General features: G+C 32.2%; 53 protein-coding genes, 2 tRNA genes, 1 pseudogene and 1 CRISPR repeat array. Of the genes and pseudogenes, 24 read left to right on the forward strand and 32 right to left on the reverse strand.

The window, feature by feature from the left end; translation table 11 throughout:
- A pseudogene (locus AS157_RS00630) lies at positions 1 to 225 on the reverse strand (hypothetical protein); the annotation flags it as partial.
- Positions 226 to 345: 120 nt separating this feature from the next.
- Between AS157_RS00630 and AS157_RS00635 the strand changes: the two are divergent.
- Positions 346 to 421: transfer RNA gene (locus AS157_RS00635), tRNA-Asn, on the forward strand.
- A gap of 39 nt (positions 422 to 460) precedes the next feature.
- Here the strand turns inward: AS157_RS00635 and AS157_RS00640 are convergent.
- Complete coding sequence (locus AS157_RS00640) at positions 461 to 1,024, reverse strand: MBL fold metallo-hydrolase (RefSeq protein WP_077289066.1); 564 nt, start codon at positions 1,022 to 1,024, stop codon at positions 461 to 463.
- Positions 1,025 to 1,240: 216 nt separating this feature from the next.
- Here AS157_RS00640 and AS157_RS00645 point away from each other — a divergent pair, with 216 nt between their 5' ends.
- The 9 genes from AS157_RS00645 (at position 1,241) to AS157_RS00685 (ending at position 9,515) form a co-directional block, all read left to right on the forward strand.
- Positions 1,241 to 1,390, forward strand: coding sequence for a hypothetical protein (locus AS157_RS00645; RefSeq protein WP_156033491.1), 150 nt, complete (start codon positions 1,241 to 1,243; stop codon positions 1,388 to 1,390).
- 342 nt (positions 1,391 to 1,732) lie between these two features.
- Positions 1,733 to 3,028 (forward strand): amidophosphoribosyltransferase, encoded by a 1,296-nt coding sequence (purF, locus tag AS157_RS00650; protein WP_077289065.1) that lies wholly within the window; start codon positions 1,733 to 1,735, stop codon positions 3,026 to 3,028.
- Positions 2,992 to 3,549, forward strand: a complete 558-nt coding sequence (gene purN / locus AS157_RS00655) for a phosphoribosylglycinamide formyltransferase (RefSeq protein ID WP_143611743.1) — start codon at positions 2,992 to 2,994, stop codon at positions 3,547 to 3,549. Before purF ends, purN begins: the two co-directional genes overlap by 37 nt.
- A gap of 15 nt (positions 3,550 to 3,564) precedes the next feature.
- Positions 3,565 to 4,458, forward strand: a complete 894-nt coding sequence (locus AS157_RS00660) for a phosphoribosylaminoimidazolecarboxamide formyltransferase (protein WP_143611742.1) — start codon at positions 3,565 to 3,567, stop codon at positions 4,456 to 4,458.
- Positions 4,459 to 4,467: 9 nt separating this feature from the next.
- Complete coding sequence (gene purD, locus AS157_RS00665) at positions 4,468 to 5,655, forward strand: phosphoribosylamine--glycine ligase (RefSeq protein WP_077289064.1); 1,188 nt, start codon at positions 4,468 to 4,470, stop codon at positions 5,653 to 5,655.
- Positions 5,652 to 6,560, forward strand: a complete 909-nt coding sequence (locus tag AS157_RS00670) for an AIR synthase-related protein (RefSeq protein ID WP_077289063.1) — start codon at positions 5,652 to 5,654, stop codon at positions 6,558 to 6,560. The genes purD and AS157_RS00670 overlap by 4 nt, the downstream gene beginning before the upstream one ends.
- 61 nt (positions 6,561 to 6,621) lie before the next feature.
- Entirely contained in the window at positions 6,622 to 7,257 is a 636-nt protein-coding gene (locus tag AS157_RS00675) for a hypothetical protein (protein ID WP_077289062.1), read from the forward strand.
- Positions 7,244 to 8,404 carry a vWA domain-containing protein gene (locus AS157_RS00680; RefSeq protein WP_075665633.1) on the forward strand — a complete coding sequence of 387 codons (1,161 nt, stop codon included), beginning with the start codon at positions 7,244 to 7,246 and terminating at the stop codon, positions 8,402 to 8,404. Before AS157_RS00675 ends, AS157_RS00680 begins: the two co-directional genes overlap by 14 nt.
- A 13-nt stretch (positions 8,405 to 8,417) precedes the next feature.
- Positions 8,418 to 9,515, forward strand: a complete 1,098-nt coding sequence (locus tag AS157_RS00685) for an ABC transporter permease (protein WP_077289060.1) — start codon at positions 8,418 to 8,420, stop codon at positions 9,513 to 9,515.
- Positions 9,516 to 9,517: 2 nt separating this feature from the next.
- On the opposite strand, the gene ndk is transcribed toward AS157_RS00685, so the two are convergent.
- From ndk to AS157_RS00740, 11 genes are all read right to left on the reverse strand, one after another.
- Complete coding sequence (gene ndk, locus AS157_RS00690) at positions 9,518 to 9,961, reverse strand: nucleoside-diphosphate kinase (protein ID WP_075665631.1); 444 nt, start codon at positions 9,959 to 9,961, stop codon at positions 9,518 to 9,520.
- Positions 9,937 to 10,470 carry a hypothetical protein gene (locus AS157_RS00695; RefSeq protein ID WP_077289059.1) on the reverse strand — a complete coding sequence of 178 codons (534 nt, stop codon included), beginning with the start codon at positions 10,468 to 10,470 and terminating at the stop codon, positions 9,937 to 9,939. The genes ndk and AS157_RS00695 overlap by 25 nt, the downstream gene beginning before the upstream one ends.
- Positions 10,470 to 12,377: a transglycosylase domain-containing protein gene (locus AS157_RS00700; RefSeq protein WP_077289058.1), complete on the reverse strand. Its 1,908-nt coding sequence runs from the start codon at positions 12,375 to 12,377 to the stop codon at positions 10,470 to 10,472. The genes AS157_RS00695 and AS157_RS00700 overlap by 1 nt, the downstream gene beginning before the upstream one ends.
- Complete coding sequence (locus AS157_RS00705) at positions 12,374 to 13,261, reverse strand: FecR domain-containing protein (RefSeq protein WP_077289057.1); 888 nt, start codon at positions 13,259 to 13,261, stop codon at positions 12,374 to 12,376. Before AS157_RS00705 ends, AS157_RS00700 begins: the two co-directional genes overlap by 4 nt.
- Before the next feature lie 5 nt (positions 13,262 to 13,266).
- Positions 13,267 to 13,926, reverse strand: coding sequence for a 2-phosphosulfolactate phosphatase (locus AS157_RS00710; RefSeq protein ID WP_077289056.1), 660 nt, complete (start codon positions 13,924 to 13,926; stop codon positions 13,267 to 13,269).
- A gap of 26 nt (positions 13,927 to 13,952) precedes the next feature.
- The gene (aspC, locus tag AS157_RS00715) at positions 13,953 to 15,074 is read right to left on the reverse strand and encodes an aspartate aminotransferase (protein WP_077289055.1); all 1,122 of its coding nucleotides are present in this window, start codon (positions 15,072 to 15,074) and stop codon (positions 13,953 to 13,955) included.
- A complete protein-coding gene (locus tag AS157_RS00720; RefSeq protein WP_077289054.1) occupies positions 15,074 to 16,033 on the reverse strand; it encodes a polysaccharide deacetylase family protein in 960 nt (319 codons plus the stop codon). The genes aspC and AS157_RS00720 overlap by 1 nt, the downstream gene beginning before the upstream one ends.
- A gap of 89 nt (positions 16,034 to 16,122) precedes the next feature.
- Positions 16,123 to 17,013 (reverse strand): tRNA dihydrouridine synthase, encoded by an 891-nt coding sequence (locus AS157_RS00725; protein ID WP_077289053.1) that lies wholly within the window; start codon positions 17,011 to 17,013, stop codon positions 16,123 to 16,125.
- Entirely contained in the window at positions 17,003 to 17,614 is a 612-nt protein-coding gene (nadD, locus tag AS157_RS00730) for a nicotinate (nicotinamide) nucleotide adenylyltransferase (RefSeq protein WP_077289052.1), read from the reverse strand. The genes AS157_RS00725 and nadD overlap by 11 nt, the downstream gene beginning before the upstream one ends.
- On the reverse strand, positions 17,565 to 18,866 hold the full coding sequence (obgE, locus tag AS157_RS00735) for a GTPase ObgE (RefSeq protein WP_077289051.1): 1,302 nt from the start codon (positions 18,864 to 18,866) through the stop codon (positions 17,565 to 17,567). The genes nadD and obgE overlap by 50 nt, the downstream gene beginning before the upstream one ends.
- Before the next feature lie 58 nt (positions 18,867 to 18,924).
- Positions 18,925 to 19,000, reverse strand: a tRNA-Thr gene (locus tag AS157_RS00740).
- Positions 19,001 to 19,226: 226 nt separating this feature from the next.
- Here AS157_RS00740 and AS157_RS00745 point away from each other — a divergent pair.
- The 6 genes from AS157_RS00745 to AS157_RS00770 all read left to right on the forward strand — a co-directional run bounded on the left by AS157_RS00745 (position 19,227) and on the right by AS157_RS00770 (position 24,903).
- Complete coding sequence (locus AS157_RS00745; protein ID WP_077289050.1) at positions 19,227 to 19,604, forward strand: DUF2089 domain-containing protein; 378 nt, start codon at positions 19,227 to 19,229, stop codon at positions 19,602 to 19,604.
- Complete coding sequence (locus tag AS157_RS00750; RefSeq protein WP_077289049.1) at positions 19,597 to 20,478, forward strand: SHOCT-like domain-containing protein; 882 nt, start codon at positions 19,597 to 19,599, stop codon at positions 20,476 to 20,478. Before AS157_RS00745 ends, AS157_RS00750 begins: the two co-directional genes overlap by 8 nt.
- Complete coding sequence (locus tag AS157_RS00755) at positions 20,456 to 21,715, forward strand: MFS transporter (protein WP_077289048.1); 1,260 nt, start codon at positions 20,456 to 20,458, stop codon at positions 21,713 to 21,715. The genes AS157_RS00750 and AS157_RS00755 overlap by 23 nt, the downstream gene beginning before the upstream one ends.
- Positions 21,716 to 21,922: 207 nt before the next feature.
- Positions 21,923 to 22,177, forward strand: a complete 255-nt coding sequence (locus AS157_RS00760; RefSeq protein ID WP_077289047.1) for an NAD(P)H-dependent oxidoreductase subunit E — start codon at positions 21,923 to 21,925, stop codon at positions 22,175 to 22,177.
- Positions 22,152 to 23,777 (forward strand): [Fe-Fe] hydrogenase large subunit C-terminal domain-containing protein, encoded by a 1,626-nt coding sequence (locus AS157_RS00765; protein ID WP_077289046.1) that lies wholly within the window; start codon positions 22,152 to 22,154, stop codon positions 23,775 to 23,777. The genes AS157_RS00760 and AS157_RS00765 overlap by 26 nt, the downstream gene beginning before the upstream one ends.
- Positions 23,764 to 24,903, forward strand: coding sequence for a SpoIIE family protein phosphatase (locus AS157_RS00770; RefSeq protein WP_077289045.1), 1,140 nt, complete (start codon positions 23,764 to 23,766; stop codon positions 24,901 to 24,903). Before AS157_RS00765 ends, AS157_RS00770 begins: the two co-directional genes overlap by 14 nt.
- Before the next feature lie 79 nt (positions 24,904 to 24,982).
- Here AS157_RS00770 and AS157_RS00775 read toward each other — a convergent pair whose 3' ends face one another.
- Genes AS157_RS00775 through AS157_RS00795 form a run of 5 tightly spaced genes read right to left on the reverse strand, consistent with a single transcriptional unit; the run spans position 24,983 to position 28,642 of the window.
- Positions 24,983 to 26,143 (reverse strand): SpoIIE family protein phosphatase, encoded by a 1,161-nt coding sequence (locus tag AS157_RS00775; RefSeq protein WP_077289044.1) that lies wholly within the window; start codon positions 26,141 to 26,143, stop codon positions 24,983 to 24,985.
- Positions 26,143 to 26,643 (reverse strand): PAS domain-containing protein, encoded by a 501-nt coding sequence (locus AS157_RS00780; protein ID WP_077289043.1) that lies wholly within the window; start codon positions 26,641 to 26,643, stop codon positions 26,143 to 26,145. The genes AS157_RS00775 and AS157_RS00780 overlap by 1 nt, the downstream gene beginning before the upstream one ends.
- 3 nt (positions 26,644 to 26,646) lie before the next feature.
- A complete protein-coding gene (locus AS157_RS00785) occupies positions 26,647 to 26,925 on the reverse strand; it encodes a (2Fe-2S) ferredoxin domain-containing protein (protein ID WP_077289042.1) in 279 nt (92 codons plus the stop codon).
- Positions 26,922 to 28,382: a monomeric [FeFe] hydrogenase gene (locus AS157_RS00790; RefSeq protein ID WP_197023174.1), complete on the reverse strand. Its 1,461-nt coding sequence runs from the start codon at positions 28,380 to 28,382 to the stop codon at positions 26,922 to 26,924. Before AS157_RS00790 ends, AS157_RS00785 begins: the two co-directional genes overlap by 4 nt.
- Positions 28,379 to 28,642, reverse strand: a complete 264-nt coding sequence (locus AS157_RS00795) for an NAD(P)H-dependent oxidoreductase subunit E (protein WP_077289040.1) — start codon at positions 28,640 to 28,642, stop codon at positions 28,379 to 28,381. The genes AS157_RS00790 and AS157_RS00795 overlap by 4 nt, the downstream gene beginning before the upstream one ends.
- A gap of 320 nt (positions 28,643 to 28,962) precedes the next feature.
- On the opposite strand from AS157_RS00795, the gene AS157_RS00800 reads away from it, so the two are divergent.
- Positions 28,963 to 29,595 carry a redox-sensing transcriptional repressor Rex gene (locus AS157_RS00800; protein ID WP_077289039.1) on the forward strand — a complete coding sequence of 211 codons (633 nt, stop codon included), beginning with the start codon at positions 28,963 to 28,965 and terminating at the stop codon, positions 29,593 to 29,595.
- 46 nt (positions 29,596 to 29,641) lie between these two features.
- On the opposite strand, the gene AS157_RS00805 is transcribed toward AS157_RS00800, so the two are convergent.
- From AS157_RS00805 to AS157_RS00870, 14 genes are read right to left on the reverse strand one after another with little or no spacing between them, the layout of a single operon-like run.
- Positions 29,642 to 31,183, reverse strand: a complete 1,542-nt coding sequence (locus AS157_RS00805; protein ID WP_077289038.1) for a Mur ligase family protein — start codon at positions 31,181 to 31,183, stop codon at positions 29,642 to 29,644.
- A gap of 1 nt (position 31,184) precedes the next feature.
- Complete coding sequence (locus AS157_RS00810) at positions 31,185 to 31,898, reverse strand: alpha/beta fold hydrolase (protein WP_077289037.1); 714 nt, start codon at positions 31,896 to 31,898, stop codon at positions 31,185 to 31,187.
- Positions 31,895 to 32,986, reverse strand: a complete 1,092-nt coding sequence (locus AS157_RS00815) for a D-alanine--D-alanine ligase family protein (RefSeq protein WP_077289036.1) — start codon at positions 32,984 to 32,986, stop codon at positions 31,895 to 31,897. Before AS157_RS00815 ends, AS157_RS00810 begins: the two co-directional genes overlap by 4 nt.
- A 9-nt stretch (positions 32,987 to 32,995) precedes the next feature.
- Positions 32,996 to 33,649 (reverse strand): 5'-methylthioadenosine/S-adenosylhomocysteine nucleosidase, encoded by a 654-nt coding sequence (locus AS157_RS00820; RefSeq protein WP_077289035.1) that lies wholly within the window; start codon positions 33,647 to 33,649, stop codon positions 32,996 to 32,998.
- Entirely contained in the window at positions 33,649 to 34,116 is a 468-nt protein-coding gene (locus AS157_RS00825; protein WP_075665609.1) for a chemotaxis protein CheX, read from the reverse strand. The genes AS157_RS00820 and AS157_RS00825 overlap by 1 nt, the downstream gene beginning before the upstream one ends.
- Complete coding sequence (gene ylqF / locus AS157_RS00830) at positions 34,101 to 34,877, reverse strand: ribosome biogenesis GTPase YlqF (RefSeq protein WP_077289034.1); 777 nt, start codon at positions 34,875 to 34,877, stop codon at positions 34,101 to 34,103. Before ylqF ends, AS157_RS00825 begins: the two co-directional genes overlap by 16 nt.
- Positions 34,877 to 35,578 carry a UMP kinase gene (gene pyrH, locus AS157_RS00835; protein ID WP_077289033.1) on the reverse strand — a complete coding sequence of 234 codons (702 nt, stop codon included), beginning with the start codon at positions 35,576 to 35,578 and terminating at the stop codon, positions 34,877 to 34,879. Before pyrH ends, ylqF begins: the two co-directional genes overlap by 1 nt.
- A gap of 1 nt (position 35,579) precedes the next feature.
- Positions 35,580 to 38,036 (reverse strand): ATP-binding protein, encoded by a 2,457-nt coding sequence (locus AS157_RS00840; protein WP_077289032.1) that lies wholly within the window; start codon positions 38,034 to 38,036, stop codon positions 35,580 to 35,582.
- Entirely contained in the window at positions 38,030 to 38,587 is a 558-nt protein-coding gene (locus AS157_RS00845; RefSeq protein WP_077289031.1) for a hypothetical protein, read from the reverse strand. The genes AS157_RS00840 and AS157_RS00845 overlap by 7 nt, the downstream gene beginning before the upstream one ends.
- 15 nt (positions 38,588 to 38,602) lie before the next feature.
- Complete coding sequence (locus tag AS157_RS00850; RefSeq protein ID WP_077289030.1) at positions 38,603 to 39,835, reverse strand: PhoH family protein; 1,233 nt, start codon at positions 39,833 to 39,835, stop codon at positions 38,603 to 38,605.
- On the reverse strand, positions 39,832 to 40,395 hold the full coding sequence (locus AS157_RS00855) for a 3'-5' exonuclease (protein WP_077289029.1): 564 nt from the start codon (positions 40,393 to 40,395) through the stop codon (positions 39,832 to 39,834). Before AS157_RS00855 ends, AS157_RS00850 begins: the two co-directional genes overlap by 4 nt.
- Positions 40,396 to 40,402: 7 nt before the next feature.
- A complete protein-coding gene (gene fliG / locus AS157_RS00860) occupies positions 40,403 to 41,413 on the reverse strand; it encodes a flagellar motor switch protein FliG (protein WP_077289028.1) in 1,011 nt (336 codons plus the stop codon).
- 4 nt (positions 41,414 to 41,417) lie between these two features.
- The gene (gene fliF, locus AS157_RS00865; RefSeq protein ID WP_077289027.1) at positions 41,418 to 43,022 is read right to left on the reverse strand and encodes a flagellar basal-body MS-ring/collar protein FliF; all 1,605 of its coding nucleotides are present in this window, start codon (positions 43,020 to 43,022) and stop codon (positions 41,418 to 41,420) included.
- A gap of 11 nt (positions 43,023 to 43,033) precedes the next feature.
- Positions 43,034 to 43,993 (reverse strand): lytic transglycosylase domain-containing protein, encoded by a 960-nt coding sequence (locus AS157_RS00870; protein ID WP_077289026.1) that lies wholly within the window; start codon positions 43,991 to 43,993, stop codon positions 43,034 to 43,036.
- Between the two features lie 48 nt (positions 43,994 to 44,041).
- Here AS157_RS00870 and AS157_RS00875 point away from each other — a divergent pair, with 48 nt between their 5' ends.
- From AS157_RS00875 to AS157_RS00905, 7 genes are all read left to right on the forward strand, one after another.
- Positions 44,042 to 44,590 carry a YceD family protein gene (locus AS157_RS00875; RefSeq protein WP_075665599.1) on the forward strand — a complete coding sequence of 183 codons (549 nt, stop codon included), beginning with the start codon at positions 44,042 to 44,044 and terminating at the stop codon, positions 44,588 to 44,590.
- Between the two features lie 18 nt (positions 44,591 to 44,608).
- Positions 44,609 to 44,791 carry a 50S ribosomal protein L32 gene (gene rpmF, locus AS157_RS00880; RefSeq protein ID WP_075665598.1) on the forward strand — a complete coding sequence of 61 codons (183 nt, stop codon included), beginning with the start codon at positions 44,609 to 44,611 and terminating at the stop codon, positions 44,789 to 44,791.
- Between the two features lie 2 nt (positions 44,792 to 44,793).
- A complete protein-coding gene (gene plsX, locus AS157_RS00885) occupies positions 44,794 to 45,795 on the forward strand; it encodes a phosphate acyltransferase PlsX (RefSeq protein WP_077289025.1) in 1,002 nt (333 codons plus the stop codon).
- On the forward strand, positions 45,764 to 47,569 hold the full coding sequence (gene glmS / locus AS157_RS00890; protein WP_077289024.1) for a glutamine--fructose-6-phosphate transaminase (isomerizing): 1,806 nt from the start codon (positions 45,764 to 45,766) through the stop codon (positions 47,567 to 47,569). The genes plsX and glmS overlap by 32 nt, the downstream gene beginning before the upstream one ends.
- Before the next feature lie 114 nt (positions 47,570 to 47,683).
- Entirely contained in the window at positions 47,684 to 48,421 is a 738-nt protein-coding gene (locus tag AS157_RS00895) for a basic amino acid ABC transporter substrate-binding protein (protein WP_077289023.1), read from the forward strand.
- A 12-nt stretch (positions 48,422 to 48,433) separates the two neighbouring features.
- Entirely contained in the window at positions 48,434 to 49,084 is a 651-nt protein-coding gene (locus AS157_RS00900; protein ID WP_143608971.1) for an amino acid ABC transporter permease, read from the forward strand.
- Positions 49,081 to 49,806 (forward strand): amino acid ABC transporter ATP-binding protein, encoded by a 726-nt coding sequence (locus AS157_RS00905; RefSeq protein WP_077289022.1) that lies wholly within the window; start codon positions 49,081 to 49,083, stop codon positions 49,804 to 49,806. The genes AS157_RS00900 and AS157_RS00905 overlap by 4 nt, the downstream gene beginning before the upstream one ends.
- Positions 49,807 to 50,193: 387 nt before the next feature.
- Positions 50,194 to 50,715: direct repeats of the CRISPR family, unit length 30 nt; unit sequence GTTTCCATTCCTCATAGGTATGTTCTAAAC.
- The last annotated feature ends 193 nt before the right edge of the window (positions 50,716 to 50,908 follow it).

The following is a 50,908-nucleotide window of genomic DNA, read 5'->3' on the forward strand; positions in this document are numbered from 1 at the left end:
ATCTCTAAGAGATGGAACTCTCTTAAAGTATAATGCACCCATTTCTAATGTCTCTCTAAACGAAAGAGCAAACAGTTCTTTTAAAACTGCTAAGGAAAGAATTAGTGCGTCTGGGTATTTCTTAGGTCTACCTTTGGAGGTAGATTTTTGAGGAAGTTGTGGTAAAATATTGTTGTAAAATTTTTTAACAAGTTTGAGTATTTTCTTTATGTTAGTTCTTCTCATATCAGGGGAGATTATATCATCTCCCCTTTTATTTTTGAACCACTTCCTCTTATTTTTGAAACACTCCCAAAGTTATTGACTAACTAAAAAAAATATGATATATTACTTCCTGGAAGGTGTTCCGGCGTAGCTCAATAGGCAGAGCGGGTGGCTGTTAACCACTAGGTTGGGGGTTCGAGTCCCTCCGCCGGAGCCAAGAGGGGAGAGATATTCTCCCCTTTATTTTTTTGTAGTTTTAAACATTTTTAAAATATGGATTTTTTCTAAATAACGTTTTTATATTGCAATATTCATCGTGCCCAGGAAGTATCAACATATTCTCATCTAATTTCCTAAATACGTTGTTTAGCTTTTTTATAGATTCAATCATTAATTTTTTTGAGCCACCTAAGTCGCTTCTTCCTACGGTATTACAAAATACAGTATCTCCTGTGAATATTAAGTTATCAAAAATTACTATCCTTGAACCTAAGGTATGACCCGGTACTGCTATTGTATCAAAGTATAAATCTATATCTTTTGCATCTTTTTCAAAAATAAATGTCTCCCCAAAAAGATGTGAAAAATTCTTGGATGGATCATACAACATTTTCTTATCTTCTTTTGAAATGTAAACATCCTCTACATTCAATTCTAAGAGTCCTGCTATATGATCGTAATGTCCGTGTGTTAAAATTACTTTGACAGTGATTTTTCCTAGATATTTTCCTATTCCAAATCCTGGATCTACAACAAAGTTCTCAAAAATATATGTATTAGTGTTAAAAAATCCTGATGTTTGATAAACTTTAAATTTCATACAATTCCCTCCATTAGAATTCCTTGACTTTTTATTTATATTTCGTAATAATTTTTTCAAAGTTATTTTTGTGACTTTTAATTATAATAGATAAAAAAACACAAATCTATTAAAAGCTCTTGCAAATATATTTTACTATAATTTTTTTCAAGAGTTGCTTTTCATGATAAAAAATACTTTGAAAATTTAATTTTTTCTCATAGATAGGGTAAAAACATGTTGGTGATGGCAACGTGTTATTCAGATAGAAGAAGAGATACCGTATCTTTCTATTTCAGAATTAGAACTAAATACGTTAGCAAAGCATTATACATAGTAGCCGGTGTAAGGAAAGACGGTGCTGCGAGATTTGCGTGGAAAAATTAAGGCATTGGAGAAGAATAAAAACAGCAAATATGTTGGAGAAAGTAAACAAAAAACTAAAGGAGATACTTGGCTATGGATTATTAATCTGTTTTAGAATGAAAAGATATAGAGAGAATATAAAAAACTTTTTAGTTTGGTAGAATTTATATTGTTTACAAAAATGATATTGACTCTAATTTAAAATGGTTTTAGAATAAAAGTTAGGAGGGGGTATAATGAAAAGAAAATTAATATTGTGGAAAAAGGCTATAAATAAGAGATTTTCCCTGTTTGGGAAGTAATATTTTGTGGTTGATGAGGAGCTTTTGCTCCTCTTTTTCATTTTGATAGTGGAGGGGTGTTATGTGCGGGATAGCAGGTGTTTGGAATGTAGATGATTCTTATAACATTTTACATGATATTTTATTAGGTCTTCAACACAGAGGGCAAGAAAGCACGGGGATTGTCATTGAAGGTTTCAAATTTTTAAAGATGCAAGGGTTGGTCTCACAAGTTTTAACTAAGGAAAATTATATAAACGGTAGAAGTGGTATTGGACATGTTAGATATTCGACGTTTGGAGAAAATAGTGAAATTCAACCCCTTATGGGTTTAACTTCAAAAGGCAAATTTGCAATTGCACACAACGGGAATATTCCTGATGCAAAGATTAGGATGAAATCACTTGTCGAAAAAGGAGCAGTTTTTAACACAACAATTGATTCTGAAGTATTCCTCCATTATATTTCCCTTGCTCCTTATTCTGATCCAAAACTTTCCACCCAATGGTCTCTTTCAAGGATTCCTGGAGCTTATTCCATCGTGATATTAACGGACAATATGCTTATAGCCGCAAGAGACAGTTATGGTTTTAGGCCACTATTTTATGGAAAATTTAAGGGGGGATTTGTTGTATCTTCCGAGGATTCTGCTCTAACGGCGTTGGGTGCAAAAGAAATAACGGAAATTGTACCAGGTGAAATGGTTATTTTTTCAGATATGGGTTTAGAGAAGGTAAAGTTTGCAACAACAAAAATGCGTTTTTGTGCATTTGAATATATTTATTTTTCAAGACCAGATAGTAATTTTTACTATGGAAATGTGCATAGAGCAAGGTTTAAAATGGGGGAAATTTTGTATCGTGAAAGTCAAATGACGGGAGATATTGTAATTCCCATACTTGATTCTGGCTTTTCAGGTGCGTTAGGATTTTCACTTGCCTCAAAAATTCCCATAGAACTTGGTCTTATGAGAAATAGATATCTAGGACGGAGCTTTATAATGCCCGAAAATAGAGAAGAAATTGTCAAAAGAAAATTAATTCCCATCCCTCAAGTAATAAAAAACAAGGAAGTTATTGTAATTGATGATTCAATTGTAAGGGGAACAACAATGAAGCAGATAGTAAAGATGTTAAGAGAAAGTGGTGCAAAGAAAGTAAAAATTGGTATACATTCACCACCGGTAATAGGGCCTTGTCCATATGGTATTGACACATCAAGGAAAAGTGAATTAATTGCAAATCAAAAGGAGATTGAGGAGATAATTAAGGAAATAAATGCAGATGAGCTTTATTATTTGTCTTTAAATGGGCTTAAAGAAGCTATTGGAGGAGATAAGTTATGTTTGGGATGTCTAAATCTAAATTACCTAATATAGTGATTTTGGCATCTGGAAATGGTTCAAATTTTGAAGCGATAGTAAATGCGACAAGAAAAGGAGTTCTTAATGCTAACATTTTAAGGTTGATTACCAACAAGAAGTGTTTTGCAGAAGAAAGGGCTAGAAGACTTGGGATTTCTCATACAAGGCTTAAAGATAATTGGGCAGAGGAATTATTTACGCTTTTGAAAGAACTTGCACCAGATTTAGTGGTTCTTGCGGGATTTATGAAAATTCTTCCACCAAAGATTGTAAATAATTTTAAAATTGTAAACATACACCCTTCTTTACTACCTGCTTTTCCAGGAAAAGATGCTATAAAACAGGCATATGAATACGGGGTTAAAGTAACGGGAATAACAATTCACTTTGTGGATGAGGGTGTAGATACGGGACCTATAATTTTCCAAAAGGCCTTAGAGATAGATGGTTTGACATTAGAAGAGGCGGAAAAAGAAATACATAAGTTGGAGCATAAGTATTATCCACAAGTTATTGAATCTATTTTAAATTCGTGAAAGGAGTGAGTGGGGGTGTATCTTGAAAAATTTGATATGGAATTAAGGTATGGGGAAAATTCTCATGAAAAAGCGGAAATGTTTGGAAAACCTGCATTTGAAATTTTGCACGAAGGAAAACAAATTTCTTTTAACAACATATTAGACGCAGAATCAGCATTTGTAATTGCAAAAAATTTGAAAAAATTAAATGGCTATGGAAGTGTGGTAGTGAAACACCAAACGCCTTGTGGTGCATCTGTAAATAAAAGCAAAGTGGACTCCATACTTTCCGCTATTTTAGCCGATGAAGAATCAAGTTTTGGTGGAATACTTTCGGTGAATTTTGAATTTGACGAAGAATGTGCACTGGCTATAAAGAAAAAGTACCTTGAAGTTGTAATTGCAGAAAACTTTACAAAAGAAGCAATAGAAGTATTAAAATCTAAGAAAATACGTATATTAAAAGTTAGAGATTATGAACCAAAAGTTGGAAGACCTGCATTTGGAGCTTTTTTAATAGGTGAAAGGAAATTACCAGATTTAGTTTTTAAGCATGTAGCAGGTCCTAAACTTTCAGAAAATGAAATGACCGAACTAATTTTTTCATATATAGTTGTTGAAGGAGTAAAGTCAAATGCCATACTTATTTCCAAAAATCTTACAACAGTGGGAATAGGTACAGGTCAACCTTCAAGGAAAAGGGCGGCTTGGATTGCCACAGCGCTTGCGGGTGAAAAGGCTATTGGGGCATATGCTGCTTCTGATGCATTTTTCCCATTTCCAGATGGTTTGGAAATTCTTGCAAATGCAAAGGTTAAGGCAGTAGTTGCACCCATGGGATCTATTAGAGATAGTGAAATAATTGATGCGGCAAGTAAACTTGGAATATCGTTCTATAAAGCAAATGGTAGAGTGTTTAGACATTGAGGTGAGAGTATGGAAATATGCATATTGGGATCAGGTGGGAGAGAGCATGCTATAGGTTATTCATTTGAGAAAATTGGATTTGAAGTGTTTTATGCGCCTGGGAATGGGTTAACGGGAAATAATATTGATGATATAGAAAATTTCAATGGATTAATAATTCCAGGTTCTGAAGAATACCTTGCAAAAGGTGTTGCAGAAAAATTGAAAAATGTCTTTGGTCCAACAATTCAAGGGGCAAAATTGGAGAGTTCAAAGATATTTGCCAAAAAATTTATGAGCAAATATAATTTGCCTACACCGAGATTTGAAATAGTAGAGAACGAATTAGAATTAAGGGAAAAGATAAGGAAATTTTACCCTCCATATGTTTTAAAAGCGGATGGACTTGCAAAAGGTAAAGGTGTTTTAATTACAAGTGATGAAAGCGAAGCAATAGCACTTGGTGCAAAACTTATTAAAGGTCAATTAATAAAAGGAGTTTCAGGACCTATAATTTTGGATGAATTTATTCCCGGAAGAGAACTTTCTGCCATGGCGGTTGTTAATGAAAAGGGATTTTCATTGTATCCTTTCATCCAAGATTACAAGAGGGCAAATACAGGAAACATGGGACCAAATACCGGTGGTATGGGAAGTTTTGGACCTATCAGTATTGATAAGTCAATAAAAGAAAAGGTAGAAATACTCTTTGAAAAAACGTTATACGGTCTTAAAAAGGAAGGGATAAACTACAGAGGATTTTTATACCTTGGACTTATGCTCTTTGAAAAAACACCTTATATTTTGGAATACAACGTTAGACTAGGTGATCCAGAAACAGAGGTAATTGTGGCTACAAATCCAGAAAATTTTGCAGAAACAATTTTGAAAGCCACAGAGTGTGAGAAGATCCCGGATTTTTCCCCTGAAAATGTAGCCTTAGATGTTGTATTAGCAAGCAAGGGATATCCTATTTCATACAAAAAAGGATTAGAGATAAAGAATATCACGAAAATAAAAGGAGAAAATTTCATTATTTTTGGAGCAGGTGTTAAAAGGAATGGTGAAAAACTGTACACAGACGGTGGTAGGGTGCTACACTGTGTGGGAATTGGCAAGACAAAAGAAGATGCAAAAAACGTAGCATATGATCTTGCAAAGAAAATAGATTTTGAGGGTAAGTTTTTTAGAACGGATATAGGGGTGATTTACGCATGAAGTATACCTATAAAGATGCAGGGGTAGACGTGAAAAAGGGTGATGAGTTTGCAAGTGAAATAAAGAGAAATGCAATTATTCCAGAATGGATAATAAAAGAGCCTACAGGTTATGCGACAATTTTAGACTTTACAACCCCAAAGATAGCTGTAACTGCAGATGGAATTGGGACAAAGATATTACTACACATAGAATTTCAAACTTGGAATGATGCTGCGAAAGATTTAATAGCTATGAATTACAACGATCTAATATGTGTCGGTGCAAGACCTAAGGCTTTTTTGGATTATTTGGGGGTGCACAGTATAGATGAAAATTCAAAAGAATTCGTAAAAGCTTTAATAGTAGAACTTGAAAAGCATGATATGTATTTAGTTGCTGGCGAAACAGCGGAAATGCCTGATTTATATCAGGAAAATCACATGGATGTTGCAGGTTTTGCCATCGGTGAAGTGATAAAGTTATTTGAACACGAGAAAATAAAACCGGGGGATTACATATTTGCGTTAGATGCTTCGGGATTTCATTCAAATGGTTGGAGCTTGATTAGAAAAATTTTAAGGAAAGAAAATATAAACATAAATGATTTGTCCTTCAATCTATTAGAAGGAACGAGAATATACTCAAATATTATAGAACATTTTGACAAGATAAAAGCTATGGCACATGTAACAGGTGGTGGTATTTTAAGAGCACTTAGAAGGCTTTTAAACGGAAGAGGTTGTAATGTAAATCTTGAAAGAAAGGATTTTGTAGATTGGATTTTGAAATATGTTGAGTTTAGTGAAGCTATTTCCACTTTTAATATGGGATATGGGCTTATTTATGTGTCGAATAGTAAGGATCTACCAGGAAAGATAATAGGAAAGGTTACAGAAGATGAAAATCTTAATTTGATTTTATGACTCCGATGCGGAGTCATTTTTTTTTAGATGTGGTATAATCTATAGGAAGGGAGGAGATTGTTTGAAAAGATTTTTAACATTTTTCTTTATTTTTCTATTAACTATTTCTTTTGCCGTGAAATTTGGTTTTTCCACACAGGATGGTGTGTGGTTGAGGGGTAGTATAGAAAATTTTGGGTTTAGATTAGGCTATCCACTTTCTTGTGTCTCATTTTCATTAAATAGTGATATATTTTCATATAAAATTTTAACTGGATATGTATTTAACAATAGTACATATCTTGTGAATTTTTATTTTGATACTGGGATTGATAATTTTTCTTTTTCAAGTTATGTAAAATCTACTTTTCATAAGCCTTTAACAACGGAGACATCTACTGAGACAGGAAGAATATACCTTGGAATTTTACCTGATTTTAGGTTTGATAGACTATCTTTGGGATTTAACGTTGAATTTTCTTGGATTTACATATATTATGACCCAGGTGTTAATGTAAACTTTTTGTCTTTTGTTAATCCCGAAGACATTTTAAGATATCATCTTTCTTTTATTGCGTCGTATGATTTATTTGAAAATATGACGTTTTTTGTAACGCTTTCAACAAAATACAAGTGGATATCGTATTTATCCACACCTCTTTTTGAAAATCAGTTTATCAATTTTGGAATAGAGGTAGAATCGGATGGTTATAAATAGAGCATTTGAAAACATTGTAAAAAAGAGTCCTTTTTACGCGTATCTGCTTCTTGGAATTTCTTTTCAAAAGGATGAAAATGTAAAGAATATATCTATAAAATTCACCAAGAATGGTGAAATTGTTTTTTTGTATAACCCTTCTGTTAATAAGAAACCAATATGGTTCGTTGAGGCGATTATTTTGCATGAGTTAATGCATATAATAAACCAGCATTTTAGGATAAAGCCGAGAAATAAAAGGGAAAAAAAGATTTGGGACCTTGCAATGGATGCCGCTATAAACCAATATATTCCTGAATTAGATGCAAGAGGTGTGCCTCTAAATGTCCTTATTGAAGAAGGACATGGAGTAGATAACGAGGTAATATTTGCAGCTCCACCAGCTTTTTTAATAGATAAGACTGCTGAAGAATATTTTGAGTGGATGATGAAGGAATTTGAAAAAAAAGGTGATTTTGATATAGAAGCATTACCTGATTCAATAGATGATCACGATTTTCAATCTGAGATTCCAGTTGAAATGATAATAGAAATTACTAAAGATAAAGTTGGAAAAGCTTTTAACATGTTTGGAAAAAAACTTGACTCTGGTTTAAAGCAGAATATAGATGTAATCTTGCAAAAATCTACATTAAATTGGGAGACGATTTTAAGACGTTTTTCTAATGCATCTATAAAAGGAGATAAATACATGACACCATTAAGACCAAATAGACGATACGATGATCAGCCAGGTTGGAGATATGAATATAAGTCAAAGTTAGCCGTTATCTTGGATACAAGTGCAAGTATAATAGAAGAGGAAATGAATCAATTTTTAACCGAGATTGAAAAGATAGCAAAACAAGATTCCCAGTTGATTTTAATACAAGTGGATAAATCGGTAACTATGGTGACGGAATACAAATCTGGAAATTGGAAAGATTTAGAAATATACGGTGGAGGAGAAACTAATCTTCAACCTGCGGTGGATCTTGCACAATCAAAGGTAGGAGTGGAGGGGATAATAATCTTTACAGATGGGCACGTGGATGTTCCCGTTGTAAAGAGAAGAGTTTTGTTTGTGCTCTCTTCAAAGCACAACCCAGAATTCATAGAAGATGCTGTAAGAATTTATGGAAAAAATTCTGTAATTATTCTTAAATAGAAAGGATGAAAAGGTGAGAGTTTGGTATGAATTTAAAAGACTTATTGGAAAACCTGTAAATATAGTACTCATCATCCTTTTACCTGTTGTGCTTACAGTTGCAAGTATAATATTTTTCAATGGGTTTGGAGTCTCAAATGTTAAACTTGGGGTGTACAACTTGGATGATTCTGCACTGTCGCGGTTTACAATAAAGCTTGTTATGTCCTTTTTTAAGGGTGGTACACTTAGGTATGTAGATGAAAATTATGTGGAGCTTTTGCAATCTGGCGAAGTGAACGCCGTTATGATAATTCCGAGTAATTTTACAGATGCACTATACAACGGACAAAAGGTAAACATTGATTTTATTCCAAGTCCAGTTGACTTGCAATTATCCGTTGGTATATACAACGTATTAAATTCGATATTTAACGATTTGAATGGTTCGCCATTTTTCAATCCTCAAGTTTTAAGGTATTTATTTGTAAGTAATGAAACACCAGCACCTCAATTCGTACCAAAAACCAAGAATTTTAAAACGGATTTTGGCAATTTATTTTCACCGGCAATTTTGTTTTTATCTGTGATATTTTTGCTCCTTGCAATAGGTGTATTAACTGTAATTAATGATAGAGAACTTGGACTTATTACTATCTTTAAAGTTAATAACGAAAAATGGTATAAATATTCCGTTGTAAAATTTCTAGCATTGTTTTTTTTAGGTTTGTTTGTGTCATTTAGTGTTTATCTTGTTGGGAATTTATTTGGTGTAAAAATACCTTTTAGCATCTTTTTTCCGCTTTCTTTAACGGCAATAATATTTCATTCTGCTCTATCAATATTTATTTCGAGTATTTCTCCTAATAAGGCGGTAGCTAATATATTAGGAATATCCCTTTCCATGTTTTTCTTTTTTACAAGTGGAAGTATTACACCTGTCACCACACTTCCCAAGGCAATGTTTAAATTGGCATCTTATACGCCATCGTATAAACTTACCTATGCATTGAGAAATTATCAATTAAACAACATTGGTATATCACAAGAATTAAAGTATTTAATTGTAGTTTCTATCATTGCCTTTGTAGTAATGATATTTACCGTGAAAAAGGAGTTTTTGAAAAAGTAGCTCTATATATCGTCTTGTACATCTAAGTAGTAATCTATAATTTCCTCATCTTTAAAGAATATTTTGTACTCTCTTTCAAAATTTTCTTTTGAATCACTTGCATGTATGAGATTTTTGGTTGTAGTTAATGCGAATTCTCCCCTAATTGTTCCAGTTCCCGCTTTTAGGGGGTCGGTGTTTCCGATTATGTGTCTAACCATTTCAATAACCCTTGGTGCTTCTACTACCATTGCAACTATTGGACCGCCTGTGATGAATTCTATTAAATCTTTATAAAAGCTCTTTTGCTTGTGCATTTTGTATAATTCTTCTGCTTCTTCTTTTGTTACCCAGTGCATTTTTAGTGCAACTATTTTTATTCCCCTCTGTTCAAATCTTTTTATTATTTCTCCGATTAGTCCCCTTCTTACTGCATTTGGTTTTAAATAGACAAACGTTCTTTCCATGAAAGCACCTCCACGTATTTGTAATTTGTAGATAAAGCTTTTAATACTTCATACATCTCACCTTTTGGATACTTTGTAAGTACAAAGGTGTAATTGTCAAATTGCGGCAATACTTTTATTAAATCTACAAATCCATATTCTTCAGGAAAGATTTTTTTGCCTTCTGAGTTTTTACATTGTTTTATGTTTTCCTGTCCTAAAAGTTTTTCCAATGGTATGTTGTATGTTTTTGAGTATAATTCTTTAAATGCTGCATCAATTGCAAAGATTACTTTTTGATGATTTGGAAAGTGTTTTGATAGTGAATATGCTATATTGAACGTATCCTCTATTGATGCTTTTTCCACAATGTATCTATATTCTTCGATTGCACCCATAATAACCTTGTAGTTTTCTCCCTTTTTTCTTTCAGGTACAATAGCGCCAATTCCACTGTTTTGATCATCTGTAACTTCTATTGAGACATATTCTCCAAACTCTGATCTTTCAAGGTTGTAGAAAAATTTCATTACTTCCCACCTCCGAGTATATTCCATAGTTTTATTGTAAATTCTTGTGAAACGGTATTCAGGTATGATAGAAATTCTATAAGATATTCTCTATCAAATGTCTTTAAAATTTTTACAAGCTCGTCCATACTGAATTTTCCAGTTTTTATTAAATTTATTAGGTATTCGTAATCTATATATTTCATAGGATTTGTCTTGATAACTTTTAATTTTCTGTATACAGATGAAATGGTAAAAGGATTTTTCCCTATATTTGTTTTTAATGCGATTTTTCTCCAAAGTGGTGCTACATCTCTTCCACCTAATAAATCTTTTCCGTCTTGTGATATTATCATTAATATTTTCCCATCTGCTCCTAAAAACCAAGCATATTGCTCTGCTGTTCCAGTTTTTCCTACTATAGTTCTTCCCGGTATTTTTGCACGTATACCTGTTCCGTATTTTACTACTTTTTTTAGTATGTTAATAATTAAATAGCTTGCTTCCATGGGATATCGTTTTGATGGGGAAACTATATTTAAAACTTCTGGTGATGCTTTGTAAAATACAACTCCATCACTATTTATCACTTCATCTATTATGTGTGGCTTTATAACTATTCCACTGTTGAAGATTGCCGAAAAACCTTTTGCAATTTCTTCATGTGATGTTTCCAAAGTTCCTAAAGACAACGTTAAATCTTTTGGATAATACCCTTTTATTTTCAATTCATCTTCCAAAAAAAATCTTACAGTGTTATCACCTAGCATAAGGTAAAGATTAACAGATGGGATGTTTCTTGAATGTATTAATGCATTTTCAAGTGTAATTTCACCATAATAGTTTCTTTCAAAGTTTTTTGGAGTCCAGTCACCTATTTTTATAGGTAAATCAAATAATTTGGAGTCCAAGTTATATCCTTCTAGCAATGCTTTGTAATAGTAAAGAGGCTTTATTAGTGAACCAATTTGTCTTCTACCGTTGTTGGTACCTTTACCGTACATTGCAAGGATTTCACCTGTTTTGTAGTTCAATATTAATCCAGCGTTGTTTTCCCCCAAGTTTTTGCTGAGTAATGTGTAATATTCTTTATTTAAAGTAGTTTTGACTACAAATCCCTTTCTCAATAGATCCAAGGTAAATCCCTTTTCTTTTAATTCCTCAATAACCCGCCAAAATATTTCTTCATCGTATTTTGATTCAAATATGTTATACGATTTTACTTTTTGGAGCATTTTACTGTATTTTTCGTATTCTTTTTGGCTTATATAATTTTCCGTTAAAAGCCTTTTTAGAACCACATTTGCCCTGCTATGATTTTTAAGATTTTGTGGGTTAAAGTTTTCAGGAGATTTTACTGTATTTACAAGAATTGCAATTTCTGCTAAGTTTAGTTCTTTTGGTTCTTTGTTAAAATAATATTTAGCAGCTGTCCCAAAGCCGTATATTCCATTTCCCATATACACGGAATTTAAGTAAAGTTCTAAAATTTCTTTTTTGGTTCTTATTTTTTCTATGTAAAGTGATATAAAAATTTCTTTTATTTTTCTTTCAATGGTCCGTGCTTGTGTTAGATACAAACTTCTAACAAGTTGTTGTGTAAGAGTACTTCCGCCCTGTGTATTTCTTTTAAATACCGTGTAAAATATTCCCCTTAGCATTCCTAATATATCTATTCCGGGGTGTGAAAAAAAATCCTCATCTTCAGAGATTATAACGGTAGTTATAAGACGTTCTGGATAGTCTTCTAGTTTGTACCAATAGGCTTTCGGAAAATAAAAAGGTGTACCATCTGAATATTCTATAATAAGACTCGATGGTACTAGAGTTTCTGGATCCGGTAAATGTGCAGTGATCTTTTTGTACATATAAAAGAGTGTGAGAAAAATTGAGAGAAAACCAATTAAAAAATATGTAAAATATTTCATATATTCCCCTCAATAGATTCCATATAGTCATCTATTTCATTTTCCAAGTTTTCAAAACCTTCTTCAAAAACTCCTATAAATTCTTCAAAGTTTTTTTCAAATTTTTCTGGAGTTAAAAAGGCATTATCTATAACTTTTATCATTTTCTGCTTTGTAATTTCTATAATTTTCTTTCCATTAAAGACAAAAACACTTCCATCAAAGACAAACCATTTCCACGAGTTATTTTCACCTTCACAACCAAATTTTGTTCCACGCACACCTGCTGTGACAGAACTACCTTGTATTTGAAATCTAGATTTTGACATTAAGAATTTTACAACATCTGCTATAACACTACCTTTTTCCACACTTAATTTAAAGTCAAACTCATCATCTTTTTGTCTGCTTTTTTCTATCTTTACAATTGTATTTTCTTTTATATAGACTTTTCCCCATTTTCCGGAAATGACTGCATAAGAGTTGTTTAGTGTTCTAAGATAGTAATTTTCATACAACTTTACATTATTTGAAACTGCTATCCATTCTTTTTTATTTTTTGAATAAGCAACATTTCCGGAAAATTCTTCTAATATAATCGGTGCAACATCTTTTGGATAATCATATTCAACTATCTTGAAGTTGTACGTAATTTTCTTTCCATTTACGTCTAATATGAGATAACTTTTTATGGGGACAATTGGAGCTATATATGTAACAGTTGCAATATTTTTGAAAGATACTTTATCTATTAGTAGGTCTTCTGGCAGAACTCCTCCAAGCGCATCAACTACCGTTATTTCAATTTTTCCGGGTATTTTAAAGACTAAATTGGTAGACTCACCAGTATGTAGTGCAAAGGAAAGTAAAGGGATTAAAAGAAAAAAATACAGAATTTTTTTCATATATATCACCTCGCTTTGACTTTACCATATTTATATTCTACCACTATATCGTATAGATCTAACTTTTTTGCAAAATCTAAGTCTTTATCAAAATGTAAAGATTTTAGTTTTTTGGCATGGACACCAAAAAAGTTTGGTTTTTTTAGACCTTTCCACATGTACATAGAAACTAAAGCGCTATCGGATAACATTTTATTAGATAAGCCATGAACAAAAGCACCTGCTACCTGAATATCTTCAAATGAGATTTCTCCGTTATTTCCAGCACATACAAATAATATATCTGAAAAATTTTGGAGAAAATTTAATGTGGCGGTAAAGTTTACAAATGCTCCGAGAATTATGTTGTTTGATAATTTTTCAACCTTTTTTAAAGTTTTAGTACCATTTGTTGTGGTTAGGATAAGCTTTTCCCCTTTTACGTTAGTGTACTCTAATGGGGAATTTCCACAATCAAAGTCTTTGGGCTTTATTCCGTCTCTTTCACCACATATGAGAAATTCACCTTTGAATTTTAGAGCTTTTTCAATTGTTTCCACAGGTTTTATGTATTTACAGCCATTTGCAATGGCTGTAACCATTGTGGTAGTAGCTCTTAATACATCAATAACTACAATTACCTGAGCTTTTCTTAGTTTTTCAGGTAAAAATTTTACATCTATCATATTTTCACCTCAAAAAATAAGGGGGATTACCCCCTTAAGAATTCTTCAAGTCTTTCAAATGCTTTTTTAATATTTTCAAGGGAATTTGCAAAAGACATTCTAACAAATCCTTTTGCATTAAAAGCACTGCCTGGTACCAATGCTACTAGCTTTTCTTCTAAAAGTTTTTTGCAGAATAATTCATCATCTATATCAACTTCAAAGAAAAGATAAAATGCTCCCTTTGGCTCTACAAATCTAAGTCCCAGTTCTTTGGCTTTTTTTACCACAAAGTCTTTTCTTTTCTTAAATTCTCTTATCATATACGAGTTGTCCGCATTTAGTGCTCCAAGTGCAGCATATTGTGCAATAGAATTTATACCTGAAGTGCTGTGTGCTTGTATTTTTGCAATCCTTTTTAGGATGGCTTTGTTTTTTGTGGCAACGTATCCAATTCTCCAACCAGTCATTGCATATGATTTGGAAAAGGCATTGATGTATATGAGATTTTCGGAATTTACAAATTTTGTCAAAGATGTGTATTCACCGTCGTATACGAGTACATCGTAAACTTCATCTGTTATGACAAAAATATTGTTTTTATTTGCAATATTTGCAATTTCTTTTATTATATTTTCTGGATAAACTGTTCCTGTGGGATTGTTTGGAGAGTTTACAACTATGGCTTTTGTTTTTTTAGAGATTAAAGATTTTAGTTTATCTATATCAGGATGGAAATTATTTTCAAAAGTTGTTTCTAGAATTTTTATAGTTGCCCCGGTGATCATAACCATAGGTGGGTAGCTGACCCAAAATGGGGATATTAGTATTATTTCATCACCTTTTTCGGCAATGGATAACAGGGAATTAAATAAGGCTTGTTTTCCTCCATTTGTTACGATTATTTCGTCTTTTGAAAATGAAATATTTTTTCTTTCCAAAAGTGTTGAGATGGTTTTTCTAAGTTCAGGGATTCCCTTGCTATCCGTGTATTTTGTAAAATCCTTTTCAAGTGCTTCAATGGCTTTTTTCTTTATTATATCTGGTGTGGGAAAATCAGGTTCACCCGTTGTGAGATTAATTACGTCTTTGCCTTGACTTATTAGCTTCTTGGCAGTTGCGTTTATTTCTAAAGTCTTTGATGATGGAATTTCATCGATGATATTCATTAAAAGACCTCCTTTAATATTAAATAATATCTTACATATTCTTTTTTATCCTTTCCCCTTACACTTATCATTAAACTATTTACCTTATTTTGAATTTCAAAAGGGCCAGCTTCTAGTATGTCATTTTTAAAGGAGCTTTCCACTATGCCCTTTTCCCTTATGTATACAACGGGATTTGAATATCCTTTTAGATTTGTTTTAACGTATAACTTTCCATTTTTCCAAAAATAAGGTTTTTTCTTTAAAACTAGTGGCTTTCTTGATAGTACGTATATTAGATGTGATTTTGTTGCCCAGTCTTGTAATAGTGGTTCTCTGGGTATTTCGTATGGTGATATTTCCCTTGTGAAAGGGCCAGGGAGTTGTATAAATGCAAGTTTGAAGTTGTATTTTTTTAAAACTTCTATCATCTTTTTGTTGTAATATCCGTATGGATAGGCGTAATATTTTAATGGAGTATCCATGTGTTTATTCCAAATTTTTATTCCTTTGATTAAGTCTTCTTCAAAATAATCAATGTCTTTAAATGGGAATTTATCATGTGAATAAGAGTGATGACCAAATTCAACACCATATTCTGACATTTCTTTTATCATTTCCCAAGTAAGATATTCCTTTGAAACACCAATTCCTCCAAAGTACAAAAATACGGAGAAAGGTACGTCGTATTTTTTAAAAACATGGAAGGCTTTTGTATATGTAGTTACGTATCCGTCATCAATTGTAAAAATTACGGCATTTTCTTCTTCTTTTTTTCCATAAACGTAATCTTCAAGGTCTTTTAGTGTCCATATTTTATACCCTAATTTTTTAACGGTCTTTATGTGCATTTCAAGTTCACTTGTCCAAGTGTTTGTTGTGGGATATCTTTCATCGTCAAACCTGTGATAGATAAAAAGTACTATGTTTGAGAAAGAAATGTAAGATAATAACAAAAATAAGAATATTAATTTTTTCACTATATCACCTCATTTAATATTTTATTCTATAAATAGGAAAATTCCTATCAGAGAATTGCTTATTAAAACTTAAAAAAAACTTGTAAAAATTAAGTAGAAAAAGATAAAAAGAATTCTTTAAATGCCAGTTTTAATTCTTCAACATCTTCTATTTTCATAACTTTTGTTCTAAATTGTCTTGCCATTGGTAAGTTTTTTGTATATCCCGACACAAACTTTCTAAATTCACATGGTGCTTTATCTTTTACTTCAAAATAAAGCAAGTCAATGTGATGTAAGATTGTATCTTTTTTTTCACAAATTTTTGGTTTTTTTCCACTAAATATCCAGGGATTTCCTATTGCGCCTCTTGCTATTAAAACGCCATCTGCTCCAGAAATTTCCATTGCAGCTTTGATATCATCAAAAGAAAATATATCTCCATTGATATAAAAAGGTATATACCCTTTATTTTTTATATTCCACTTTGCTTTACCCGTGTACATCTGCTTTGCAGTTCTGCCATGTATGGCGATCATATCAGCACCTGCTTCAACAACAGTGTCGTATATTTTTTCAAATTCGTCTTTTTCAAAACCCAAACGTACTTTAACGGAAACTTTGGTTTTCACATTTTTTTTAACTTCTTCTATAACTTTTTTAAGTTTTTTTAGATCTTTTAATAGAGCACTACCCGCTCCCTTTTTTATAACTTTTTTCACAGGACATCCTGCATTTATATCTATCCATGCACCTCTTTTTTCAACAAGATAAGCTGACTGTGCCATTACAAATGGATCCGAACCAAATATTTGGATCGCCACTTTTTCTTTTTCTTCTTTTCTGGGAAAGTATTTTTCATTTACACTTAATTTTCTGATTATACTTTCCGCACTTATCATTTCTGTGTATGCAAATTCTGCACCGAATTCAAAGGAAAGGGTTCTAAAACTCCAATTTGTGACACCTGCCATTGGAGCAAGTCCCACCTTACCTATCACAATATACCTCCTCAACTAGTGGGATGATTGATTCTGGGACAAAACCGTATACGCTAAGTCCTTTCTTTATCCTTTCTCTGATAGTTGTGGAAGAAATCTGTATTAAAGGTAAATCTAAAAGATATATCGAATTCCACTTTTCAACTTTTTTTACCAAAGATTTATCTTTAAATCTGGGATATACAATCATTTTTACTTTTTTTAATATATCTTCGTATCTATACCATTTTTCAATGGAGTATAAGGCATCTTCTCCCACGAGAAAAAATATGTTTTCATATGTTTTTTCGTAATATTCGATGGTATTTATTGCATAACTTATACCGCCTAATCTGTGTTCAATATCGCTTACTTTTACATTTTCCATTTTTTCAAAGGCCTTTTTGGTTAGAAGATGCCTTGTTTCAAATGGTATTTCTACACTTTTGTGGGGAGGAGTTGCACTTGTCACAATGTGAAAATCAGCACTTTTAAACATTTCCCTTACAAGCTGTGCAATAACTATATGACCATTGTGTGGTGGATTAAAAGAACCACCGAAAATCACAAGACTATTCTTTAAATTCAAAAGCTCTTTTGGCAATCCAAACTGTGTCTCCATCTTTTGCCCCTGCCTCCCTTAATTTTTTGTCTAAACCATTCCTTTCAAGAAGTTCCATGAATTTGTTAAAACCATCTTTTTGAGACAAGTTCAATCTTTTTGCCCATGCTTCAACATATGTGCCTGTTACGATAAAGTCGTTATCTTCTTTTTGAATTTCAATAACGAATTTTTCTGGAAGTTCTATCCAAACAGGTTTTGGTCTTTCAATTTTTTGATTGGTTTCTTTGGAGACATTAAGTTTTTTACTTTCTTTTACTATTTCGGCAAGTTTGTATAAAACTTCTTTTATGCCTTCTCCAGTGTATACACTTATTGGATAAATTTCTTTTCCCAATTTTTCTTTTAACTTTTTAATCCTTTTTTCAAGTTCTTCTTTATCGAGCAAATCTATCTTGTTGGCTATTATAATTTCATCTTTTTGTGCTAAGTTTTTGCTAAAGTATTCCAATTCATTTCTAATATCAAAATAATCTTCTATTGGATTTCTACCTTCAATACCTGAAATATCCAATATATGAGCTATAACGCTGCATCTTTCAACGTGTCTTAGAAAAACATTTCCCAAACCTACTCCTTTACTTGCCCCTTTTATTAACCCCGGTATGTCTGCAACAACAAATTGAAATTTTTCAACTTGAACTACACCTAAGTTTGGAATTAATGTGGTAAAAGGATAATTTGCAATTTTAGGTTTTGCATTACTTATTCTTGAAATAAAAGAACTTTTTCCAACATTAGGATAACCAACTAATCCAACATCTGCAAGAAGTTTTAATTCCAATATTAGTTTTTTTTCCTCTCCTTCTGAACCTCTTTCAGAAATTTTTGGTGCACGCATTGTTGGAGATTTAAAGTGTACATTTCCCCTTCCACCGCGACCGCCTCTAGCTACACAGACAATCATACCGTCTTTATTTAAGTCAGCTATTATTTCACCAGTTTCAAAGTCTTTTACAACCGTCCCAACTGGCACATCAATGATTACATCTTTTCCGTTTTTCCCGTGCATCTTTTTTCCTTTCCCGTTTTCACCGTTTTCGGCTATATACTTTTTCTTTTCGGAAACGGGCAAAAGTGTTGATAGATTTGAATTTGCTCTCAAAAAAACATATCCTCCATTTCCACCATCACCGCCATCTGGCCCACCTTTTGGTACATATTTTTCGTGTCTGAAACTTGCAGAACCATCTCCACCTTTCCCACCTTTTACATAAATGACAACTTTATCAATAAAGTTGCTTTTTTCCATTTTTATCACCTCACATATATTTTACACCAAAATAAAAAATCCCCCTAATTAGGGGGAATGGAGCCAACGGCGGGACTCGAACCCGCAACCTACGCATTACGAATGCGCCGCTCTACCGATTGAGCTACGTTGGCACTATTCTAGTGTAATTTTATCAAAAATCATTTAATTGTCAATAAAGACTGAGCAAGTTTTTGTTTTAAATAATTTTTAGGTTACTAAAAAAATTTTTGTTTGCTTGACATATTTTTTTGGAAAGAGTATAATTTTTTTGAAAAAGGCATGAAAAATTTTGATAAAGATATGGATGTTGTATAATTTTTGTTTAATATGACCAAATTTTTTTAAAGGAGTGATAAATTGTTACCAAAATGTCCTGTATGTGGAAATATTATGAAAGTTACACAGTTAAAATGTCAACATGATAATGTGACTGTTTCTGGGGTTTTTACAGTTTCCCCCCTTGCGTTTTTAGATGAAGAAGATATGAAATTTATAATTCTTTTCTTGAGGAGTAGGGGGAATCTGAAAGAAATGGAGAGGATTACTGGTATAGGATACTTTACGCTTAGGGGAAAACTGGAGAAATTGTTAAATAAAATGGGGTTAAAACCATTTGAGAGTTCTGAAACAGGGGAATCAGAAGATGTATTTGAAAAATTAAAAAAGGGGATTATAAGTGTTGAGGATGCTCTTAATATATTAAAGAAAAAAGGGGAGGAAGATAAAGATGGATGAGATAAAGAAAGTGCTTGAGGCACTTCAAAATGGAGAAATATCAGCAGAAGAGGCTGAGGCGTTAATAAACGCAATTAAATCAAAAGAAGAAAACAAGGATTTTTATCAGACGACAGACACTTCAGAGGAGCCTATAGTTGGTGAGGTAACTGTAATCGATGAAACAGAAAATTTTCAAGGGGATTTAAACATTGTAAATGGAGAGGCTATAATAAAGGGAAAAGTAGCAGGAGATTGCTCCATAGTTTTTGGAAAACTCACCTTTTCAGGAGAAATAGATGGGGATCTAAACGTTGTTGGTTCTAGGGTTGATTGGAATGGAGGGATCATACATGGTAGTCTAAATATAGTTGCATGTAGAGAAAGCGGAAGACCACCTAAGGTATATGGTGGGTTAACAAGAGTTAACAACCTGCTTTTAAAAGGTGTCTTTAAGATTATAAAACCATTTTTTTCGGGTATGAAGATGAAAGAGGCTAATGGTAAAAAGAAGAAAAAATATAATACATTGATAGTTGAAGAAGGAAAATCATTGAAGATTGAAGAGGATATAAATGCAGAAGAAATAATAATTAAAGGAAAACTTGTTTGCAATAACATATATACGGAAAATATGATAGTTATTGGTGAAGTTGCTTGTGGCAATTTACAAGTTGAGGAATTAAAAGTATCTGGTTTGCTAAAGTGTGGGAATATAAATGCAGAAAAAATAATAGTAAATGAATCTGGAAAAATAAGCACTGGAAATGTAAACGCAGAAGAAATAATTCTCAATGGGACTCTTAGTGCAGGATTTGTTGGTTGTGAGACTATTTCAGGAAGAGGTATTTTAAACTCAGGAGTGATAAACTGTGAAGAAAACAATCTTGAATAAAAATTTTGTACTATTTATATTTGGAAGATTTGTTTCACTTATAGGTTCTGGAATTCAAATGATAGCAATTCCATTGTACATATTGGATAAAACGGGTTCAGGAGCTGCAATGGGTATATTTACACTCCTTGGAATATTACCAAGACTTCTTGCGGCCCCCTTTTCTGGGGTACTTGGTGACAGGTTTAACAGAAAAAATATTATGGTACTAACGGATTTTATTAGAGGTGGATTAATACTATTACTTTCTGCAATGTCATTTGGAAACCTACTTAATATGGTTGGTTTATTTGTAATCCAGGCGATTGTTTCCGTTTTGGATGGTTTTTTTAGCGCAGCTACAGCTGCAATGCTTCCGGATATAGTTTCAGAAGAAGATTTAAGAAGTGCAAATTCCATTTTAGGCGGTGTAAATTCATTTTCAATGATAATAGGTCCAATTCTTGGAGGAGTAGTATACGGATTTTTGGGGATTTCTTTGGTCTTCTTATTTAATGGGTTATCATTTGTCTTTTCCGCGTTAAGTGAAATGTTTATCATTTACAAACCATATCTATCAAAAAAAGAGGAACTTTCTGTAAAGACATTTTTTGTAGAATTTAAGGAAGGACTTTTTTTTATTGCAAATAAAAGGAGCTTAAGGTTTTTGTTTACCTTTGCAATGGTTACCAACTTTTTAATGGCTCCTTTATTACAAGTAGTAGAACCATATGTTTTGAGACAGGTTGTGAGGATGAGTGCACAACAATACGGGCTTGTGCAAACGTTTTTTACATTTGGCATGCTTTTGGGGAATATAGCAATTGTCTCATTCTTAAATAAGCTAAAGAATAGAGCACTGATGACACAAGGGTTAATCATTCAAATATTGCTACTTTTTGCATTTTCGTATTTTATATTCCCAGATGTCTTAAAGAATTTTTCTGTGATGCAGTTTTTCTGGATTGTAGGTGTTATATACTTCTTTCTTGGTTTTTTCAACGTGCAAGTTAATGTCCCTATATCTACTAATTTACAACTTATGACTCCATCGAGTATAAGATCAAGGGTTTTTTCAACATTGGAAGTTTTTTCGCAGATTATGGTTCCATTAGGAGCAGTAATATATGGCTTTTTACTTGATCATATTGCTGCACACTTTATTTTTCTTTCTGCAACTATTGTAACTGCGATAATTTCGGTTGTTTTTTTAGTATTTGCACCTTATGAGGTTTATGAGCCAAGTGAGGGATGTTAATAATTTCTTAGAAGCCTTTACGCATGGGATTTATAATTAAAAAATTGCTAGAAAAGTTCCGTGAAGTGTTGTAATGGAAAGATAACTTAAAAATTGTAGTATTACCAACTATTTTTGACTTGAAATACGTATAAGCTTTAATTGACGCAGTATAAAAAATGTTGTAAAATAATTGTGAAAAAAATAACATAAATTTGGAGGAAAAACATGAAGATAAAGGTTTGTATGGGAAGTTCATGTTATTTAAAGGGTTCAAATAAAGTTATAGAGAAAATTAAGAATATGAATTTGGACAACTTAGATTTGAGAGGAGCTCTATGTTTTGGAAAGTGTGTAAATGGAGTAAATATAGAAATAAATGGTAATTTAATTGAAAATATAACCCCAGAAAATGTGGAAGAGGTAATTAGAAAATTTTTGGAAAAAGGTGATAAAAATGAAAGAATATATAATCTCAAATGAAGCTGATTGTAAATATTGCTACAAGTGTTTAAGGCATTGTCCTGTAAAAGCTATTTCTTTTTCTGAAAATAGTTCTAAAGTGATTCCTGAAGAATGTGTAATATGTGGGAAATGTGTAGAAATTTGTCCTCAAGATGCAAAGAACTATGTTTATGATGCACCAAGATTAAGGCAATTTTTTGATGAAACTTTTTTAGTTTCTATAGCTCCATCATTTTTTGCACATTTTGAAGAACCATTCAAAGTAATAGGATTTTTGAAGGAAAAAGGGGCTATTGTTAGTGAAACATCGATTGGCGCAGAATTTGTATCTAAAGAATATAAAAGATTATACGAAAAACAATCTATTATAACGACATCTTGTCCAGTAATCGTTGAACTTGTTGAAAAATATTATCCAGAATTTATAAAATATCTTGCTCCAGTTGTTTCGCCGGCAATTGCGCATGCGAGATTTTTGAAAGAGAAATTTGGAAATTTTCCTTTGGTATTTATTGGACCTTGCATAGCTAAGAAAAAAGAATTAGAAGAAGAATATGATTTAGTTTTGACATTTGAAGAGTTTGAAAAATTTATTTTAAGCGAAAATATAAATCTCTTTGAATTTAAAGAAATGTTGCCAGATCCTCCGTATCCTGGAAAAGCACGGTATTATCCTATAACTGGCGGAATAATAAATACTGTAGATGGAGATTTTTCTAATTTTATTACAATTGATGGTATAGAAAATGTGGCCAAATTCTTTGAAACTGGTATTCCACAAAATGAAAAATTTTTTGTAGAAATGTCGGCGTGTAGTGGTAGTTGTATTGAAGGGCCAGGTATAACAAAAGAAATAAGTATCCTTGATAAAAAAGAAAGAATAGCGGTTGCTATAAAAAAATTATCCGGAGATGTAGAAACATTAGATGTTGAAAATTATTCACTTGATTTAAAGAGAACATTTGAAAAAAAGAAAAAAGATGCAAAGTTTACAGAAGAGCAAATAAAGAAAGTCTTAATTTCAATTGGAAAAACGGATCCATCCAAGGAATTAGACTGTGGTGCCTGTGGATACAATACTTGTAGAGAAAAGGCGATAGCGGTTTTGGAAGGAAAAGCAGAAAAAGAAATGTGTGTTACTTATCTTGTTGAAAAAGTTTCAAGTGTAAGTAATATGGTTGTTGAAGAAACTCCAAATATAATAATTATTTATAAAGATGGAAAAATTACTTTCAAAAATAGAATGGCCAGAGTTCTGTTTATGAGTTATTCAAACAATGAATTATATAAACTAATCCAAGAAATTTTGGAGGTAAAAAAACCAATTTGCGATGTAACAGTAAGAGGAAAAAGATATAGTTTTTACAAGAAAAAATTTTCCCTTCCCGAGGATAGCGGGGATGTTTTAATGTTAATTGATATTACAAAACAAATGAAACAGGAAGAGAAGATAAGACAATTAAAAAGGGAAACAATTGAAAAAATAGAGGAAGTTTTAAATAAACAGATGCATCTTGCACAGGAAATAGCAGGATTATTAGGAGAATCTATCGCGGAGACTAAAACGAGATTTATGGAATTTAAAAAGTTTATGGAGGAAGAAAATGATAACTTGTGAAATAACATATGGGTTCAAGAACAAACTAGGAGAAGAAGTTTGTGGAGATACAGTAAAAATAAAAAAGAGTGAAGAAAAAACAGTAGTGAGCGTATCTGATGGATTAGGAAGCGGTGTAAAAGCAAATATTTTATCAACTTTAACAGCTTCCATGGCTACGTCAATGGTATTTAATGGTTTACCGATAGAAGAAGTTTTTGAGTCAATATTGCTAACATTACCCGTGTGTAAAGTAAGAGGAATAAGTTATGCTACTCTTGCCACTTGTTTAGTGGAACATACAAAAAAATGTTGTACAATTATAGAATATGAGTTTCCTGTATTGTTTTTCTTTAGAGGAAAAGAAATAATAAATTTGGAAAAACAAAAGAAAGTTGTAAAGGGTAAAGAATTGTATATAAGTAAAGTGAATATTCAAGAAGGGGATTCGATTTTTTTAATGACCGATGGGTTTTCACAAGCTGGAATGGGGACGGATAAATATCCATTTGGTTTTGGGGTTGAAAATATAGAAAGAGAATTAAAATTTTTAATAAATAAAGGTGCTTCTCATAAAGAGATGGTAGAGTATCTAATTGATCTTGTGAAGAAACTTGATAGAGGAACAAAGGGCGATGATGCAACCGTTGTGGCTTTAAAGATAAGAAAAAAAAGAATATTGTCAATAATGGTAGGGCCACCTGAAAAGAAAGAAAATGATGAATTAGTTGTGAGAAAATTGATGAATTCTGAAGGAAGAAAAGTAATATGTGGGGGAACTACAGGTCATATTGTTGAAAGGATAACAGGGAAAAAGATAGAGATAGACTTAAATAGTATTTCTCATAAATCTCCTCCTATTGGTTATATGGAAGGGATTGATCTTGTAACAGAAGGAATAATTACATTAACAGAGGTTTTTAGATACTATGAACACCAATCGAAAGAATTGGGATTGGGTGCAAAGAAATTAGTTGAATTATTAGAAGAAGCAGATGTAATAAATTTCCTTGTTGGAAGAGCGATAAATCCCGCACATCAAAATCCGTTGTTTACACACGATATATCATTAAAGTTTAGATTGATAAAAGATATAGCAAAAGTCCTAGAAAAAAAGGGGAAGATAGTAAATGTTGAATATTTTTAAATTAATACAGTAAAGAAAATAAAAGGGGGGGAATTTATCCCCCTTTTGTTTTATGGTTTTATGAGAAAAAATAAAAGAATCAAACTTTAATTACCTCGATAGTTTTTTCATATTTTGAAAGAATATTTGCAAGCTTTTCTATAATATTCTTACGTATAGAAATGTCGATTGGTAAATCTGGATTTTGATACACGGAATTTATGCTTTGACCGAAAATGAATTTACATTCATCTGCTTCCAACAACTTCTTAGCTAACATTACAGCAGCATTTTTATCGTCTTTTGGAATTTTTGTCTTATCACCATTACATTTTTCAAGTAATTCTAATGTTTTTGAAAGGGTTAAAACGCCTTCCGTTACTAGTCCAACACCTTCTAATTCTCCAAATGGAGGTACATCCGATCTCATTGTAGAGAGGTCCATTTTAACTTCTTTGTTTACATATCGTGAAACAATATTTGACGTTGTTCCACCGCAGATTATCTTTTCTCCTTCTTCTGACAAGAACAATTTAACGACTTGTTCATCATTTTCCTTATTTAAAGGGGGACCTGTAAAAATTACCAATTTCTTTTTTTCTCTTATATAAATACCTGCTAAAGTTGCATCGTCTCCAGGTTGTCCATCGTAGTAGTTAAAAACTATATCCATTATGTTATCAACAACATATTTTAGATCATCGTATTTTCTAGTAGCTTTAATAAGATAATCAGAAATATTTTCATATCCCCAGCCTAAATCTAGTAATTTTTCTAGTCCGGCATAAAGTACACCATCACTAAAAGTATAAATATATGTGCGACCGATAACTCTAAATTTCCAGAGTTTGAGTTTTTTACCATGGATAGTTTGTTCTTCACTTGGAATCCTCAAAATAGAGCCATTTGAGACAAAAATGGGATCAGGGTTATCGAAATTTACTACCCTTACTTCTCCGTTTTTAAAAACTTGGATAACAGTGAACGTAGAATATGCTATTTTTCTTTCTTCACATATAGGTAAAGTTTTTAGAACGGTTTCTAAAATATCAGGAAGTGGAATACCTTCCTCAAACATTGTAAGAAAAATTTCTGTTGTCAGAGTGGCAAGTATATTAGCCTTGACACCACTTCCAAGTCCATCTGATAATACCAATATGAATGAGTCGGGAGTTGAACAACATTTAACTTTATCCCCGCTTAATTCTTCGTTATACTTTGCCCATCCCTTGTAATAATATACAGGTTTAAATTCCTTCATTATTTTTCCTCCCGAATTACTTCAAGCACTTTTAGCAAATATGCTTTTGTCTTTGCTGTATTTTCTCCAAGAAGGCTTGCTATTTTTTGTGCTGTTTCCATTTGATGGTCTATAACTTGATGAACTTTTTCTACGGTTTCTTCCATTATTTTTTCTTTTTTTTCTCTTTCTTTTTCCTCGTGTGTTACATCTGTGAACACACCTGCAATTAATCCTTCGTCTGGTATTCTGAAAATAACTTTGGTAGTAATCAAGTCTTGTTTACTGAAGTATAATTGTTTACCCACTATATTTTCATTGGTTGTCAAAACTTTTTTAAAACAAGAAGAGATATCAGAACCGATAACTTCCTCGAGATTATTTCCTATAATATTATCTGTAACATTAAACATTTTACAGAATGCAGGATTGACAAGTACAATTTTCAATTGATTATCTACAACAACTAATCCGTTTGGATCGTAATCCCAAAGAGTTTTCCAAATATTTTTTTCAGTCATAATTTAATTTTCCTCCTTCCCATTAACTACGGGAAGTATTTTTGTTTCGAATATTTCTTTGGCATTTTCCGGAGAGACATTTGTTATCAACTGTTCTTCAACTTTTATAACTACAGCCTGAGCACAAGGGCCGAGACAAAATGATCCCTTCAATTCGATTTTGTCCTTAAGCTCATATTTATCGATTAATTCTTGAAAAGTTCTAACTACCTTTTCTCCTCCCTTTAAATGACAAGCACTCCCCATACAAATATATATTTTTTTCTTTCCAGTTTCTTTCATTTTTTCACCCCATTTTTAATAAACATATTAAGTAGGCTTTTTGCAATACGTGGATCTGCCAAAACGCCAGGGCCAGCAATACATCCCCCATCACAGGCCATCCCTTCAATTATATCTGTGTCTAGTTTGCCATTTGAGAGTTTTTCAAGAACGTGTTTACATTCTGCAAGTCCATTGGCAACCGTAATATTTATACTTTCAGCTTTTTCATTTCCCGCTATTTCTCTAACATAGTATTTTAATGCATTACTTACACCACCTGATGTTGCAAATCCCCATGCAACTCCTGTTGCTTCATTTAATGTCTCCTGTTCACATTCAGCGGGCTCAATTTGCAAAGCAGCAAACATTGCACCAATTTCTTCAAATGTTAAGACGTATTCGGGTATTTTCTTTTCAAATGCTTCGAGTTTTTTAGCTAAACATGGACCTATAAACACTATGCTATGATCTGGATAATCTTTTTTTAATTTTTTTGCAAGCATAACCATTGGTGATTCTATTGGTGATATGTATTCAGCAAGATTAGGGAACTCATTCTTTACAAAATTCACATATGCCGGGCAACAAGAAGTTAACATAGGACCACCATGTTCTATGAAATGTTTGGCTTCTTCTTTTGCAACTAAATCAGCACCGATTGCAACTTCAAATGCATCTGCAAACCCCATTATTTTTAAGGCTTTTTTAAATTGTTGAACGGAAACTTTTCTTCCAAATTGAGATACTACAGATGGTGCGAATATAGCTAATAGCTTTTCACCTGTACTTAGTTTATGTGCAACTTGCAATATTTGCGAAGGAAATTCAAGTGCTCCAAATGGACACGCCACAAGACAAGCACCACAGCCGGTACATTTTTCTTGAGAAACTTCTATGGGACTTGTCTTTGTTTTTCCTATGGCTTTCGGTATACAACTTTTCTCACAAGGTCGCTCAAGTTTAATAATAGCATCATATGGACAAGCAGATGAACACAGACCACAACTAACACATTTATCGTAATCTATAATCGCACGATTTCCTGAACTTGTTATAGCTTTTTTTGGACAAACTTCCATACAAGAATGTGCTATACAGTTTTTACATAAATCTGTCACATAGTATTTTCCACCTGGACAGTCATTACAAACATCCTTTATTACTCCTAATTCAGGATTTTCTGCTAATAACGTTGATGTACTATTTGCGATTTTTTCTATGTTTTCTGCTATTTCATACAATTCAAGATCTTTAACCTTTTTATAATCAAGTCCGAGAACAAACTTTATCTTTTCTTTTAAAATTTCACGTTCGTAAAAAATACGTCTCCTATCTTCACTGTAAGTATCTGGAATTAACTTTCTTGGTATTTTTGGAAGAATTTCTTTAAGATTTCCACTTTTATAACTTTTAATTATTTCCATATATATCATTCTTCTTAACTTAATTACATTATTAAGAACAAATCTTCTCATTTGATCTCCTCCAGACATGAAAATATTATTTCCTTTAATTTTTCAGGTGTAACTCCGTGATATGTGATTTTATTCACTTTTATTATCGGAGGGGTACGTCCTTCATTACAATCACCAAAGCATAAAGAACACTTAAAATTTAAATGTTCTTTTACTTCTTCAGGAAGATTTTCAATTGTATCTATCAATATACTTGATCCCATCAAATGACAGGTAGTTCCAACACAAACCTCTACGTCGACCTTCTTTGGATTATCCATATGATTCCCCCCCTTAACACATATTGTAATATTTTTCACAATTATATGTTACCATCATTTTTTTAGTTTTTTGTTTAACCAAGATTAACAATAAGAAACAAAAAAAGAAACGAAAAATTTTGTAATTTAGTTTTAATTTATTTTACCATAAAATAGTAGTAGTTTATGGTAGAATTACAAAAAATGTCTTTCTTGAAGCAGATATGTTTAAAAAATATTTAATGTATAAATAAAAATGTGGGAAGTTTTCAAAAATGGTTGTGGATGATAAAATAATATACAAGGCAAACATCAAAATATAAAAGAGGTGTTAAAGGAAGATGACAAAAAAAGATAAATGGCCCATACAGATACCTAGACCTAGTTTTGAAAGACTAAAAAAGTACTATGCGTATTTGATGCAAATCGATGAAGATTATATATCATCTGATGAGCTTGCAAATAAATTTAACATAAAACCAGAACAAGTAAGAAAGGACTTTACGCATCTTAATATTACTGGAAGACCCAAAAAAGGCTATCATATCCCTTCACTTATAGAAGAACTTGGTGAGTTGTTCAGTACGGGGACCTTGGAGAATATAGTAATAGTTGGTGCAGGAAGTCTTGGAAGTGCTCTTGCAAAATACGCAGGATTTGAGAATATAGGAATAAGAGTTGTTGCAATATTTGATAATGACTCAAAAAAAATAGGAAGTTTTGTGGGAGAACTTTCTGTTCTTCCCTTGTCTTTTCTTGAGAGGGTTATAAAAAGATTTAAAGTAAGGATAGGTATTATCTGTGTTCCAGAAGAAAGCGCTCAAGAGGTAGCAAATTTACTAATAAAAAAAGGGATAAAGGCAATCTGGAATTTTTCGCCTGCTATACTAAAAGTACCAGAAACTATAATAGTAGAAAATCAAGATATTACTTCTGGGATACTTACTATAAAACATATTTTGACAGAAAAGTGAAAAGTGCCAACATGAGCACCACACCATCCCCCCCGTTTTTGGGGGGTTATGCGTAGTTATCGGGAAGATCGTTTTCAAATAATATTACATCACCTTGTTTTAGAAATGTTTTAAATTTTTCGATAACTTCATCCAAGGAATTTACAACAAAGATTTCTCCTTTAAACCCAGCATCATTTAGCCCTTTTAAAATCTTTTTTGTTCTTTTTTTATCCACCAAAAATACAACATCTACGTACTTTGATATTAATTTTCCCAATTTGTAATGTTCGTCGTCTTCTCTTTCTCCTAATTCCACAAAACCAGGAGTTACTAATATCTTTCTTCTATCATTAAAAAGTGATAAATATTCAAGTGCCATTTTAAACCCCTTTGGATTCGAATTAAAGGTATCATCTATTACAGTTATTGTATCGTCTCTAACTATTTCTAGTCTGTGTTTTGGTTTGGCTATATTTTTAGCCCTTTCTATTATTTCCTCCACTGGTACCTTTAATTCAAAAGCGCTAACAATGGAAAGTAGTAAATTTATTATATTTTCCCTTCCGTATACATTTGTTTTTATTTCAAACTCTTGGTTGTTGGGAGTTTTAAGTATAAATTGTGAGCCATCTTTTTCCAGTCTTAAATCTTTTACCTTGTATTGTGCTTTTTCATTTTTTATTCCACAAGTTATAACCTCTGCATCTATATCTTTTATTAATTTTTCTATGTTTTCATCGTCTAAATTTACTACAATTTTTTTCCCTATCCTCTTATCTGTTAGGTAGTTTTTAAAATTTTTTATTATATTTTCCATACTGTGAAATTCTTCAAGGTGTTGTATACCAATAGAAGTTAATATGGATATATCTGGGTGGAGTAAGTCAAGTAATTTATCATATCCGTAGTTGTCATTTTCCGCAAGCTCTACGACAAATATTTCGTGCGACTTATCTAGTTTTTCGCGGATTACTTTTGTAATTCCCATTGTAGTGTTGTAGCTTTCCGGTGTCATAAGTGTTTTGTAGTGTTCGCTAATGAGATGGGTAAGAAAGTATTTTGTACTTGTTTTTCCATAGCTTCCCGTTACTGCTATAATTTGTGGTTTTAGATGTTTTACCTTTCTTTTAGCATCTTTGTAGTAGTATTCATTGATTAAGTGTTCGATAGGAAGCATTAACGCATTTATTAAAAAATAATAAAATGAATTAAATAAGCTTATGAAAAATAAAATAGATTCGGATAATAAACTGCTTGAATGTATAGCCCATAGTAAACAAAAACCAAAAATTACGTATGAAACGTATAATAATCTTCTTAGGCGTTTTGTAAAAACAAGTGGTTTTTTCTTTTTAACCAAAACAAAGTATCGCAAGTCAACGTATATTGAAATTACCAACAATGCAATTGCAATGTATAGGTTGAAAAAATAAAAGACAATAGATAGTACAAATAGTAGATTAACCAAGTACCTGTTAAGATGTGAAAATATCCATTTTAAATATTTTTTTTCGGAATATTCTTCAAGTTGTAGCATATGAAGAGAATAAATGGATCTAATTACAAAATTTGAAACAAATAGGAGCAAAAATATCTTTTCAAGCATACTAGCCTCCTAAAAATGTTTTTAAATCGTTTAAGAATCTGTCGTAATTTTCCAAAAATGGAAAGTGTGAGACATTTTTGTAGATTATAAGCTTTGAATTTGGGATTAATCTTTCAAATTCTTTTACAACATCAAAAGAGACAGAATCGTCTAGGTCGCCCCAAATAATTAACGTTTCACTTTTTATTTTCTTTAATTCCTCGGATATGTCTTCATTTACCACGACTTTTAAAATTTCGCGCATTATACCTTGAGAATTTTTGAAATCTTCTGAACCAAATCTTTCTCTTAAATATTGTGTGTTGAAGTTTAAAAATTTAAATACTTTTACCAGTAATTTATAAGTTAATACTTTGTATCTTAACTTTAAGTTTTTTCTTCTTATACCAGGTGCAGAAATTATTACTAATTTATCGAGCCACTTTGGATTTTTTGATGCCAAAATAGCGGCAATCTTTCCGCCAAAAGAGTGTCCTACCAAAGATATGCTATCTAAGTTCAATGATTCAATAAATTTTTCAATAGTATTTGCATAATCAAAACTAGACATTACAAAAGGAGGTTTTGAACTTTTTCCAAAACCGGGTAAATCAACTAATATTGAGGTATATTCTAATTTTTCTGCAATTGGTTTAAAATAAGAAAAATCTGCACCCCAACCGTGCAAGAAAAGTATATTTTTTTTACCTTTAGGGATTATTTCATAATGTATCATTTACCCACCTTTAAATTTAAAAGATTTGTATTGATAGATAAGATTTTATTTTCCTTATCTTTGGCCCTTTCAAGTCCTATATTTATCATGTTATCGATTATTTGTGAAAATGTAAAACCACTTTGTTGCCACAGATAAAATGCCAATGCACCTGGTATAGAATTTACTTCGTTTACGTATACTTTGTCTGTTACTAGAAAATCTATCCTTACATTTCCTACACATTCCAATGCCTTGAATGTTTCTATAGCTACTTTTTTTACCTCTTTTGCTAATTTTTCATCCAGATTTGCCGGAATAATATGATTGGAAAATTTTTTGCCTTTTTTAAAGTATTTTTCCTCAAAGTCAAAAAATTCTTTTTCTTTTACTATTTCTTCAAGCTTTGATACCAAAATGTTTTTATAACCCATTACGGCGCAATTTACTTCTTTTGCATCAATCCACCTTTCTATCAGTACTTTATCATCAAATTTAAGAACAAGATCTATTGCCTCTTTTAGTTCTTCTCTATTGTCAACTTTTGAAATACCTATGCTTGAACCTAATCTTGCAGGTTTCACTATCATGGGATAGCTTAATTCTTCTTCGCATTTTTTTAAAAAATCCTCACTAGGTTTTGTTGTATATTTAAAATCTACTACTGATATACCTTTTTCTTTTAATAGAATTTTTGTTATAACCTTGTCCATTGAAAATGCAGAAGAGTAAAAATCACTCCCAGAAAAAGGAATGCCAAAAAATTGACACATACCTTGAAATGTACCATCTTCTCCATTTGTTCCGTGAAATGCAAGGAAACAAAAGTCGATATAGTACTTTTTTAATCCTGATTTTAAAACTAATTTGTTTTTTTGGGGAAGAATAACATCAATTTTTTTGGCTTTTTTTAACGTGGAATCAATATCCTTAAAATTTTCTATATTTTCAAGTATTTTTCCCGTAAACCATTCACCTTTTTTTGAAATGTAAATGGGAACAACGTTGTATTTTTTCCTATCTATGGAAGATAAGACTTGATTTGCTGTTATTATCGAAATTTCATGTTCAACGCTTTTTGAACCGAAAAAGACTCCGACGTTTAGCATATATCCCTCCTATAACAGGTGTTTTTGCAACATTTCGGCAATAATGGCAGAGGGAAATGGTGCAAGCCTTTTGAAATTACTTTTTATCTCTATTTCACTGCTTTCTAGACCTTTGTCTACTACTATTTTCAACGAACAAAATTCTATACCATTTTCTGCACAAACCTTTGCTATTGCCGCACTATCCATATCTACTATTTCTGCTTGTGTTTCTTTGTAAATTCTTTCCTTTTCTTCTTTTGAGTTTATAAAAGAATCACCGCTTGCAATAATCCCAAAAATTGTATCGTTGTATATATCGTATATTCTTTCAACTAAAACATCAGAAGCCTTAAATGATGATACCGTTTTTTCTCTAAACCCTATATCGTGTTCTATGTACTTTGTTCCACAAACTATATCCCCAATTTTTCTTTTTTCGTTTATTGCGCCTGCCGAACCGCAATGTATTAGGTATTTAGGATTGAATTTATCTATTAAAACTTGGGCCATCATTGCAGATTCAACTTTTCCAATTAATCCATATACAAGTAGCACTTCATTTGCACCTATTAATCCCCTCATATAAGGCCTTTTTAATATTTCACCATTTTCTAAAACGGGAAGTAGTTCCCTAAAAGCACCTAAAATTTCTTCCCTTAAGACACTGGTTATAACAATCATTATTTCCCTCCACCTCTAATTACCATATGTACTTCAAAATCTCCTTCTGAAAAGATATTCAAAGGAAGTTTTAATATTACACCTTCTGCGGTAACTTGAATATCTTTACCTGTGATTACAGTAGGAGGTGTAATATCTACTTTATACCCTACTTTTTCAAGTTCCATTGCAATTGATCCACTAGTCATGTTTCCCAACTCACCTAATGCGCTCAATGCAAGTTCATCTAGATTCTCATATGGCATTCCCATCATGGTACTAACCACTTTAATTGCTGTGTTTTTGTTAAAAGAATAAATTAAGTTACCATCTATGTCTCCATTAAAACCTATAACTGTAACTATGGGGTATTTTGGTTCAATTCCTTTGGAGATTGAAGGTTTTGAAACATTAGGTTCAACTTTAAGTACCATTTTAAAGGTAGATTTTACCGCTGAAATTAGTGAGTTAATTATTTTTGCATCCATAGATTCACCTCCTTATCGTATGTAAACCGTCCAAATTTTCCTTCTGAAATTGATTTGAATATATTATTTTTGGTTCTTTCAAAGTCCACAATTCCACCTTTTGAGATAAATCCCCTTTGTTTTCCATATTCTTCCAAAAATTCCTCAAAGCTTTTATTGATGTTTAATTCATCTTTAAAAAGTTCATATGCCCGAGTAATTATATCATATTTTTCTATTGATTCTACAGGTAAAGAACCAATAAGGAGTAATTTAGCAGCTATGTCTTTGTTAAATAGCTTTGAGTATAATATTCCAGGGGTATCGAGTAATTTTACATTTCCCAAGTTTATCCATTGTAACCCCCTTGTTATACCTGGAGCCATCCCCGTTTTTGCCAGCTTTCTACCTGAAATTTTGTTTATTATAGACGACTTTCCCACATTTGGAACACCTGCTATTAATACACGTGTTTCTTTTAATTTTTCTTTTGAAAAGGATTTAATAAATTTTTTAATTTTACTTACAGGTTCTTTTTTTGAAAAAGATATAACAGGTGATTTTTCACTTATTTTTTTTATCCACAGATTTGTGTAGTTTTCATCTGCTAAATCTGATTTGTTTAAAATATAAAGGATCTTTTTTCCAAAAAATAATTCTCTTTCAAAAGCGGTAGTTGCAAGTGGAGCCCTCGCATCTAAAATAATTAAAATTGTATCAACCGCTTTTAGGTATTCTTTTATTTTCCTTTTTGCCTTACTTATGTGTCCTGGATACCACATTACTTGGGCACCACCAAAGTACCTACATTTTCCTCCCTTACAGCGGAAAGTAGATTACCCTTTTTAAAGAAGTCCATAACAAGTATTTTCATATCATACCTTTTACATATGGAAAATGCTTCGGTATCCATAATTTTTAATCCTTTTTCTATTGCTTCATCGAAAGTGAGCATATTAAATTTCTTTGCATCGTTGTATTTTTTTGGATCTTTATCGTATATACCGTCTACTTTTGTACCTTTAATTAGTATGTCTGCTTTCATTTCAACAGCTCTCAATGCGGCAGCTGTATCTGTGGTAAAGAATGGATTACTTGTTCCGCCTGCAAATATTACAACGTATCCTGCATCAAAGTATAGGTTTATATCATCGTAATGTATGGGTCTTATCGACGGTAGAGATGTTACTTGTGAAACAACGACAGTTCTTAGGTGATTTTTTTCAAAAATATCTTTCAGATACAATGCGTTTATTACCGTTCCCAACATACCTATTTGATCTGCAATAGTTGGGGATAACTCTTGCATTTCTCTGCCTCTAAATAAGTTACCTGCACCAATAACGATTCCCATGTTTGTCCCGTATTCTAGTATCTTTTTTAACTCCTCAACAAGGTATATGATGTTTTCATGGTTGAATCCTTTTTCACCTTCACCGCTTAGTACCTCTCCACTGAGTTTTAAGAGGATTCTTTTGTACATATTATCCCTCCAACTTAACAATATCCTTAAAAGTATTTGCCAGTCTAATGTCACTTGTTAATAGTATTATTTGCCTTCTCTTTGATTCGTGATTTAAGATGTCTATTACTCTTTTTAGTCTTTCGTTGTCGTACCTTATAAAAGCGTTGTCAATTATCAATGGAAGGTTGTGTTCTGCCATAGTTTTAAAGAGTGCAACTTTGTATGCAAATAACATTTGATCAAAAGTAGCAGCACTTAGAAATTCCTCTGGATTTAATTTTTCACCGTTTATATTTAACCTTACAGAAAGGTTATCCTCGACAATAATTGGCATGGTTTCATTTACTATGGAAAGTAATATCTTAGTAAATTCTTCCTTGAATTTCTTTCCATAGGTTTCCACATATTCTTCTAGTCTTTTTCTTAATATTTCTTTTGCCTTTGAGATATTTGATAAGTATACTTTTAGAGATTCGATTTTTCCTATAATTTTTTCTTTTTCCTGTATTTTTTCCAATAAAGTTTCAAAAGAGGGAATTTGTTTTAGCTCTTTTGAAAGTTCCTCTTCAATTTCCTTATTTTTTCTTCGTAATTCTTTTATTTCAAATTCCAAATTTCTGATTTCTTCGGGTAATATTTCGTTGTCCAACATAGATTGGTATTTTTCAATATCAGATTCTACCCTTGTAATATTTTCCGTTATAGTTAGATATTTACCGTATAGATTATCAAAATTTTTGATTTCATCAAGTGAGAGCTTTAGTTCTTCCACTAATTTATTGAGGGTAAGTGTTGTTTCATCTTTTTTCTTTAATTGATTTTCCATTTCGGATTTTACTTCATATATTTGTTTTTCCAACGAGGATTTTGTAAGAATTAGCCTTTGTACTTCATTTACCAACCTTTCAAGGTAAGAAATACCGGAATCTATAATTTGGGCAGCACTTCCCAAATTAAAATCTTTTAATTCCTTTAAAATTTCAGATTCTAACCTTTTAAATTCTTCACTTGTACTTTGATAATCTTTCTTTCTTGTCTTCCATTCAATAAATTCGTAGTATCTTTGTCTTAATTCTTTTAGTGACTTTAAATTATATTCTCTTAGTAAGCTTAAGTACCTAGGACGTATTATTTTTTTCTTCATCAATTCATCTATTTCGTTTCTTATTATTTCTGCTGTTCCTTCCTTTTTTCTCCAGAGAACTGTTTCAATAAATCCAGCAATACCCGTGATGATTGTTCCGCTAAATAACCAAAGTGAAATGTTTTTCATAACAAAGCCAAAAATCAACGAGATCAAAGCCGCAAAGAAAAAGACAAAAGAAAAATCCTTGTGAATTTTTATAGAAGAAGAAATTTTATTTAAATTTTCTTTTAGATCGTCAATTTTCTTTTGTATTTTGTTTTGGTTTTCTTTGTGTTTTGCTTCTTCTTCTTCCAGTTCATCAATTAAATTTTCCTTTTCAGTAAAGAGTTTCCAAAGTGGGTTTTCCTCTAGTATATCTTCTAATTTATTTTTCTTTTCGTCATACATCTTCTTTAATAAAATTAAATTTTTAATTTTAAGGTTGACCGTTTCAAGTTCTTTTTCATCTTTTATATTCAAATTTTTCATTTTTCCCTCTAATAGGGATTCAATATTTTTTAAATTATTTAAAAGTTCGTTGTATTGTTTTGAAATTCCATCTATGTTTTTGTTGAGTACTTCTAGTGTATTCATAAAGTCCCTAACTTGTACTATTTTTTCCCTATCAATTTTGGAGATTCTTGAAAATTCTTGTAAAGACATGTTTAATTCTTCTTTTTTTAAACTCAAGCTTCTTATTTTGTCATTTAATTCCTTTATGTATTTTCCCTTTTCTTCTTCCAATTTACTTTGTTTGATGATTAATTCATTTTCAACTTTTTCCTTTTCTTTTTTCAATTCTTTTTTGTACAGTATATCTTTATTGTATTTTTCAATTTCTTTCTTTATATCCAAAATTTGTGCGTCAAGTTCAACTATTTTTTTATTTAATTCTTCAATGCAATATTGGACTTTTTCGAAATAATTATTTGAAGCTGCAATAGCTTCAGTTAATCTTATTCCCCACTCATTTTTTTGCATTTTCTTTTTCATATAACCTATAACAAAGGAATCTTTTTCCCTTAACAGGTCTAATTTTTCGTTTTCCTTTATAAACCCCACTGTTTCAAAGAGTTCTCTATCGACAAGAGTGTTAAATTCTCCATTTAGAAAATCCACTTTGAATGTGCCTTCATCCGTTGTTATTTCACCACCAAATTCGTAATGGTTCCAGGGCTCGTATTTTTTGATTTCATCGCCTGGTTTTGATAAAGCGTTAAGAATAAAGTAGGCTATAGTTGTTTTTCCAGAAGCGTTAGGGCCAAATATAACGTTTAATCCAGGTTTGAACTTTAATTCTTTGTTTTTTATCTTTCCAAATCCATTTATTTTTAATGATTTAATCAACATACGCTACCACCTCGCAAAAGATCAAGAAGTACAGCTTTTGTGGTGTCGTTTTCTATATCCTCTAGTACTTTTCTTTCAAATAAATTTTTGTAATCTAATTCTTTGTTTTGAGAAATTACAATATAGTCGTCTTTTAAGGCGTCTATCCTCTTTTTATCAACTAGTTCATTTACAACAAGTATGTTTTTTGAATATTTTTTTTCTGGTAATTTATTTAAGTTGTTTAGGTAATAAATCCCCAATGTTTCACAGTCGAGTCTTTCTAATTTTCCATCTTTTTCAATAACCGGTAAATTATTAATAGGAGAGGTGCTAAACTCAAGTTTTTCATCTAGTATTTCAAAGTCTTTAAAATAAACCGAAAGTATTTCTTCAACCTTGTCGTATGTTCCATATTCACCTAATACATTATAAAAGATAAAGTGGGCATCTTGGTATTGTTTCGAGAGCAAATCTAAAACGGAAAGTTTTAGTTGATATATTATATTCCATAACATGCTTACCCGAAAAGGTACAGAATACAGTTCTAAATTTGCGACTTTAATTTCCATATATCTTAAACCCCCTTAAAGAAGATTAGCTGCTTCGGTGGCTAATAAGGATCTTTCACCTTTTTGCAAGATTATATGTGCCGAAATTTTGCTGTTTAAAAATCTACTTGCGGCATATACAAGTCCATTGCTGTCTTTATCTAAGTATGGAGTATCTATCTGATATGGATCACCCAAAAGTACTATTTTTGTATTTTCACCTGCCCTAGTTAAAATTGTCTTAACTTCGTGTGGAGTTAAGTTTTGTGCCTCATCTATTATTATAAATTGATCAGGGATGGATCTTCCCCTAATATATGTTAGTGCTTCTATTTCAATTATACCTTTTTTCATGAATTCTTTCATGTTTGTATTGGAAAGTCTAAAAAGATATTCTAGATTATCGTAAATAGGTGACATCCAGGGTTTCATTTTTTCTTCGTAGCTTCCCGGTAGATAACCAATATCTTTTCCGCCCATTGCCACAAGTGGCCTTGCCACTATTATTTTTTCGTATTTTTGTTCTGTAAATGTTTTTTGTAGCGCACAAGCAAGTGTAATGAAGGTTTTACCAGTTCCTGCCATTCCAATTAATGAGACTAATTTTATGTTGTCATTTAGTAGAGCGTCCATTGCGAAAAATTGTTCCCTGTTTCTTGGCTTTACATTCCACGCTGTTATTTTTCTGGACATTTGTAATAGGTTCTCGCCGTCGAATCTGTAATATTTATCCAAGTTGTCTATGTATGCGTTTGGATATAATAAACCTTTGTCCAAGGTTTCTATGTTATGAAATTCAAAATATCCGGGAGTCAAAGATTGAAGTTCTGATCTATCGGAAAGATAGTCTTGGGAAGGTATGCCCAAGGAATCCGCCTTGACTCTTAAGTTTATATCTTTTGATACTAAAAAAGTAGGTTGTTTTGTAGATTTTAAAATGTGTAGTGTATAGACCAAAATCCAGTTGTCTATGTATTTTTCGTATAGAAAATCTATGTCTTCGTGATCTTTTTTCTTTAAAAATACGACTTGTATCTTCCCACCATTCTTTAGTTTAACACCTTCTGATAACTTACCTTTCTGTCTTAAACTATCTAATTCCCTTATTGCATGCCTTGCAGATTTTCCAAGACTTCCCGTTTGTCTTTTTAAATTATCAAGTTCTTCAAGTACGGGAAGTGGTATTATTACATTGTTGTCCTCAAATGCATAAATAGATTCTGGATCGTGTATTAATACATTTGTATCTAATACAAAATTTTTAATCATTGCCCATCCCCCCAAAATCTTACAAATTCTCGTAAGTTTTCAATACCAATTTTTTCCGATAATTTTAAAAATACTTTAGCAGTTAAAATAGCATCTTGCAGCGCCCTATGTGGAACTTTACTTCCTAGTTTAAATTCTTTTACAAGACTTTCCAAACTTCTGCGTTTTCCGTATAAACTTTCGGATATTTCCAGGGTATCTATGTATTTTGCATTTATAGGAAATTGACCTACTTCTTTTGTCGCAATATCCAAAAATGAAAGATCCATAGTTGCATTGTGCATCACTAATATAGTGTCTTTTGTATATGCTCTTATATTATCTAAAACCCTTTCCAAACCTGGTGCATCTGCAATTTGTGCATTTGAAATACCGTGGATTTTTTCAGATAATGCTGGAATAGGAATACTTGGGTTTACCAATGAATGATATATCCAGCTATCAACTATTTTTCCTTTGTATACAGGTACAATTGCAACTTCAATGATTCTGTCGCCAAACCAAGGGTTAAGGCCTGTTGTTTCTGTATCAAGAACGCAATATACATTTTCTTCCACGATTTACCTCCTAAACTATTAATTCTTCTCCTCCACCCCTTGCAATTACTATTTCTCCTGCTTCTTCCAATCTTCTTACGATATTGATAATTTTTTGTTGTGCTTCTTCCACGTCTTTTACCCTTACAGGTCCCATAAATTCCAGTTCGTCTTTTAAAAGTTGTGCAGCCCTCTTGGACATGTTGTTGAATATCTTTTCTTTTAGTTCTTCTGATGCACCTTTTAGTGCAACTGCAAGATCTCTTGTGTCAACTTCACGTAGCACAAGTTGTACTGATCTGTCATCGAGTTTAAGCAAGTCTTCAAAGACAAATAGTCTTCTTCTGATTTCTTCTGCAAGTTCTGGAGATTCATACCCGAGTTTTTCCATAATGCTTTTTTCCGTTGCCCTATCTATATTATTGATAATTTCCGCCGCTGTATCTACACCGCCCACTTGACTTAACGTTTGCATACCAATTCCACTGAATTTCTTTTCAAGGTTCTTTTCTATTTCCCTTACCACATCAGGTGATGCACGTTCGAGTAACGCTATTCTCTTTATCACTTCTGCTTGAATATTTTCTGGGAGCGCGGACAACACTTTAGCTGCAAGTGGCGGTTCTAAAAAGCTCAACACCAAAGCAATTGTTTGTGGATGTTCTGATTGTAAAAAATTAACAACTTGCATGGGATCAGCAAGTTTCATAAATTCAAACGGTTTTACTTGAAGATTTGAGACAAGCCTTTCAATAACCTTCATTGCTCTTTCTGGACCGAAGGCTTTGATAAGCATTTCTTTTGCATAATCTATACCACCAGAAAGCAACATTTCCCTTGCTTTTGAAAGCTCTTTAAATTCCGATAGAACTTGTTCTTTTTCGTCGTCTGTTACTTTACCAAGATTTGCAATTTCTATTGTGAGTGTTTCGACATCTTGTTCTTCAAGTTGCTTTAATACATTTGCCGCATTTTCTGGACCCATTAAAACCAAAAGTATTGCAGCTTTTCTCTTTCCAGGTATATTAACTTTATCTGGCATTGGCTCACCCTCTTTCAGACATCCAAATCTTAATTATGGCTGCAGTTTCTTCAGGGGACTTTACTGCAAGTTGTTTTGCGTAATCTTTTAGTTCTTCTATAACCTTTTGTGCTTCGCTGAGTATTTCTTCTGCTTCTTGTCCTCCTTCTTCTTCTACTAATTTCTGTGCTTCTTCTTCTAGCATTTTGTACCTTTGAAGTACAAGTTTTCTTGCTTTTGATTTTCTAATTTGTAGTAATATTCCATATGAGCTAAAGAACATCAACACTGTTGCAATCAAAAGGAGTGTTATTTTGAAAACAATATCCTTTTTTAATTGTTCTGTTTGGATTAATTGTTGATATTGTTCTTCAAGTTCTCTACTAAATGGGATAAAGGCAAGAGAATAAGAAATATTCGATGGGCTTGCATTAGCTGCTATACTTTTTTGGATTATATCTGATACTAATTTGTTGATTTCGTCTTTTGAGACTGTATTAAAGACTGTTGAAGAAGAATCTATTATAACAGAAACAGATATGTTTTCTATTTCTCCTTCCATATTTTGTACGACGTTTTCCACTATTTGGTTTAATTCGTAATTTGTAATTTCGTGTGATTTTTCATACAGTGAACTATTTGATCCCTCTACGCTTTGATAGTAAGTTGTTGGAATATTTGATTCTGTCCCCACAGGCCCACCGTCTGCGGGTTTAACGGTGGATTTCTCAGTTTCTGTTTCTTTGCTCCTTAAAAGTCCTCCTTTTGGAGAAGAATAAGTTGTGATGGTTTTTTCGATCTTTTGCCAATTAAGGTTTATATCGGTTATTACTTCTACTTTTCCAAAGCCAAATACAGTTTCAAGGGCAGGTTGTATTTTGTTTCGATAATAGTTTTCAAGTTGCATTTTTAATTCCGTTTTTGTGTTAGCAGCATATGTGTTTTCGTCAAAGTTTACAAGATCACTTAATGCCCTTCCAAAATTATCCACCACTTTTACATTTTCCGGTTTTAGCCCTTCTACTGCGCCTGTTAAAAGGTATACGATTCCCTTAACTTGTTCTTTTGAGATAGTTGCTCCAGGTTCTAGTACCAATTGAACGGATGCGCGCGTTTCAGCCATCTCACCACGTACATAGTAGGTATATTTAGGAAGAGTTAAGTGCACCCTTGCATACTTTACACCGTTAATAGTTGCAATGGTTCTTTCTAGTTCTCCTTGTAAAGCCCTCTGATAATTGACTTGTTTATCAAAACTTGTTGCACCAAAACTGCTCTGATCAAGTAGTTCAAATCCCTTTGAAGATGCACCTAAAATTCCACTGGAAGCAAGTTTCATCCTTACTTCGTATACATTGTAAGAAGAAGGTATAAATATCCTATTACCTGCTTCGACTTTGTATGGTATTCCCTGCGATTCCAGTTGTTGTATAATTGCGCCTGCATCTGTTTCGTTGTTTGCGGTGATTAACAATACATATTTTGGAGCATTTAAAATTACAGCAACCACTAGTGCAAAGACTATTGCTAAAATTAATGAAGTAAATGCTATTTTTTGGTTTTTATTGAGCTTTTTCCAAAAATTTGGGATGTTTGACAAACTATCTAAGAATTTTCTAAACCATTCCAAGGAATATCACCTCAGTATAGAAATCTAAGATAAAAGTTTTCAAAGTCTGGATCAAAACCAAGGCCAATACGCCAATACTTGTTCCCGTATCCCACTTCAAATTGGAAATTTTTTAAACTAAATCCCTTTGAAAAATCATAAGATAACTCATAATTTGTGCCGACAGGTTCAAAGTGCGAGTAACCTAAAATGGGACCAATTGATATATTAATATTATACCTTAAATTATACCCGAAAACAATTGACGAAAAATGATCTAATCTAAAATAAGACTTTCCACCAATTTCTATAGGATAGTTATTCTCTTGGATGATTAACTTTGAAGATATATCAAAGTAAATAATTCCTAGATAATCAAAAATACTACCAATTTCAAAAAACGAAGTATTTGTACTTTCATTTAAAAACCCACTTTGTAAGTATAACACATATCTATCGTATAAATTCGTATTTCTGCTAATTTTCCTTGAAGCAGAGATTACTTTTCTTGCGTAGTTTTTTCCCGCGTCTAGATATTTTCCTTTTTTATAGTTTGTTTCTCCGATATTGTATATCGCCAAAACAGTATATATATCTTGATATTTTTGGTAATAAAACCTTATCATTCTATCAGCACCAAGAAGCGCTTGTTTTGGATTCCATACATTGTTTATTCCATAATCCAACGCTGCATCTGCCTTAAATTGAGCAACCCCCATTGCACCGATATTTGAAAGGGCATGTATGTTAAAACCAGATTCTATGTATGCTAGTCCTTTGACTATTTCTGGGAATCGCATGGTATCGGTAAATGTATTGTATGAAACAATTTTGTAAACATAAGGGGTGTATATGGATATTTTTCCCGCGTTGTTATAAAATTGTACTTGCAAACCAAGGTTAGATTTGGTAATATAATTCAAAGGATCTAGCATAAAGGCATATAGATTTGATGCAATTATTAATAGAAAAACGTAAAGTGCTTTTTTCATAGAATCCCTCCTAATTAAATATGATACCATAAATTAGAGGTGATTTAAATGATTTGGAAAATAAAAGTAAAAGATATTATAGCGAAAAGACATATGAAAATAGAAGATGATTATTATACAGAGACTATTAATTTGCACACAGGAACTTACAAAGTAATAGATAACGTATTTCACGTGAAAATCTCTATAGTTTATACAGACAACACAATAATAGTAGGTGGAGTAGTGAAGGGAAAGATCGAAAGACCTTGTGATAGATGCCTTGAAACATCTATTTTAGAACTTGAAGGAACAATAGAGGGAATATACGATTTAGAAAGTGAACCAAATTTTAAAGATTCTGAAATAGAAAATCTAAAAAATGTGATATACTACAAAGGAGAAGTAATAGATCTTGAAGAGAGAATAATAGAAGCACTTGTTGTAAGTGCTCCTGATGTTTTTGTATGTGACGAAAATTGTAAAGGTTTGTGCCAGTATTGTGGTGAAAATTTAAATTTACATCCGGATCACAAGTGTGAAAAAATGGAAGAATTTTCGATAGACCCTAGATTTGAAAAACTTTTGAAGTTAAAGGAAAAATTAAGCAATAATTAATCAAGGGAGGGATTTTTCGTGGCAGTACCAAAACAAAAGAGGTCAAGAAGTAGAACCCATCACAAAAGGGCAAAAATCTACAAAGCATTTTCCGTACCCGTATCTGTTTGTCCAAATTGTGGTGCACCGAAACTTCCACACAGAGTTTGTTTGAACTGCGGACACTATGGTAAAAAACAAATTTTTGAAGTTGCAGAATAACTATGAAAAAAATAGCTATTGATTTAATGGGTGGTGATTTTGCGCCAGCGAAGATCATGGCTGGCGCTTTGGCTTTTGCAAAAGATAATCCAGATGTTGAACTTTACTTGGTAGGTATAGAGAAAAATTTTAAGGAAATTTCCCTTCCAAGTAATTGTAGAAAGGTTGTTGTGGAAGATTATCTGCCCATGGATGTAAAACCAACAGAAGCTATAAGACGCAAAAATAGTACTATGTATCAAAGTTGCAAATTGGTGAGAGATAACGTAGTGGACGCAGTTGTAAGTGCAGGGAACACAGGTGCACTACTAGCTTGTGCTACATTTGTTGTAGGAAGGATAAAAGGAATAGAAAGGCCTACACTTGCCGTGCCAATTCCTACAAAGGATGGTTTTTGCATACTTACAGATGCGGGTGCTAATATTGATGTTAAACCATCTACACTTTTGCAATTTGCCATAATGGGCGTTGAATACGCAAAATTTATGGGAATAAAAAATCCTAAGGTTGGTTTATTAAATGTAGGAACTGAGGAAAATAAAGGCACAAAAAAAGAGCAAGAAGCTTTTAGACTCTTGAGAGAAAAATTTGGAGAAAGCTTTAAAGGAAACATTGAGGGAAATGATATAAACATGGGAAAGGTAGATGTTGTAGTCGCTGATGGTTTTCATGGAAATATTGCCATGAAAACAATGGAAGGTGCTGCAAAATTAGTAATTGAAATTTTAAAGTCAAACATAAAAAAGAACATAATTTCCGCACTTGGCGCACTTCTTATGAAACCCGTTTTTAACAAGTTAAAAGAAAAATTGGATCCGAGAAAGTATGGTGGAACGTTTTTTGTAGGAGTGAATGGAATTGTGGTTAAAGCCCACGGGAATTCGGATGAAGTTGCAATATATCACGCACTAAAGGTTGCAAAACAAGGTATAGAAATTTCGTTGACCTCGAAAATTGAGGAGGCAATAAAAGATGTGTGGAATAGTAGGGATAGTGGGAACTGAATTTAATTTAAAAGAGCTTGTCGAAGATTTGCAAAAACTTGAATACAGAGGATATGACTCAGCAGGAGTTGCATTTTACGATAACGGAAAGATATCAATACAGAAATCCATAGGTAAAATTAAAAATTTAAAATCAAAGATACCTCAAAAGAGGACGTCAATTGGAATAGCACACACAAGATGGGCAACGCATGGGATTCCAAATGATATAAATGCACACCCGCATACGGATTGTACGGGCAAAATCGCCATAGTACATAATGGAATAATTGAAAATTACTATGAATTAAGAGAAATGTTAAAGGCAAAGGGTCATGTTTTTAAATCGGATACAGATACAGAGGTTATAGCGCACTTAATTGAAGAACACTTTAAAGGAGATTTATATATAGCGGTTTTAGATGCTATAAAGCTTTTAAAGGGTGCATACGCGATTGTGGTTATGCATTCTGATTTTAGTAATATGCTTGTAGCTGCACGCAAAGGAAGTCCGCTTGTTTTGGGAAGAGGAAAAGAAAAAGTTGTGCTTGCATCGGATGTTACACCTATTTTGCGGTATACAAAAGATGTAGTCTTTTTGGAAGATGGAGATGTGGTGCTCTTAAAAGATGGAGAATATAAAATAACTGATTTAGGTGGGAATGTAGTTTTAAGAAAAGTATACCATATAGATTGGGATGAAGCATCTGCTGAAAAAAGCGGGTACAAACATTTTATGTTAAAAGAAATAATGGAGGAACCAGAAGCAATAGAAAGTGCACTTGTAGGCAGGGTAACACTTGAAGGACCTGTTTTAAATGAATTAAAGGAATTTAACGTTGAAAAGGTTGAAAAAATAAAACTTGTGGCGTGTGGCACTAGTTATCATGCAGGTCTTGTATTTAAATATTTTGTTGAAAAACATTCAAATATAGATGTAGAAGTGGATGTTGCATCTGAATTTAGGTATAGGAATATACATGTAGATGATAATACATTTGTTATTGCTATATCCCAATCTGGAGAGACTGCAGACACGCTTGAATCGGTAAGGCTTGTTAAGAGAAAAGGTGCAAAAGTTATTTCAATTTCAAATGTAGTTGGCTCTACTATTACAAGAGAAAGTGATGTTACTGTATTCATGAATGCAGGTCCTGAAATCGGTGTGGCTGCTACGAAAACTTATGTTAATCAACTTATGGTACTCTATATTTTAGGTATGCACCTGTTGAGAATGAAAGGAATTTGGAATGATGAACTTCAAAGAGATTTTGAGTTTTTAAAGCAGGCACCTGAGGTTTTTAGAAAAATTCTAAACAATATAGATCTTGAAGAAATTTCATCGTATTACAAAAATTATCATCACTTTATGTATATTGGACGCGGGATAAATTATCCAACAGCACTTGAAGGAGCGCTAAAGTTAAAAGAAATAAGTTATATAAATGCAACGGCGTATCCTGCCGGGGAGTTAAAACACGGACCAATAGCGTTGCTTGATCCAACTTTTCCAGTATTTGCAATAGCACCAAAGGATAATTTATTCGAAAAAACAAAGAGTAATATAGAAGAATCAAAGGCAAGAAATTCTAGAATAATTGCAATTACAAATGAAAGTAACAAAGAACTGGAAAAGATAGTAGATGATATTATATACGTTCCTGATAGTCCTGATGATATGTATCCACTCACAATTTCGCCAGTGATTCAATTGTTTGCCTATTTAATTGCGGATATGAGGGGATATGATCCGGACAAACCTAGGAATTTAGCAAAAAGTGTTACAGTTGAGTAAGATAATAAATACGGAGTGAGTTATCACTCCGTATTTTTTTTATCATATCATGTTATTTTTAGGTTAAATGTGTTAAAATTAAATTACCAAGTATTACAACAAGGAGGGGATAGTATGAGAAAGTTGGTCGCTGTTTTATTTATTGTTTTTATGGTTTCAGTGTTTTTTACAGCAAGTTTATCGGAGATAAAAGAAAGAGGAGTATTAATTGTTGGTACGGAACCTACTTTTCCGCCGTTTGAATTTGTGGATCAAAATAACAGTATTGTAGGTTTTGACATTGACATTGCAAAAAAGATAGCAAATGAACTTGGGGTTGAACTCAAAATATTAAACCTTCCGTTTGATTCGCTTATTCCTGCGATTATGTCTGATAAGATTGATTTAATAATTGCGGGTATGACGATAACAAATGAAAGGGCGAAAGTGATTGACTTTTCTATTCCGTATTTTAACGCCAACCAATCGATAGTTGTAAGAAAAGGTGAGAATTTCTCTCCAAAATCACTTGAGGATTTGAAAGGAAAAAAGGTTGCTGTTCAATTGGGAACAACAGGTGATTTGGTGGTTTCCAAGATTAAAGGAATAAAAGTTACAAGATTTCAAAAATTTACAGATGCGTTTCTTGAACTTCAAAACAAACGTGTTGATGCAGTAGTTTTAGATGAGGCAGTGGCTAATGCGTATGTAAAGAAATTCCAAAAATTCTTGATTTCTTCTGTGATAGATACAGGGGAAAAATACGGTATTGGAGTAAAAAAAGGAAACAAAGAATTGTTAGATTTTGTCAACAGTGTTATTTCAAATATGTTTAAAAGTCCATATGATATTTTAGTTGAAAAGTGGTTCTAAAGGGGGAAAATAATGGAAGCAATAGAGGTTGTTTTAGAAAATTTACCATTTTTGCTTTTGGGAGCTTGGGATACCTTAAAACTCACTTTTTTTTCAGTTTTAATTGGATTGATTCTTGGAACATTTATTGGTATGGGTAGATTATCCAAATTGAAGGTAATTAATATACCATCAACTGTTTATGTTGAATTTTTAAGAGGGACACCTCTTTTAGTTCAAATATCTATAGTTTATTTTGGATTACCGCAACTTGGCATACAACTTGAAGCATATCCAGCAGCAATTGTAGCTTTAGGTTTAAACAGTGGCGCATACATTGCAGAGATAGTTAGAGCTGGTATACAATCTATACCAAAGGGACAATATGAAGCTGCAAGATCCCTTGGAATGTCCCATTTTCAAACTATGAGGTATATTATACTTCCTCAAGCTTTTAAAAACATTTTACCAGCCCTTGGAAATGAATTTATCACACTAACAAAAGATAGTTCGCTTGCATCTATAATTGGAGTTACCGAACTTATGAGGCGTGGTCAATTTGTGATAACACGAACCTTTCAAACATTTTCCATATACTTTGGTATAGCAATAATCTATTTTGTGATGACGTTTACAATATCTAGAATTGTAAGGGTTGTAGAAAAAAGGATGGAGATAGCATGATTTTGGAAGTTAGAGATTTGCATAAAAGTTTTGGAGAGTTAAAGGTATTAAAAGGTGTGAATCTAAGGGTTGAAAAAGGAGAGACTATAGTAATAATTGGTCCAAGTGGCGGTGGAAAGAGTACTTTTTTAAGGTGTATAAATCATTTGGAAGATTATCAAAAGGGTGAGATAATTTTTCTTGGAAAAAAAATAGAAAAAGATAAGAGTATAAACGAAATAAGAACAAAAATTGGTATGGTTTTTCAGCACTTTAATTTATTTCCACATATGACCGTTTTGGAAAACTTGATCCTTGCACCTACAAAGGTTTTAAAGATGTCAAAAGAAAAGGCAGTAGAAAAAGCAAAGAGTTTGCTAGATAGGGTGGGTTTGAGTGAAAAGATAGAATATTATCCAGATAATTTGTCAGGTGGTCAAAAACAAAGGGTTGCCATTGCAAGAGCATTAATGATGGATCCCGTGCTTATGTTATTTGATGAGCCTACATCTGCTCTTGATCCAGAACTTGTAGGTGAAGTTTTAGAGGTAATGAAGGATCTTTCAAAATCTGGTATGACAATGATAGTGGTAACACACGAAATAGGATTTGCAAGGGAAGTGGCAGATAGGATAATCTTTATGGATAAAGGAGTAATATCAGAAGAAGGAAAGCCAGAAGAATTTTTCAAAGAGCCAAAAAATCAGAGGACAAAAGAATTTTTAAGACACATATTAAAATAACCTACAATTTTAGATTTACTTTCGAAAGTGGAATAAATAAAAAATCAATTTATTAATTTATCAAACAGCATGGTTTCGGTACTTCACCAGACCATGCTGTTTAGTTTTTTGTATCTCTTTTTATTGTAAAATTTTATGGTTTATGTTATTTTTTTGGGGTTGTTTAAAAAATAGGAAAGGATTAATTCAAAAACAAAAGATAGATGCAAAAACATAATAAAATACTTCTTTTAAAAATAAATAAAAAATTTTATGTATAAATTCCAGAAAACATAACAAATTCATATTTTATGAGTTTTCTTGTATGCTATTCTCAAATCTGGGGAGATTATATCATCTCTCCTTTTATTTTTAAACAAACACAAAGATAAAAAGAAGTAAAAATAGGTTTCCATTCCTCATAGGTATGTTCTAAACCAAGAGATAGAGATAGCGAATATGAAACCGAGGGGCTAAGTAGTTTCCATTCCTCATAGGTATGTTCTAAACTGATAAGAGTTCTAAAAAGTGACGAAAGAATTTTTTTCGGTTTCCATTCCTCATAGGTATGTTCTAAACGATATAGGGTATATACATTGGAATGGTAGCAATTGGTTTCCATTCCTCATAGGTATGTTCTAAACATATTATGGCAAGAAAAAATATTGAAAAAAGGATTATAAAGTTTCCATTCCTCATAGGTATGTTCTAAACAGATGAATTTGTTTATGTTGAACGTTTGTTCGCTTTATTAGAGTTTCCATTCCTCATAGGTATGTTCTAAACAAAAAACTTTTGCACCTTCAGGAAAGGTCGCGAGAGTTACAACTGTTTCCATTCCTCATAGGTATGTTCTAAACTCGGCAAAAACAACATACCCTAAACCAAAGTAAAATCAGAGTTTCCATTCCTCATAGGTATGTTCTAAACCAATTAAGAACCTCATAAATTATTATAAACCACATTATTTTCGTTTTGATTAACCGGAAGTTACCTTAAAGTAAACACGTTATTTTAAGCCATATACAAGCTTTTTTTGTTAACGGAAAAGGTCATCGAATATTCCTTATATTTTTCACCTTAACCCAAACGTTACAATTAGTTACAATCGATATTTTATTAA

The organism is Thermosipho sp. 1244 (assembly GCF_018588215.1).
Lineage (GTDB): Bacteria > Thermotogota > Thermotogae > Thermotogales > Fervidobacteriaceae > Thermosipho > Thermosipho affectus.

Bases quoted from the DNA above. Each gene is read 5' to 3' on its own strand.
- AS157_RS00640 (WP_077289066.1), bottom strand. From the start codon at position 1,024: ATGAAATTTAAAGTTTATCAAACATCAGGATTTTTTAACACTAATACA.
- AS157_RS00645 (WP_156033491.1), top strand. From the start codon at position 1,241: ATGTTGGTGATGGCAACGTGTTATTCAGATAGAAGAAGAGATACCGTA.
- purF (WP_077289065.1), top strand. From the start codon at position 1,733: ATGTGCGGGATAGCAGGTGTTTGGAATGTAGATGATTCTTATAACATT.
- purN (WP_143611743.1), top strand. From the start codon at position 2,992: ATGTTTGGGATGTCTAAATCTAAATTACCTAATATAGTGATTTTGGCA.
- purD (WP_077289064.1), top strand. From the start codon at position 4,468: ATGGAAATATGCATATTGGGATCAGGTGGGAGAGAGCATGCTATAGGT.
- AS157_RS00670 (WP_077289063.1), top strand. From the start codon at position 5,652: ATGAAGTATACCTATAAAGATGCAGGGGTAGACGTGAAAAAGGGTGAT.
- AS157_RS00680 (WP_075665633.1), top strand. From the start codon at position 7,244: ATGGTTATAAATAGAGCATTTGAAAACATTGTAAAAAAGAGTCCTTTT.
- ndk (WP_075665631.1), bottom strand. From the start codon at position 9,961: ATGGAAAGAACGTTTGTCTATTTAAAACCAAATGCAGTAAGAAGGGGA.
- AS157_RS00695 (WP_077289059.1), bottom strand. From the start codon at position 10,470: ATGAAATTTTTCTACAACCTTGAAAGATCAGAGTTTGGAGAATATGTC.
- AS157_RS00700 (WP_077289058.1), bottom strand. From the start codon at position 12,377: ATGAAATATTTTACATATTTTTTAATTGGTTTTCTCTCAATTTTTCTC.
- AS157_RS00705 (WP_077289057.1), bottom strand. From the start codon at position 13,261: ATGAAAAAAATTCTGTATTTTTTTCTTTTAATCCCTTTACTTTCCTTT.
- AS157_RS00710 (WP_077289056.1), bottom strand. From the start codon at position 13,926: ATGATAGATGTAAAATTTTTACCTGAAAAACTAAGAAAAGCTCAGGTA.
- aspC (WP_077289055.1), bottom strand. From the start codon at position 15,074: ATGAATATCATCGATGAAATTCCATCATCAAAGACTTTAGAAATAAAC.
- nadD (WP_077289052.1), bottom strand. From the start codon at position 17,614: ATGGAGACACAGTTTGGATTGCCAAAAGAGCTTTTGAATTTAAAGAAT.
- obgE (WP_077289051.1), bottom strand. From the start codon at position 18,866: ATGGAAAAAAGCAACTTTATTGATAAAGTTGTCATTTATGTAAAAGGT.
- AS157_RS00750 (WP_077289049.1), top strand. From the start codon at position 19,597: ATGGATGAGATAAAGAAAGTGCTTGAGGCACTTCAAAATGGAGAAATA.
- AS157_RS00760 (WP_077289047.1), top strand. From the start codon at position 21,923: ATGAAGATAAAGGTTTGTATGGGAAGTTCATGTTATTTAAAGGGTTCA.
- AS157_RS00765 (WP_077289046.1), top strand. From the start codon at position 22,152: ATGAAAGAATATATAATCTCAAATGAAGCTGATTGTAAATATTGCTAC.
- AS157_RS00770 (WP_077289045.1), top strand. From the start codon at position 23,764: ATGATAACTTGTGAAATAACATATGGGTTCAAGAACAAACTAGGAGAA.
- AS157_RS00775 (WP_077289044.1), bottom strand. From the start codon at position 26,143: ATGAAGGAATTTAAACCTGTATATTATTACAAGGGATGGGCAAAGTAT.
- AS157_RS00780 (WP_077289043.1), bottom strand. From the start codon at position 26,643: ATGACTGAAAAAAATATTTGGAAAACTCTTTGGGATTACGATCCAAAC.
- AS157_RS00785 (WP_077289042.1), bottom strand. From the start codon at position 26,925: ATGAAAGAAACTGGAAAGAAAAAAATATATATTTGTATGGGGAGTGCT.
- AS157_RS00790 (WP_197023174.1), bottom strand. From the start codon at position 28,382: ATGAGAAGATTTGTTCTTAATAATGTAATTAAGTTAAGAAGAATGATA.
- AS157_RS00795 (WP_077289040.1), bottom strand. From the start codon at position 28,642: ATGGATAATCCAAAGAAGGTCGACGTAGAGGTTTGTGTTGGAACTACC.
- AS157_RS00800 (WP_077289039.1), top strand. From the start codon at position 28,963: ATGACAAAAAAAGATAAATGGCCCATACAGATACCTAGACCTAGTTTT.
- AS157_RS00805 (WP_077289038.1), bottom strand. From the start codon at position 31,183: ATGCTTGAAAAGATATTTTTGCTCCTATTTGTTTCAAATTTTGTAATT.
- AS157_RS00810 (WP_077289037.1), bottom strand. From the start codon at position 31,898: ATGATACATTATGAAATAATCCCTAAAGGTAAAAAAAATATACTTTTC.
- AS157_RS00815 (WP_077289036.1), bottom strand. From the start codon at position 32,986: ATGCTAAACGTCGGAGTCTTTTTCGGTTCAAAAAGCGTTGAACATGAA.
- AS157_RS00820 (WP_077289035.1), bottom strand. From the start codon at position 33,649: ATGATTGTTATAACCAGTGTCTTAAGGGAAGAAATTTTAGGTGCTTTT.
- AS157_RS00825 (WP_075665609.1), bottom strand. From the start codon at position 34,116: ATGGATGCAAAAATAATTAACTCACTAATTTCAGCGGTAAAATCTACC.
- ylqF (WP_077289034.1), bottom strand. From the start codon at position 34,877: ATGTGGTATCCAGGACACATAAGTAAGGCAAAAAGGAAAATAAAAGAA.
- pyrH (WP_077289033.1), bottom strand. From the start codon at position 35,578: ATGTACAAAAGAATCCTCTTAAAACTCAGTGGAGAGGTACTAAGCGGT.
- AS157_RS00840 (WP_077289032.1), bottom strand. From the start codon at position 38,036: ATGTTGATTAAATCATTAAAAATAAATGGATTTGGAAAGATAAAAAAC.
- AS157_RS00845 (WP_077289031.1), bottom strand. From the start codon at position 38,587: ATGGAAATTAAAGTCGCAAATTTAGAACTGTATTCTGTACCTTTTCGG.
- AS157_RS00850 (WP_077289030.1), bottom strand. From the start codon at position 39,835: ATGATTAAAAATTTTGTATTAGATACAAATGTATTAATACACGATCCA.
- fliG (WP_077289028.1), bottom strand. From the start codon at position 41,413: ATGCCAGATAAAGTTAATATACCTGGAAAGAGAAAAGCTGCAATACTT.
- AS157_RS00870 (WP_077289026.1), bottom strand. From the start codon at position 43,993: ATGAAAAAAGCACTTTACGTTTTTCTATTAATAATTGCATCAAATCTA.
- AS157_RS00875 (WP_075665599.1), top strand. From the start codon at position 44,042: ATGATTTGGAAAATAAAAGTAAAAGATATTATAGCGAAAAGACATATG.
- plsX (WP_077289025.1), top strand. From the start codon at position 44,794: ATGAAAAAAATAGCTATTGATTTAATGGGTGGTGATTTTGCGCCAGCG.
- glmS (WP_077289024.1), top strand. From the start codon at position 45,764: ATGTGTGGAATAGTAGGGATAGTGGGAACTGAATTTAATTTAAAAGAG.
- AS157_RS00895 (WP_077289023.1), top strand. From the start codon at position 47,684: ATGAGAAAGTTGGTCGCTGTTTTATTTATTGTTTTTATGGTTTCAGTG.
- AS157_RS00900 (WP_143608971.1), top strand. From the start codon at position 48,434: ATGGAAGCAATAGAGGTTGTTTTAGAAAATTTACCATTTTTGCTTTTG.
- AS157_RS00905 (WP_077289022.1), top strand. From the start codon at position 49,081: ATGATTTTGGAAGTTAGAGATTTGCATAAAAGTTTTGGAGAGTTAAAG.